We start from the raw sequence: 57,638 nt of genomic DNA, 5'->3' as shown, positions 1-57,638 counted from the left end.
GCTTCCGGTTTGTTGTTCTTGCTTGTATATATGCAGGCTTCATGCCAACTGGAAACATCCCGTTTTTAAAGGATTCTTATCTGGGATTCCTTTGCAGAACTGCAAATAGAATAAATATATTCGCAGTTCTGCAAAGATTAGAGACCTTGTTGAGGTCTAAGAGCAGTCTAATAAATGAAAAGACGGGGATTCTTATAAGGATGGCATCGGCTGCATAGTGTTTGGGCCCTGCGTTCTCCCACTACCCACGTATGCGCCTTATGACAGTCAAGGCAGTTAAGTCCTTTCTTCATATGCAGCCCATGCTGTCCAACGGTAGCCTCATTGCTATGGCATTCTGTTGTACATAAGGCCAGGGTCGGTATGATCTTCCCATGAGGTTTATGGCACTGATGGCAGAGAATACTCGACATCGGCCCCCTGACAGAAACTGATGGATGACATTTAATGCATCTGTCTTTTGGGATCATTGATGCGGTTTTTTCAGAATAGGAATGGCACTTAAGGCATGAGAACGCCTCCATCCCTATGCCGTGAACACCTTTGTCCTTATGACAACCGCTGCAAGCGCTCTCATTAGGCTTGAAATCATGCAGAGTTCCTTTGTGGCAGACTTTGCACTCAATGCTCTGCATAAAAACATGTTTTGCATGGCCGTAGGATTTTTTTAAACTCATTGATCCCTGGGCAACATTATCCATATGACACTTCTTGCACTCGCGCCAGGGTTTCTCCCTTCCGTGAGATTGTGAGAAGGACTGGTCATGCTGCTTCATAACAAAGGCTACGAGGAGCTGGTTCTGCTCAATCATGCTGACATGGTGGCATTGCTGGCAAATAATATCCCGGTGCTTTCCCTTCTGCCACTCCTTAAAAGCTTCCTTCATCATGTGGCAGGAAACGCAGAAATTAGGATCTTCCTGACGATATTCGTAATATCGATAGGCAAGAACCAGTGCGAGGACCGCTATGATCAGAAATGCAGCGAGAACAAAGCCTTTGATATGATCAACAAGGCCTGCAATCTTTTTCTCCCACTTCATTGAAAATACCGTTCTGAATGAACAAAAGCATCCATGCTTTGCATCAGAAAACCCCCAGACTTGTCCTTTTTGGCATGCACCGATTATATCCGATGATTTTTTGAGAAGCAATAATAATATGAAGTCCCCGGAACTTATAATATCGTTCCTTGAGGATATTCCCTTGACGCCTGCACTTCTAACTTACGGAAATCCCTTTAGGTCTCTCAGCCTCTGTGGTAAACTAACAATCGTATGCCTAAGTTTGAAGACATCAGTCGCCTATCCGTCGGGTCGTTCCCGCATGACGCCCGGGGCCTCCATTCATGACAGAACCCGTTTATAAAATCATTTTGAGCGGCGAGACACTTCCCGGTCATCAGCTCGAAGAGACCAAAGGAAAGCTTGCAGCAATATTCAAACTCTCAGCAGATGCTGTTGATCGCTACTTCGTAGGCCGTCCTATAGTTGTCAAGAACAATGCAGATCTGAAAACCGCAGAAAAATATAAAGCCATTTTTGAGAAGGCTGGAGCTGTCTGTTCCATAAAACAGGTCCAGTCAACAGAAACCGGCAAAGCAGGTAACCCTGCAGCAGAGCCTGGCGCGTCATCCTTATCTGTATCAGCACCCGTATCTTCGGGGACCGAACCTCCTTCATTGTCACCTGCATCTGCAGCGGATGCCGAAAGGCCCCAGGAGGGACCTTCGGGGCCGATGGTTATTACCCCTCAGCAGAAAGCCGTATCTCTTCAATACACACCGCTTCCCTGCAGGGCTCTGAGCAGAGCAGAGGGCGGATTGAATTTCAATCGCTACAGCTGTGAGAGTGTGCCTTCTTCCGCCATTCTTCTCATCTCTGTGTATAACGTGCCTGCAGGCATCAGACCGAAGACACGGGTCATGGTCTTTATCAGGACGCAGAAAAAGCCGCTTACCGTGGATGCCGATGCCATTGATTTTAGCGGCATTCTCGGAACACAGGAAAGTGACCTGTATGCATCACTGAGACAACTCATTGCGGAACTCGTCAAGACCAACCCGTCATTGATCGTTGACAGCGGCACATCCGGATTTCTCCAGGGCAGCGGTCCGGAGATGGTAAAACGCGATGATACCTTCTGGGCATCTGCCCTGGGTGCTGCTCTTGACGATAAGGGCCTCTTCGTAGTAGCTGCTGTAAATCTGAAGAAGCCGGCAAAGACAGTAGCGGCCATAGAAGCCGGCACTGCGCAGGACCAGAAGGAAACACCACTGCTGAGCGATGAGGAATATATCGATCTTTTTGTCGGGCCGCACGCCGATAAATATATGGATAATTTCAGAAAGTTCGGTATCAAAGGGCCATCTTCTTTTGTAACAACCTGGCACTGGCCTGCATTTTTTCTCCCCTTCTTCTGGCTGCTTTACAGGAAGCTTTACCTGCACGCCATAGGGGTCTTGGTACTGAGCTTCATCCCCGGCATCAACATCCTGACCTGCGTTGCTATGGGGTTGTCTGCATACTATATCTATTTCAGACATGCCCAGAGCTCTGTGGACGCGATAAAGAGGGCAAAGACTTCGTCAGAGATCGAAGATGCCATAACAAGTGAGGGCGGGGTAAAGCCCGCAGCCGTATATGTCGGCATCGGCAGCATCCTCTGCATAAGCATAATCATCTCTGTTTCACTCGTGCTTTCTGCGATCAGAAAGAAGCAGGAACAGGCTGCAGAACGGATGAATGTCCCCATGGTAATGCCCTTCATGCCGGGCCAGAACCTGCCGCCCGGATTTCCGCAGAGCCCGGAACAGGCAATGCAGATGTCCTACGACAGCATGGCCATGGCTGAACTGAAGAATGCCTGCACAGCGGCACTGGTGTATTTGAACGAAGAAAACGATGGGCAGGTTACCCTGGAAAAGCTGGAGCGCTTCGGGTACCGCCGGCGGCCTGAAGTGCAGATTTCGATCATCAACTCCCTTCCTGACACTCTTCGGATGAGTGCCCGCCATAATCAGGGCTCCAGGATGATCTACGCAGACCGGGACTGCAGGATTGACTGAGGTCTAAGAGCTAAGCAGTTTTTGTATCTCTCCTGACCAGACCCTGTACCCTTCCTCGCTCACGTGTACGCCGTCATCCATAAGCAAAGGGGGCATTGGTTCGCCTTTCTCATCAAGAAACCGGGAATGGAGATCAAGATACGGGACCCTTTCGTCGGCAGCCATCTGCCTCAGATCCGTATTTATATGGCATATATCGTCATTCGACAGGAATGGAAAAAGCACGGGAAGAAGACTCTGCACAAAGATCTCTGTTGCCGGACAGGCCTGCCTGATCTCCTGCACCACTTTTCGGTATGTATCAACAATACCTTTATCTCCCATCGCCAGACTGTTAATGCCGGACATGATGAAGACCATATCAGGGTCATGCACCTTCCTGAAGATACCGGCGAGCCGGCAATAAAGCCCCTCAACCGTCTCTCCGGCAATGCCAAGGTTGTAGACCTCGTGCTCAGGAAACCGCTCAGACCAGTCAAAATACTCGATCAGGGAATCGCCCAGGAAAAGGAGTCTTTTAAGTTTTTTTTCGATACCACGTGCTCTTTTCATGCTATATTAATTGTATCATGGACAACGAGAAAACAAAGCTTAAGCAGCTCGTGGTCAAGAGCTACTCCGATGTCGCCAAAGGCAATTTTTCTTTTCTTGCACCTTCAAGCTGCTGCGCGCCGGAGTCTGACTGTGTAAGCCTCCTTGAGGCAGGCAGGAGACTCGGTTATTCCGATGAAGAGCTGAAGATCGGCCTTGGCGAGGCAAACCTCGGGCTGGGCTGCGGCAATCCGCAGGGGATCGCCGACCTCAAAGAGGGCGAGACTGTCCTTGACCTGGGTAGCGGGGCAGGTTTTGATGCCATCCTCTGCTCCATGAAGGTCGGCAGTACCGGCAGAGTGATTGGCGTTGACATGACGCCGGACATGGTGGCAAAAGCGACTGAAAATGCAAAACACCTGGGGACTGATAATGTCGAATTCAGGTACGGCGAGATCGAACACCTGCCTCTTGACGACAACTCGGTTGACGTGATCATCTCGAACTGTGTCATCAACCTCGCTCCGGATAAGCAGGCTGTTTTTACTGAGGCCTTCAGAGTTCTCAAACCCGGGGGGAGGATCGCCATTTCCGACATCCTCAAACGAGCTGAATTCAGCAGAGAAATCCTTGATCACGAACATGCTTACAGCGGCTGAATAACCGGATCGGTTCCCGTGGAGGAACTGAAGGCGATCCTCAATAAAACAGGGTTTATTAATGTCTGCTTCGTGGATAAACAGAACAGCGATGAGATCATCAAGAGCTGGAAGTTTGGTGAAGGCGTCGAAAAGATGGTGGTATCAGCTTATGTCAAGGCAGCAAAACCGCTCAGTTAGACAGGTCTTCCCATCTCTTTTTTTGAACGCCCGCCGTCTCGAGTATCTTGCCTGCCAATTGGACCGTATCCTCAATATGCTTATCAACAGGATGGCCGAAATGCTGCTGGTCAAAGACCGGGATATGGACAGTAACATCGGGCCGCATCTTACGATCCGGGGAATAGGTTATGCTGTTGGAATCCACGATCGTCGCATCACACATATGCAGAGGATTACAGGTGTTCGATAATGCCTCGGCAATGTTTCTGACATCGCGCAGCACGCGGGGGAACTCCCGGTCATCCGGAGACGCATCCTCATCAGCTTCAGGGAACGTGCCGTATATATTGACCTGATAGCCGATCTGGGTCAGTTGTCCCTGCTTTGTAGTGTTATAGTATGGTTCGATGTCGTAACAGATCTTTCGCTTATTGATCGTCTCTGCGAGCTCTGCTTCAGACCTGAAAATACCGGATATATTGAGCTTTGCATCCATGATGCAGCTCTCTCAGACTGCGGTCTTTCTTTTTTTCCCGTAGTGGTGCACAAGAAAATCGTGGGTTTCGTTGATCTCACTCATGGATTTCATCAGCGCCGAGTAAAGGGGGTTCAGCTTGAGATAGGGCCTCAGGGTCTTTGCCATGGAAGCCAGATTGGCCTGGCAATCATCGACCATACTCACCGTGCGCTCCTCAAGACCCTGGCCGTAAATATAGAAGATCTCGATAAATATGTCGGAAATAAGCCAAAACTCGTTCAACACGGTCTGGGACACTGCTTCTCCCTGAGACACCTTCTTCTTCCTGAGCCGCCTCAGAAATTCCACAAGCTCTGCCTGTATATTCTTAAGCTGCTTGATGATCGTTACCAGCTCGGCAGGTTTCCTCTTCAGGATATTCTTGTACACAAGAGTCTTTGAGATCTTCCGCCAATGTTTTGCGTGGCCTTTTTTCCACTCAGCCATATTCGTCCAGAGTGCGTCGAGCCTCTTGCCCATTTCTATAATTTCATGTATTTCATTCATATCACAATCCACCTGCGATGACCGGTTTTAGGGGGTTTAAACACATATTAAGATTAACACATTCCCGGCTAAAACATAAGAACTATTTTCAGGGGAACTTTCTTTGCAGAAAGAGACCGGAATAATCTAAAATTATGTTACCAAAAAAACGGCTATTATTCAGCGAGTTACACACACTTCATAGCAATGAAAAACCAGAGAATCGGAATCCCCAGAGGCCTGCTGTACTACAGCTATGCCGAGTCCTGGAAGCTCTTCTTTCGTGAGCTCGGATGCGAGGTCATCATATCACCTGAGACACATGCGGATATTCTCAGGGAGGGCATCAGGCATGCAACCGGCGACTTCTGTCTGCCGGTAAAGACCTTTCTCGGTCATGTTGCCCTGCTCAAGGACAGTGTTGACCTTCTTTTCATCCCGCGGTATGTAAGCGTCGAAAGGGAAAGTTTCATGTGCCCGAAGATGATCGGCCTGCCTGATGTTGTCAGGGCCTGCTTCACGAACCTGCCCGGCATTGTTGACCCCGTGTTCCACGTCAAGCAATTTGGCGACAAGGCAATACACGAGTTCACAAAACCCATTGCAAAGGCAATTTCCCTGCCCCATCCTGACGTATATACCCTATTTAAAAAGAACATGAACTCCGGAGCCGAGATATCCGGGGAACAGCACAGACTCTCGGAGCGTCTGCTTTCCGAAGGCGGGACGATCCTGTCATCTCACCGGAAGATGAATATCGGCATTGTCGGCAGGCCCTATCTTCTTTTTGACCGGCATCTCTCGAAAAACCTGTTTAACTGCATAAGAGACCTTAATGCAAATCCCATTTTTATCAAGCCGGCTGAACCGGATATCCGTGAGGCCATGGCAGTGATCCCCAAGTGGGTGTACTGGGACATGGGCAAAGAGGTTGTAACCTCTGCGCATCAGTTTTTTAAGGATGACCGTATTGACGGCGTTATCAATGTCTGCAGTTCTACCTGCGGCCCTGACTCGTTCACCGGCGACCTGATCAGAAAAAGACTGAATCAGAGGAACAAGCCGTATATGGCACTCAGCATTGACGAGCACGCGTCAGATGTGGGCATCCAGACGCGGATCGAGGCATTCATAGACATGATCTCAAAGGTCACCGCATGAGGCTCACGGTCCCGCATATGGGTCTTCTTTCTGTTGCATACACGCGGGTACTGAGGCAGCACGGCGTTGACATGCAGCCCCCGCCAAAGGCTACGGTCAAGACCCTGAACCTCGGCGTAAAATATTCACCTGAGTTCGCCTGTCTGCCATTCAAGATCAACCTCGGCAACATGATGGAGGCCCTCGACAATGGAGCAGACGCGATCCTCATGCCAGGCGGTTACGGGCCCTGCCGGTTCGGATACTACGGCATCATACAGGAGCAGATCCTGCGGGAGCAGGGATACAAATTCACCATGTCCACAACAGACAACCCTGACCGGCTCTCAGATATGATCGATACGATCCGGGACATCAGCCAGATCAAGAATAAATATGATGGTTACATCGTCTTCTTCCTCATTTTGATGCGCATGGCAGCTCTGGACAAGGCAACAGCCCTGTACCACTATTACAAACCCCGCGAAATTAACCGGGGAGATACAGACCTGACACTGAAGCAGGCCATCGAGATGATAGACCTGGCAGACTCGTACACAAAGCTTTTCAGGACAATGCCCCAGGTCAAAAAGATGTACCATGACATTAAGATCGACAAGAGTTTCAAGCCCGTGACCATCGGCGTGTTGGGTGAGATCTTTGTGGTGATCGAGCCCTTTGCCAACCTTGAGATCGAAAAGAAATTGGGCGAACTGCGGGTTGAAGTAAAGCGCGGGGTCTGGCTGAGCGACTGGCTCAATGACCGGTTCAGATATAAACCATTCAGGAGGAACCAGACAAAGTATGCCACGAAACTGGCCAGGGGATATCTTAATTTTCCCTCAGGCGGCGAGAGCATCGAGACCGTCGGTAAGACCATCCTCTTTCAGAAAAAAGGTGTTGACGGCGTGCTCCATATCATGCCGTTCACCTGCATGCCTGAGCTTGTTGCGTCAGCAGTCATCAACCGGATAAGCAAGGACAAGGAGTATCCGGTGCTTTCGATGACATTTGACGAGCATGTATCAGAGGCGAATATAATAACAAGACTTGAAGCGTTTGTTGACCTGCTCGAAAGGAGAAGAGATGGAAGCGTATCTCGGCATTGATGTAGGCTCGGTTACCACAAAGGTCGTTCTCATCGACCGGCATGGCAATGTGCTCTGGAACTCATATAACAAGACCATGGGCCAGCCCATTAAGGCCATCCAGTCAGCCTTCTCTGTTTTGAGAAGGGACGTGGGCGACATAGAGATTAGAGGCGTAGGAACGACCGGCAGCGGAAGGAAACTGGCTGACTATATAGTCGGCGCTGACCAGATAAAGAACGAGATCACTGCCCATGCAGTATCCGCCATTCACCTTATCCCGAATGTGAGGACCATAGTCGAGATCGGCGGGCAGGACTCAAAACTGATCCTTATAAGAAACGGTGTTGTGGTCGATTTCTCGATGAACACGGTCTGCGCGGCAGGCACCGGCTCCTTCCTTGAGCATCAGGCAACGCGGCTCGGCATGGCGATTGAAGAGCTCGGCAATTATGCCCTCGCAGCCTCATCCCCTGCCAGGATCGCGGGCAGGTGTACGGTCTTTGCAGAATCTGATATGATCCACAAGCAGCAGATGGGCCACAACCTTGAGGACATCGTTGCAGGCCTCTGCGATGCCCTGGTCAGGAACTATCTGAACAACCTCTCGCGCGGCAAAGAGATCAGCGATCCGGTCATCTTTCAGGGCGGGGTTGCTGCAAACCCCGGCATCAAGGCATCATTCGAACGCGAACTCGGCAAGGAGTTCATTGTGCCTCACTATTATCCGATCATGGGCGCCATCGGCGCAGCCCTCCTGAGCAGAAATACAAAGCATACAAGGTTCAGAGGCTGGTCTTTGTCAGAAAAGCAGCTTTCGACCTCGAGTTTCTACTGCTCTGACTGCCCGAACGCCTGCGGCGTGATGCAGATCAATGACTGCGATGCAGTGATCGCCCGCTGGGGCGATACCTGCGGCAAATGGGGAAGGAGGGAAGGATGAGGAAACTATTTTTCATTTCACTTTTTCTTCTTATCTTCGCATCAGTTTCCCCTGCCGACATCCTTGACGACCTCAAGGCAAAACAGGCGAAGATAAAGACCGTAAGCGCAAACTTTACGCAGGAGAAGAAGACCAGGCTCCTCACCAAGCCGATAAAGACAGAGGGCCGTTTCCTCTACAGACAGCCTGACAGGATCAGGTGGGAATACAGGGGCAGCGTGAACATGCAGGTCCTCTTCAACGGAAAGGATATCTGGATCTATTACCCGGACATGAAAGAAGCAGATAAATTGACCGGCCTTAGTCAATACGGCTCCATGATGCAGTTTGATGTGCTGACCATGTCCCGCGACTATACGATCACGGCAAGGAAAGAGAAGTCGATCATCTTTCTTAAGTTCTCGCCGAAAGTGAAAGGCCCGATCAGCCATATAGAGATGGAGATACCCGAGGAATCATCCTTCCCACGCATGGCGAAACTCTTTGACCCGAACAACGAGCCTACAACCATCATGTTCAGTGATGTAAAGCTGAACCCTGATATAAAGGATGACAACTTTATATTCGTGCCGGACAAGGGCGTTACAGTGAGGGAAAGATCGTTGAGATGAACTTTTCATTAACTTTCCCATTCCTTAGTCCAATAAATCCCCCTCTATCCCCCTTTTCCAAAGTGGGAAAACAGAAAATATACCTGAACTCTGATGTCCTCCCAGACCTCTCTTTAACAAAGAGGGGCATTTACACTCCCTATTCCAAAAGGGGAAAATCGGAAATATACCTTAAACCTGACGTCCTCACAAACCCCACTTTAGTAAAGGGGGGGATTTGATTTGATATCATGAGAACTCCTGTCATCACCGGCATTGGGGTCGTCTCCTCTATTGCCATCGGAAGAGAGTTTTATTGGGATGCCTTAAGCATTGGTAAATGCGGCATTGGAGAGATAACGCTCTTTGACACCTCAGGATTCAGGGGTAAACTGGGCGCCCAGGTTAGAGGCTTCGATCCTGATGATTACTTTGAACGCAAGGATTCCCGCAGGCTTTCGCGGTGCAACATGCTCGGTGTTGTCGCATTAAGGGAAGCAATTCAGGATTCAGGCATTGATCTTGAGGCTTTGGACAAGACACGCCTTGCTGTTGTGATCGGGAGCGGCTCAGGGGGACTGCTTCAGGGTGAAGAGTTCAGGAGAAGGATCTTTCAGGGCAGGAAGCGCAAGCCAACCCTTCTCACATACTTTACGGCTTCTTCATTTACCGACTATATCGGCCTTCTCACCGGAGCCTGTGGCTTCCGTTCCACCATCTCAACTGCCTGTTCATCCAGCAGCACGGCGATCGGTATTGCAGGCGAGATCGTCAAAAAAGGGATCGCAGACGTTGTGATCACCGGTGGGAGTGAGTCGCTGGCTGAGACGACCTTTGCAGGGTTCAACTCTCTGCGGGCAGTTGACGAAAAGGCCTGCAGGCCCTTTGACCGGGACAGGAAAGGCATATCTCTCGGTGAGGGCGCGGCTATCTATGTTGTCGAAACAGCAGAACATGCGGCAAAAAGGGGAAAAAAGAGTTATGCAGAAATAGCAGGGTATGGCCTCTCCTGCGATGCCTATCATGTAACAGCACCCTCGCCTGACGGTACAGGCATTGCCCATGCAATTCATTTGGCAATGAGGTCATCTGGTATTGAAGCTTCAGAAGTAGGCTATATCAATGCCCACGGCACCGGAACACCGGCAAATGATCTGGCAGAAACCAACGCCATCAAGCTTGCATTCCGGGAACGTGCGGTTCAAATTCCTGTCAGTTCGACAAAATCGATGATAGGACACTGCCTCGGTGCAGCAGGCGCAAAGGAGGCGGCAGCAGCGATCCTGCCCTTTGTCCGGAGCATAATTCCTCCGACCGTGCATTACCGCAACCCTGATCCAGATTGCGATCTTGACTATGTTCCAGAACCGCGCAGGAAGAACGATATCTCGGTCGTGCTTTCTACCTCTGTGGCATTCGGCGGCAACAATACTGCCCTTATCCTGAAGAGGCCTGCATGATAGCGATCACAGGCATCGGCGTCATCTGTCCTGCCGGTATCAACAGGGAAAACCTGATCAGGTCCTTTCTTGACACACAAACAGGCATTGCCGAGTCTTCCGGCTTCGGCCTCCCGTATGCAGGTCTCACGACTGTGGGGGAAGTCAGGGACTTCGTGGCAAAGGATCACATCCCTGTGATGAAGGCACGCCGCATGTCGCGCTTTTCGCAGTTCGGTCTTGCCTCTGCGATCGAGGCCATAAAAGATGCGAACTTCGATATCAATGACGCCAACCGTTATCGCGTTGCCATTGCTGTCGGCACAGGGCTCGCAAGCACAGAAAGCACGGACAAGTTTTATGAAGGCCTTCTGAGAGAAGGGCCTGAGGCAACAAATCCGATCCTTTTTCCTGAGACGGTACAGAATATCGCGGCAGCGCATATCTCGATGCAGTTCGGTATACGCGGGCAGAACATCACCTTCAGCCATGCTGACATATCCTCTGAACTGGCACTTTCATATGCCTGCGGACTGTTGAACGACGGCCTGACAGACATGGCAATAGTCTCAGGCGCAGACGAACTGAGCGCAGCTGAATTTGTTGGATATTCAGGCTTCAACGTCCTGTCTAATAATATGATGCCTTTTGACAGGAAAAGAAACGGCTTAGTACTTGGTGAAGGCGCTGCATCGATCATCCTTGAGAGAAAAGAAGATGCCGACAAGAGGGGTGCCGGAACGTACTGCACTATTGCCGCAGCAGAGATAACGTCATATCCTGCGCTGATCACGTCGTATGACAGCGGCCGGGAGTCGATGAAAAAAGCGATGCTGACCGCCCTTGCAAAGGCAGGCATAAGCGCGCCGGGATTTGTTTCAGCATGCGCAAATTCGACAGATGCCCTTGACCGTCTCGAAGCAGATTCAATCAGGGAACTGTTCGGGCATGCGGTCCCTGTGACTGCCTTCAGGTCATATAACGGTTATTTCCCGGCAGACGGTATCCTGAGGATCGCGTCAACTGCACTCTGCCTGAACAGGGCAATAGTGCCTGCGATAGCCGGACTGAAGGAGCCCATGGAAGGATGCGGACTTGATCTGGTAATAAACGCCCCGAGGACTGTTCATACTGACTCTGCTCTCATTACTTCGTTCTCAACAGGCGGAGCCGCAGCATCTATAGTGCTGAAGAAGGAAGCATGAGATCTCGCAGAAGTATTTGTGCTGATGCTTAAAAAATATAAGGAGACGATCACACGCTTTCTGAAAAAAGGTCTCTCGCCGTCTGAGATCGCGTTTGCTGTTGCACTCGGCAATTTTGTCGGCATCCTTCCCCTCGTGGGACTCCATACGGTCGTGGCGATCGGCCTTGCCCATCTCCTCAGGCTGAACATAATGATCGTCTTTCTCGGCACCCAGATATCGAACCCGATATCGTTTCCCTTTATCCTCTTCATCAGCGCCCAGATCGGCAACCTGATGCTGAGCGGTGCGCTCCTGAAGATACAGTTCACAACCGATCTGGCAGTATTGAAGTCCTATATTCTGCCGACGATCATCGGAGGCATAGTGCTTGGCCTTGTGGTCAGTTCTGTTTCTTACGTTCTCACGCTCAAGATCGCCAGGAGATTCAGGACATGAAGGTTCTCCTCGCGTACCCATTCAGGGAAGACACATACCGCAAGGTCGGCTTCATCCTCCCGCCCATGGGCATCGCCTATATAGCGGCAGTGCTCAGGGACAATGGACATAAAGTGAAGATCGTTGATTTCAATGTCACTGACGAAAAGGTCGATTATTCCGCCTTTGATATTGTCGGCATATCTGCTGATACAAGCAGATACAAGAGCAGTCTGAGGCTTGCTAAAGAGGCAAAGGACGCCGGCTGCACGGTAGTCATGGGCGGGCCCCATGTCAGCTATAGAGATGAGGATACGCTCAGAACAGGGTTCTGTGACTTTGTGGTGCGCGAAGAAGGCGAACAGACCATGCTCGAACTTGCAAACACGATCGGCTCAGAGCTAGCATTTTCTGTTCAGGGCATAAGCTATCTGAAGGATGGGAATATTCAGAGGACTGCCAGCAGGGGATTCATCGATAACATTGATGATCTTGTTCCTGCCCGCGATCTGTTGGCCATGAGCGAATACCGCCACCTTGAAATGGGCAAGCGGAAAATGACCTCTATCCTCACCAGCAGGGGATGCCCTTTTGGCTGCTCCTTCTGCTGCTCCACCGAGTTCAGCGGCAGAAAGTGGAGATCGCGGAGCCCCCTAAAGATCGTCGACGAGATAGAGGACATTGTTGCGAACCATGACTTCAACGGCATAGCATTCCTTGACGACAACTTTACGCTCGACCCGAAAAGGGTCATTGCGATCTGCGATGAGATCCTGCGCAGGAAGATCGATATCTACTGGTGGTGCTTTTCGCGCGCAGACACGCTCCTGAAGAACGAGGAGATGGTCGCGAAGATGGCGCAAGCCGGCTGCAAGTATATCTTCATCGGCTTTGAGTCCAGACACCAGTCCACACTCGACAAATACAATAAGAGCATCACCGATACCATGGCAAGGGATGTGACCGAACTTCTGAGAAGATACAACATCTCTGTCCATGCAAGCTTCATCATCGGCGACATAGACGAGACACGGGAAATGGTGATGGACACCGTTCATTATGCAAAGAAGATCGATCCGCAGGCTGTGCAGTTCACGATCCTTACGCCCTATCCCGGCACAAAACTCTTTGACGAGGTGAAGGACAGGATCATATCCTATGACTGGGACCGTTATGACTGTCTGCATTCTGTGGTGCGCACCGACCATCTCGGACAGAAGGAGCTTGAGGCTCTGCTCAAGAAGGCCTATCTGTCGTTCTATCTCTCACCCCGCAAGATCATGGCCGGTCTGATGAGCGGCTTCCGCGGCAAAGGCATCAAGCTCAGTTCGATCCTAAGAATATTCAGAGGCCTGTAGTGAAAGTCCTCCTTGTCTCCCCTAACCGTGAACATCTGCCTGACCCGGTATTCCCTCTCGGCCTCTCGTACATTGCATCTGCACTCAGGAAGCATGATCACGATGTCAGAACGATCGACCTCTGCTTTTCTGAAGATATGGAGAGCGACATTCAGGAAACGATCAGCGGCTTCCAGCCTGATGTGATCGGCATGTCGCTCAGGAACATTGACGATGTCTGTTTTCCAAAACAGCACTCCTATTTAGAAGAATACCGGACAACGATCAGCTCTCTGCGCAGATATTCTTCGGCACCTATCGTCCTGGGTGGTTCAGGTTTTACGATCATGCCCGAGGCGTTCATGCAGGAGCTCGGTGCTGATTTCGGGATCATCGGCGAAGGCGAAAAGGCTTTTCCGGAATTAATGAAAAAGATAACCTCCCTCGCTCCCTCCCTGGTAAGGAGGGAAGCTGAAATACGTGGCGCGGCTGCCGGGCATGTCCTCCCTCCTTTACAAGGGGGGATTGAGGGGGGTATTGGCCGTATCATTTCATCCCGCTCACGGATCAAAGACCTGGATAGCGTTATACCTGATCGCAAACTGTTCGACTTCAGCTCCTATGACCGGCTTGGCGGCATGTTGAACATACAGACAAAAAGGGGCTGCCCTTTCAAATGCATCTACTGCACATACCCGCAGGTAGAAGGCAGGACTGTCAGACTGCGCAGCCCGCAGTCTGTTGCTGATGAAATGGAACAGATCATTGCAGCAACCGGGGCACGACATCTTTTCATCGTTGACAGCATATTCAACTATCCGGTCTCCCATGCAAGGGCGGTATGCGATGAGATCATCAGACGCAGCATCAATATCAACTGGTCATGTTACGCAAATCCTGCACATATGACAGAGGAGCTTGCAGAAGCCATGGTCAGGGCAGGCTGCACTGCTGTTGAGTTCGGCACTGACTCCCTTGTTGACGAGATGCTCAGGAACCTGGGGAAAAGTTTCGACTTCAGCAAGGTCAGGAAAGCATCGGCCATATGCAAAAAGTCGGGCCTGAAGTTCTGCCATTTCATCTTTGCAGGCTCGCCCGGCGATACCGACGAAACGATCGATCTGACCCTTGCTCGGCTTGAGGAGATCGGACCGGATGCTGCGGTGATCATGGCAGGGATCAGGATATTCCCCGGCACAGTTCTGGCACGGCATGCAAGGCAGGATCTCGGCATATCGAACATTGGCCTCACGCCTGTTTTCTATCACTCAAGAACGTTGACCGACTACGACAAGGTGGCTGAGGCAGTCTCAAAGAAGAAGAACTGGATCATGCCGGGCTATGAGATCAATTTTCATCCGCGTCTTCAGAAGAAGCTCAGGGAGCACGGCATCAAGGGCTCGCTTTGGGAAGGGCTGGGGAAACGGTAACGATCGTGCTCAGGCGCGCGGTGTATGACACAAGTGAAAACAAAAGACGGTTATTACCACATCGCCTGGAACAGATTGTTCTGAGAACTTTCATGTTTTAATTGTCTGTTGCCTTTAATGCCATGGATGTCACTTATATATCAAACATCGAGTTCAACTAAAATAGAAGAAGAAAAAGACTACCGCTACCAAAATCACAAGTAAAAGAATGAGCATTGACCGATCAGCTGATTTTATTGTTTTCTGCAGTTCTCCATTGTTCATTGGTTTTCTTTCAATACCTGCTGCACGCAATACAGAACCAGCACGATCGGTGCATGTGAAATCAGGATCGTGGAATCCTCTACAAATTGGACAAAATCGCTGTTCGTCGTTCATTGACTGTTAGTGCCTCTATTTTCTTTTTCTTTAATGCTGTAGCTGTTTATGTCGTTATGTAATACTCATAACATTTATATCGCATGCGTTTTTTTCTTCATTTTATGGGCAAATAGCAGTTACGTCAAGGAAAACTGAAAATTGAGAGGGGATATTTATCTGACAAAAAAAGAAATAAATAGTGGAGTTACGACTTGCGGGAAATTATGCTTTCACTTCTTGTGGCAGTCGATACAGAGGGGATCAGCGGACATCTGCGCAGCACGCTCTTCAGGGGCCTTCTTAACCCGCCCCATACCGTGAGATTTGAAGCCAACATTAATGAGCGGCTATTCCCCGTCCGCCGGACTTTTTTGTCAGGCGCTGTGTTGTTTTCGTCAAATCAAGCAATGATCTTAATGCAGCATTTACTGCGGCTGAATCAACAAATACCTTCGCCACATCCGGCTCAAGCATGGCAACATTAGCTCCCTCTTCTAAGATACGTTTGTAATACTTGCCGCGAACAGCTTTTGAATAATCAAAATTATATTCAGGGCGTAATTCATCACTGATTCTCTTTTCTTTAGCTTTCATGTCGTTTCCTTTCGCGCGCCGTTGCAAGCCTCGCGCTGATAATTCGTATGGTTTTCCCTCTCTCCGTATGCGCAACCATGAGCAGCCGTTTATGAGAGGAGTATCCTACGGTGACAAGCCTTTGCTCGTCATTCGAGTGGTCCGGGTCGTCAAAAGTCGCCGATAAGGGGTCATAAAATACCGTTACAGCTTCATCAAATGACACGTTATGCTTTTTTAGGTTCCTTTTTGCCTTTTCCCTGTCCCATTCGAACTGCATGTTTCAATTTTATCATAATGTTGCACCTTTCTGTGTCAACCGCTCTGATTGGTGTCTTGTCATGAGAATTCATTTGAGCAGTGAGCAAAGATTATCACAAACAACAGATTATGCCTTCACTTCTTGTGACAGTCGATACAGAGCGAATCTGAAGTCATCTGGGTCTTCTGCTCATCACCTTTCTTAACCTGCCCCATGCCGTGGCATTTGAAACAATCTTTATAACCAAGGGCCTCGTGCATCTTCCGCATCTTCGGGTTCTTGCTGTGACACTCGTTGCAGGCTGCATCTGGCAGGGATGTCAGGCAGAGAATTAGAGAGACGGTCATCATAACAACAAGCAATATCTTCATGCTCTTATTGTGAGGAATCCTTGAACAGGCGTCTATGATAAAGGTCATAGGTCCCGGCATGAGGAGAGACGCCTGACGATCTCGACATTCGCTGCAGGAAACTCGAATGAACAGAGGTCCTCAAACAGGACCCATCTCACCTCGTCATGCACATGGGGCGTGATATCTCCCGAGATATGCTTGACCCTGTAAGCAAGCAGTTCTACCGACAGATGCTCATAGTCGTACCTGCTCGAACAGATAAAGTCCTGCACCTCGGTCTCGATGCCGAGTTCCTCACGCAGCTCCCTTTTCAGCGCCTCTTCTGCTGTTTCGCCCGGGTCGATCTTGCCCCCGGGGAATTCCCATTTGCCGGCCAGCATGTCACCCCGCCGCCGCTTCGCAAGCAGCACCTTGCCGTTCTTTTCGATAACTGCTGCAACGACCTTCACCGGTGTTTGCTTTTTCATTTTCATGGCCTTATTGTAAATCATATGTCAGATGAAATGAGATGTATTGAACATATTCGGACGAGGGGATTAACCGCGCAGACGATCAGGAACTTTCAAAAGCTAATATATATGCATTATCACGAACACCAGCGGCCAATGCCCTGGCGCAAAACAAGAAACACCTATCACATACTCCTCTCTGAAGTGATGCTTCAGCAGACACAGGTGGAGCGGGTGCTGGTCAAATATCGCGAGTTCATCAGGGCCTTCCCAAACTTTTCGAGGCTCGCAAAGGCGCCGCTTGCTGAAGTCCTCAGGGTATGGCAAGGCATGGGATACAACCGCCGGGCAATAAACCTCAAAAAACTGGCAGAGCTTATTGTCCATGAATATCAGGGTAAGCTTCCCCTGGTCCCGGAAGAATTGGTCAAACTGCCGGGCATAGGCAGATATTCCTCAGCAGCCATTCACACGTTTGCAACGAACAGCCCAACTTTTTTCATCGAAACCAATATAAGACGTGTCTATATTCATTTCTTTTTTAGAGACAGGGAGGGCATCAGGGATGATGAGATCATGCCGCTGATCGAAAAGACAATGGACAGAACAAACCCGAGGGAGTGGTACTATGCGCTGATGGACTATGGGGTTAAGTTGAAAAAAGAGGTCGCAAATCCGAATCGCAGGAGCGCCCACTATACCAGACAGTCGAAATTCGAAGGCTCGCAGCGCCAGATCAGGGGCCAGATCCTGAAGACACTGCTCCATTCAGCAGGCATGACAAAAAGTTCGCTCGAAAAGATGATGACAAGAGTTCCGGAGAATTTCGATCAGATACTTGACGGGCTGATTGCAGAAGGGTTTCTTAAAAAATCAGAAGGCAAGTTCGTGATCCTCTGACATAAAACTTCACTGACCAGGAGCTCCTGATGCTATTCCTGTTCGTAAATAGTTTCCTGCCTAATTCCTGCAGGGAGTCTCTTCCTGTTCTTTTGCTCATACATCAGCGCGTCCCCCTGAAAGAGAAGTTCATCGATCGAGACAGGAGAATCCGGTTTGTAATCGACAATGCCAAAGCTGAGAGAGAGCCTGTAAGACCTTGCCCTTTCGGTGTTGTGCAGTTCGATATTTCTATTGATACGGTCGGCTATGACAGCAACCGTTTCGCCTGTTGTCCCGACCGGCACTGCCACAAATTCGTCGCCGCCGACCCGGGCTATAATATCTGATTCTCGGAATGTTTCCTTGAGAATGGCAGCCATCTCGGCAATTGCCAGATCGCCTTCCTGATGACCATGCGTGTCATTGATCTCTTTCAGGTTATCCATATCTGCATAAAAAATATGAATATCGTTCTTCCCTCTATCCGCCATTTTCAGCTGCTGTTCGACAAGTGTAAAAAAACCCCTGCGGTTATAAAGACCGGTAAGTTCATCCCGGGTCGATAGCGCGTATAACCTTTCCTCGACCTGCTTGCGCTCGTTGATCTCCTGAAGAAGCGCTGTTTCAGTTCTCTTCTGCTTCGAAAACATCCCGGACATGATCAGTCCAAACAGAAGAAAGGCAGCTGAGACGAGCAGACGAAAGGCCACTTCAGTCCTGTTAAATATTAGGAGAGACAGGAACGGTTCGTCATAATGAATGAGATAATCCACAACAGCATCGATAAACCAGAAGCTGACTGCAGCGAATATTGAGAGCATGATGATGTGGTAACCTTTTCGGAACATTTCCTTCATCCCCCCGGAAGAACAGATAATGTGCTCATGAACCAGCGATATGAACGGGATATTAATATAACCAGGCACAAATTGGCAATAGGAAACAGGCTTTGTCCGTTTTCCGTTGTCGCGTGATCGGACCTGCATTCTTTGGTTGCTTTGATAAAAGTCCTGTAATAAAATGAGACATGGACGAATTGCTGAATCAGATCACACTTCTGAACAAGAACCTTGAACGCATTGCAGATTCTCTTTCTCCTTCGTTCGACGGCTCGGTGCTGGATTGTTTCATGGCATTTAAATGCTCATCGCGCAATGAACAGCTCTTGCTGAAGGGCATTGCCGCACCAGACCCCATCGCCTTTGCCGAGATCATAGGCATCGACGATCTGCTCCATGAACTGAGAGAGAACACCGAGCAGTTCCTCCAGGACCTGCCCTGCAACAACGCCCTTCTGTACGGACCAAGGGGCACAGGCAAATCCTCAGCAGTAAAGGCCCTGCTCAATGCCTATGCAACTCGGGGCCTCAGGATGGTGGAGATGCCGCGGGATTCCCTTTCGCACATCCTCGACCTGGCAGACATCATCAGAAGGCGTCCAGAGAAGTTCATCGTATTCTGCGATGACCTCACCTTTGATGAGGATGAGAGGTCGTACCGGCAGATCAAGACCGTGCTTGAAGGCGGGCTTGAGACACGGCCTTCAAATATGCTGATCTATGCTACCTCGAACCGCAGGCATCTCATACCGGAATTGATCGAAGAGAACCAGCGTGATCCAAAGGGTGAACTTCATCCTGAAGATGCACTTGAGGAAAAGATATCACTTTCTGACCGCTTTGGCCTGCGCTTAGGGTTTCAGTATTTTGATTTTGATACGTATTTTGAGATTGTCGGGAACTATGCGAAGATCAGGAAACTCAGGGTTAACCGCGAGGAACTGAGACACCTGGCAATGCAATGGTCCATCTCCGGCGGCAGTTTCTCCGGCAGGACAGCACGCCAGTTCATTGACAGTCTTGAAGGAAGGCTCAGAAAAAAGAAATGGAAAAGGGAGTAGCATCTGGACAGGGCGGCATTCGCTTTCTCATCTTTTTGATCATTGTCCTGGTCTTCCTCACGATCGGCCGCACGCGATGGGACAGTCCCGGGCAGGAGCAGGCTGTCATGGCATGGCCGGAAATAACGCTCAAACTTTTCATGAGCGGTCTTAAACAGCCGACACATATAGCAAATGCAGGGGACGCCGGCAAGAGGCTTTTTGTCACAGAACAGAGGGGGAGGGTTCTACTAATAAAGAACGGTAATGTCAGCCCAAGACCTTTTCTGGATATTTCTGAACGGGTAAGCTGCTGCGGAGAACGCGGCCTGCTGAGCATCGTCTTCCCTCCCGCTTATCACAAAAAGAACTATTTCTATCTAAACTATACGGACAGGTCCGGCGATACGGTCGTTGCGCGCTATCGCCTCACGAAAGATCCGGACAGGGCTGATCCAAAAAGCGAAGAGATCATCCTGACGATCAAACAGCCTTACGCAAATCACAATGGCGGCCAGCTGGCTTTTGGCACTGACGGCTATTTATATATCGGTATGGGTGACGGCGGGTCTGCCGGCGATCCTCAAGAGTACGCACAAAATCCAGCGTCACTTCTCGGCAAGATGCTCAGAATAAATGTCGAGTCTGACAAAATGCCCTATGCTGTTCCGCCAGACAACCCGTTCTTGAACAACACCGCTTACAGGCCCGAGATATGGGCAACAGGCCTCAGAAATCCCTGGCGCTTCTCCTTTGACAGAAAAAAAGGTGACCTGTATATAGCTGATGTCGGACAGAACAGATACGAGGAGATCAATGTCGAGCGAAAAGGAAGCAGGGGCGGAAGAAATTATGGATGGAATATCATGGAGGGCCTCCACTGTTATAAGACAAAGGACTGCGAAAGGAAGGGACTTGCTCTTCCCGCCGCTGAATATGACCACGACAAGGGATGTTCGGTAACCGGAGGCATGGTTTACCAGGGCAGCAGGCACCCGCAGATGCAGGGCATCTATCTGTATGGGGATTTCTGCTCGGGCCGTATCTGGGGGTTGAAGCAGGAGGGGGAGACATGGATGAACAGGGAACTCAAGAGCTCCGGACTTTCGATCTCGACCTTTGGAGAAGATGAAGCAGGAGAGGTCTATGTTGCCGACTACGGCAAGGGGAATATCTACCGGATAGAGGCAGCAGTAAAATGAAATAAATCCCTTCTACCCTCTCCATGCCAGCCGACAGTAGGTGCTTTAAGCAAGGGAGAAATACAGCCATGACAAGTATGACAAGCGGAATCGTGAGAATCGCGCTCACCGTAAACCGTTGCGTCACATCGAGAAGTTCGGGATATTTCTTTTTTTAGCACTGACTGTTTTCGGTGCGAGTGCCATACCGCATTTAGGGCAGCTTCCTGGCGCAGCGCGCACGATTTCCGGATGCATCGGGCATTTCCACTCCGTCCTGATCACATCGCCGACCGGCGCAACAGGCTCAAACGCCATACTGTTTCTCATCGGTAATTTGATCTTGTATCCATCCTGGCTTTCCTCCAACCCTCGGGCTGAACAATTATACCAGCGTCTGCAGCACCCTTCCAGTCACCACGCATGGTATGCTAAGAAAAAACCCTCCGGGGAGATGACGATCACGAAATTGATTAAATGCTGGGAATACAGGAAGTGCGGAAGGCAGCTTGGCGGCGAGAATGTGGCGGAATTCGGCTATTGTCCTGCGGCTCTTGCGCCTGACAACAACTGCTGGCTTGTGGCAGGCACCATCTGCAGCGGTACGGTCGAGGGCACCTATGCCCAGAAGATCGATACCTGCATCATCTGCGGGTACTACAGCAAGATGCAGGAGTACAATGCCAGGCGGCCGCGCACACGCTTCTTTCTCTTTGGCCAGTATCTCTGCAGTCAGGGGCTCGTTACCAATGATCAGGTGATTCAGGCGCGCGCCCTGCAGCTCAGACATAACCAGAAGATCGGTGTTTTTGCAAAGAGCAGAAACATGCTGACTGATGACCAGATCCAGAGGATCCTGATCACACAGGAAGAGACTCTCAAGAAGTTCGGGGAGCTGGCGATAGAACTCGGCTTTCTGACCGATGCTCAGGTAAGGGAACTGATGATAGAACAGGAGGACAACTATCTTTTTTTCGGTGAGGCGCTCGTCCAGTCAGGCGTATTTAGCGAAACTGAGATGTTCAACCACCTCAAACTCTATAATACCGAAAAGCTTCAGAAACATCTCGAGCAGGAAAAGATCAAAAACCAGCTCGCCGAAGACTGATATACCTGCTTCAGGAATCGAGGATCTCCCGAACTTTTTTCAGAAGATCGATGGGAGAAACAGGCTTGAGGATAAAATGCATGTCTTTTTCAAGAACTCCTTTGGGGCTGATCACGTCTGCTGTGTATCCGCTGGTAAACAGGGTCTTGATACGCGGCGATAGGGATGAGATCTCGTCATAAACCTGCTTGCCGTTCTTTTTGGGCATGATCGCATCAAGAATAATGAGCTGGATCCGATCCCTGTTCTCCATGAATTTCAGGACTGCATCCTCGCCGTCAACAGCCTCGATGACCGTATATCCAAATTGACCCATTACCGTGGAAGCAAGCTTTCTTAATGCCTCGTCATCTTCAGCAACCAGAACAGTCTCGGTCCCGCCCCTGACCGGAGCTGCCTCTTTGCGCTCCTCAGTGATCTCCACACCGGCGTGAGGCCTGACAAACGGGAGATATATCTTGAATGTGGTGCCTTGCCCGGGCTCACTGTATGCCGTAACATATCCGTCATGCTGCTTTACAATGCCATAGACCATGGCAAGGCCGAGCCCGGTCCCCTTGCCCTGTTCCTTGGTCGTAAAAAAGGGCTCAAAGATCTTCTCCCTTGTCTTTTCATCCATGCCGATACCTGTGTCTGAAACCGTAATAAGGGCGTATTCCCCGGCTTTCCCATGGCCGTCTATCTTCATGAATTCATCTTCAATATGAACACGTCCTGTCCTTATCGTCAGTTTCCCTGCATCAGGCATTGCATCCCGCGCATTGGCCACAAGGTTCATCAGTACCTGCTCTATCTGGCCGGTGTCAGCCATGACCGTGATGTCCTCATCCGCACAAACGGTTTTAAACTCTATGTCTTCCCGGATTAGCCGCAGAAGAAACTTCTCGAACCTTTTCACAAGCTCGTTCATATTGATCAGCTTCAGGCTGATCGTCTGTTTTCTGCTGAAGGCAAGGAGACTGTGCGTAAGGGTAGCTGCCCGCTCAGATGCCTCAAGGGTCTGATCAACATAGTTCCGTAGCGGGTCATTGTCAGCCATCTTCATAAGGAGGAGATGTCCGTACCCCATAATTGCAGAAAGAATGTTGTTGAAATCATGGGCAATGCCGCCTGCAAGCTGTCCGATCGCCTCCATCTTCTGCGCCTGTCTGAGCTGGTCTTCGAGTTTCTTACTCTCGCTGATGTCCCTGACCACATGGATCAGGCCGACAAGAACGTTATTCTTGTCCAGACGGGGGATGGCCCTGATCTCGATGAACTTTTTTAGATGAGGCTCGAATATCTCCGCTGTTAACGGAACAGCGGTCTTCAGCACCTGACAGCTTGGGCAGCCCTCAGGCGCACATCCGGTGCCGTGATAATATTCATAACATTTTGTTTTGGTCATCTCCAGGAATGGCAGACCCAGAATCAGCTCAGCAGCCTTGTTTGCGCGGATAATATTGAAATCCTTGTCGTGAACGGTAACCATATCAGTGAGCGTATTGAATGTTTCTTCCCAGTCCTGCTTGGAAAGGTATAGCTGCTCTTCCATTTTCTTGCGGTCCGTTATGTCAGCAATGATCCCCACGAGCGCCCTGAGCCGTCCGTCAGGTCCCTCCAGTCTCCTGCCGGAAAGAAAGCCCCAGAAATCGCTTCCGTCCTTCCGCAGGTAATGCCGCTCAGTAGTGACCTGTTTCAGCTCACCTGCTATCAGCTGCCTCATCTTCTTGTCACCGACAGCCTTCTCGGCTTCATGCAGAAGCTCAGGATACGGCAGCCCGATAAGTTCAGAATGAGTACGGCCGAACATCTCGGCCATGCGCTGATTCGCAAAGGTGATCTTCCCCTCAGGGCTCACAAGAATGATACCTGCGGGCGAGGCCTCGAAAATGGTCCTGAGCCACTCTTCATTTTCCCGCAGGGCTGTCTCCATCCGCTTCTTCTCAGTGACATCTCGTATGATTCCCTGGTATCCGAGGATATTACCGTCATCGGTAAAAAGTACCGAGGAAGAAAGCAGGCAGTCGATCTCGTCTCCTTCCCTGTTTTTGAAGCAGACTTCGTAATCCCTAAGATAGCCCTGCTTCTCGATCTCTTGTTGAAAGCGGTGGCGGTCGTCAGGATCTGCATAGATCCGCCGCACATCCATACCGATCATCTCTTCTCTCGTATAACCGAAAAGGTCGAGCGTCGCCTGGTTCACCTCAAGAAACGGCCCTTCCCTCTCGGTTATGTATATGGCGTCCATGGAACTTTCAAAGAGCGACCGGTATCTCTTTTCGCTCAGTCTTCCCCTGCTCTCCACGCTGCTGTACTCTTCTGCTGATTTCATGGGCCTTACCACCCAGACAAATATCATCACCGAAGCGGCCAGGCTGAGCAGAAGAGCGTCGGCGAGATTGATCATGGTCCTCGAAAGCATGGTTTCGATACGGACCGCGTTGAATATGATCATGATAAGCAGTTCTGCCGCAGCTATGGAGACAATCAACTTTACGGCAACGGTCAGATGACGAGAGCCGAACTTATTCTGCACGGTTATAACCTCCGCCTTTCATAATATCAGGAACACCGGATTAATCAACCGGATATATTTCCCGGAAGATCAGTGCTGCGGCGCTCTTATCTTCTGAGAAAGTTCCTTACAGCGTCTCTGATCGTCAGATGGTCTATCGGAATATTCGACACTTCCTTATTGCCGGGGAGCGCCAGCGCATGGATGAACTTCAATCCTCTATTATCCGATGCCATGGCAGCGATCAGCTGTTCCCGCGCTGCAGCCTTCACGGTGCTGCCGATGCCGAATCCTCTCGCAACCAGTTCGAGGTCAACGCAGGAACCGGTCAGGGTCTCCTGGCTGCCTGTTGAGCCATAAGAGCTGTTGTCGATCGCAAGGATCGTCAGGTTCTCCGGCGCAGCATGCGCGGCAGTAGCAAGCACACCGGGGTTCATCAGCAGGCTGCCGTCGCCGTCGATCACAACCACTTCTTTCTCCGATGAAAGGCTTATGCCGAGACCGATCGGCGTTGCCATGCCCATACTGCCTAACATATAGAAATTGGATGGCTGGTGCTTCAGCGCATAGAGTTCCTTGGAAGGCCATCCCAGATTGGACACCACAACCCTGCCTTCAAGACAGGGCGCCATCATCTCCAGAACTTCATACCGTGTATATTGCGGGGGCAAGACCTCCTGCCGCTTTTCAGGGATCATGCAGGTTATGGGACGCTGGTCAAGAATAAGTGTGCTTTTTGCAGAAGAACCTTCCCATATCGCCGGGCTCAGAAGAAAGGCATGTATCTGGTTCTTCTTATACACACTCTTCAGCTTCCGTGGAATGACGTTGAGATCTTCTGCGGAGCCGATAACAGTATGGCGGATACCGGCTCCCTTAAGGATCTTCGGCAGCCCTCTTCCCATCGGGAACTGGGCAGCGATCTTTTCCTGATAAATTCCTCTCTGACTCACAAAGATCGCCAGCGGCAGTTCATAGAAACCGGTCAGCGACAACAGGGCATTGATCATGTTGCCGATGCCTGAGCTCTGGATGAACATGGCAGGCCGTTTTCCTGCAAGCGCTGCCCCTGCGCAGATGCCGACGCCTTCTTCTTCGCGCGTAAGCGGCAGATGAAAGAACCGGCCGGCCACCATCTCGAGCAGGACCCTGAATTTTTCGCACGGCAGTGAAGCGGTAAAATCAATGCCTTCCTGTTTCAGAATGGATATCAGTTCTTCTTCAGGATTGTGCATACCAGGTCCTCGATCTCCTTGTCCGTGATCTTCTTCGAGACAAATGTCGGTTCAACATTATAGGTCTTTTTTTCTCTGCCGAGCATCAGTTCACCGCCGCCGGTGATATTCAGCAGCACGGTCTCATCTTTTCTGACATTGCCCTTTTCTACCGCCTGCCTCAAGGCGCCGACCGCCACTGCAGAAGCAGGCACCAGGTCTATGCCCTCAAGGTTGCTGAACAGTTCCAGCGATTCAAATACCTCCCTGTTCGTAACGCCGTACATGGCGCCGCCGCAGGCCTGCATAGCGTCAAAGACGCCGCCTTTGACCGAATAGGCAGGATATCGGGTCGAAAGAACGCGCGTCGATATCTGACCGATCAGTTCCGGCCTAAGGTCTTCCTTGAACAGTTCTCGGCTCTGTTTCTCCCAGGCATGCACCATCGGGGCAAAGGGCAGATTCTGTGCCAGATGCAGTCTGGGCAGTCCCGAGCCGAACCGTCCGTCCCTGAGGAACCGCTCTGACATTTCCCATACTCCGATGCCTCCGGTGCCGCTGCCGACCGCCTGAAAGTAATGGTCAGGCAGTCTGCCGATCTTCGAGACAGCTTCAAGGATCGTTGAGCCGAGACCGTCGCGCTTGGCTATATTTTTGACGCCGCCTTCAAAGGGCAGCCCGGAGATCGCCGAGATCCGTTTGGCAACATCGATAGAGTCAGAGTAATCGCCATCGCCAACCGCAAGGGTCGGCACCATAGACGAACTTTCGAGATACCACATCTCCATGAGGCACATGCGCGGTACTACGATTATCGCCGGAAAGCCGGCAACAACAGAGAGATGAGCAAAGGCCCTGGCAGTATTTCCTGCCGATGCGACAATAAGCCCTTCCACTTTATTCTCGACTGCGTTTTGAAGAACGATGGCCGCCTCGAACTCCTTGAATGTGCAGGTTTCAAGCAAAGCCCCCCGCTCAGGCCAATACCCGTTGAAGGCGATAAAAAGATTTTCGAGCCCAAAATGGCGTGCAAGCCATTGAGACCGATAAACAATGCTGCCGGGCTGCTCAAACGTCGGCTGATGAACCGGAAGCCAGTTGAATTTCCAGATACCCGAGCCGCAATCATCTCTGAAAGGGTCTTTGTATTTCGTGACAAGCAAAGAGTCTTTGCAGTGCTCGCAAAACGCACAGTAGACGTCTGTCAGTTCCTTGCCGCAGCCTCTGCAGATGATCGTAAAATGGCTCATGGTTCAACCCTCTCTACATACTGGGCGAAAAGCTCCATGATGTCAATGATCGGGATCTTTTTGTCATGATCCTGCATTGCTTCGTTGACCTTGCCGTAGCAGGCCGGGCAGCTGAGAATAAGCTTGTCAGCCTTTTTTGCAACAGCCTCGTCGATCGCAAGCCTTCCAATGGCTATGGCATTATCGTGAAAGACCTTCCTCACCGCTCCGCCTGCGCCGCAGCAGCGGGACTCCAGCCCGTGCCGGTCGAACTCCAGAAGTTCGAGCCCAGGGATGGACTTCAGCACTGTCCGCGGCTCTTTAATGACGCCGACGCCCCGGCTCAGATAACAGGGATCGTGATAAATGATGCGTTCCTTCAATTCCTTCTTTACCGTAATCTTCCTCTGCGTTAAGGCATCTGCAACATGCTGGGTCATATGCCTGATCCTGAACGGCAGTTCCTTGCCGTAAAAGGCCGGCCAGTCCCTTGTCATGACATTCACGCAGCAGGGGCATGAGCAGACCAGGACCTTTGTGCCCTTTGCCTTGTACGCCTCAACAAGCCTTTTCGTGAGGTCTTCGAGCATGTCATGCTGGCCTGATATGAAAAGAGGGAAGCCGCAGCAGACCTCATCCTCCTCGGAAAGCATGGCAAACGGGTCGCCGATGGCATCAAGCACAAGCACATCACCTCTCACCATCGGCTTTGCGCCATATACGCCGGAACAGCCGGCATAGTAGGCTATATCTGATCTCTCCGCCACCTTCACCTGCTCCGGGAACCATGGCTTGAACCGTTCCTCAGCAGGAAAGTTATACGGATTGCCGGTCTTTTTTATCGCCTCAGGCATGTCCTTCAATATTTCGTAGTCCACAAGGCCCCGGTCGAACATCTCTTTCCTGAGATAGGGCCAGAGCCGCTGAGTAAAGATACCGACAGCGCATTTCTGGCCGCAGGCACCGCAGGTGGTGCATTCGAATACTGCCCTGGTAAAGTCCTGAAGGAGTTCTTTATCTATCTCCCTGGGGTTGAAGAAACGCGCCTTAAGCCCGCCGGTTGCCTTGATGAACTGCCGGAAGACCCTGATCTTTTCGGGCGTGGATATGGACGGCCTGTCGGTCACTTCCTGAACAGGGCAGTGCTGAAGGCACTCGCCGCACTGGGTGCAGGCATCCAGTTCCATCACCTGCATCGGCGTCAGGTTAGCGGTAAATGATCCTTTCTTATCTTTCATGGATGACATACCTCAGCTCTTCCATTCTTCTGTTCGCTTCCAGGTTCACAAAAGGCGCAGCGATAATATGGGTCGGAAGAACAGGAAGAAGAAGGAGAAACAGGCCAATGTGAAGAAGAAACAGCATACTGTCCGGCAGGGGCTGGGGACTCAGGCCGAAGATGCCGAGAGAGAACTGCTTCACACTGAGCAGATCCGGACGGAACAACATTCGCATCGCCAGTCCGGCAGAGCCGATCAATAACAACATGCCTGAAATAATATAGTTATACGAAGAGGCATACCTGTCCTTCTTCTGCACAATTCTCAACACAATGAGGTACAACAGGGAAAGGGGAAGCAGGTATCCTGCGAGTACGCCGACAGGCTGAAGGAAGATCAGGCAGTCGGGCAGGGATGAGAAGAAAAATCTCATATGGCGAAGTGCTACAAAAAAAAAGGATACATGGAATATCCATGACCCTATCCAGAGGCGCTTGCTGGCAGTAAATATCCTCCTGAAAAAAAGGATATCCAGCACCGTACTGATATAAGCACCAGCAGGAACTCTTGTGAGAAAAACGGGATATGCTGCTGCATGTCCTGATGCCCTGAGCCAGACAATGCCCTGCCAGGCAAAACGGAGCAGAAAAAAGAGATAGGAGAAGATTGCAGCAAAAAAAAAGATCAAAGACATAGCCCTGCAGTTCGCGGCATGTAACGCCTATGCACCGGCATCAGGCAGATAGCCTATCCTGAGACATCCCCAATGACGCTTATTTACCATGACCGGCACCGCCATATCCATTGCCAGTTCGCCGCCGGCAGCAGCCGGCCGCCGGAAAGGCTGTGCCAGCAGGCGGGAGTTCTTTGCGCCGCTAAGAGATACAGGGTCTGTCATCTTGATCATTGCCCTTGCAGGCATGATATGGGTCGGCATATAACCATTCCTGTCCATTGCAACCACATAAAGCAGCCGCCGGTCCTTCTTAACCCACTGTTTCAACAGGGGCAGCACCTCGGCATCGAAAAACCTGTTTGAACGGACCTTGAACTTGCCCTCCTCCGCAGTCTTGACATAGTTTTCGTCAAACAGGGAATTTATATCGATCCTGCCATGCTTCACTGCCTCTTCGAGTCTGGCTGTGAATTCGGCTGCAATAGTTTTCAGATACTCTTCCATCGTGGCAAAGATCAAAGACATAAGCTTGTCCTCCCTGGCACGTATATTCTATGCTCCTGCATCAGGCAGATAGCCTATTCTGAGACATCCCCAGTGACGCTTATTTACCATGACCGGCACCGCAACATCTTTTGCCAGCTCGCCGCCGGCAGCGGCTGGCCGCCGGAACGGCTGTCTCAGCAAAAAGGGGCTCTTTGCGCCGCTGAGAGATACAGGGTCTGTCATCTTGATCATTGCCCTTGCGGGCATGATATGGGTCGGCATATAACCATTCCTGTCCATTGCAACCACGTAAATCAGCCGCTCGTCCTTCTTAACCCACTGTTTCAACAGGGGCAGCACCTCGGCATCGAAAAACCTGTTTGAACGAACACTGAACTTGCCCTCTTCCGCAGTCTTGACGTAGTTTTCATCAAACAGGGAATCCATATCGATCCTGCCCTGCTTCACCGCCTCTTCGAGTTTGGCTGTGAACTCGGCTGCAATAGTTTTCAGATACTCTTCCATTGAACTAACCTTCATTCTTTCAACCCCTTGAAAAAGATCTTTAACGCATAATTATCATATCATAATCCGCTTATGCCTTCATTGTCCCTAATCCTCTTCTTCGATGAACGTAATGCTGACCGGTCGCGGAAGGCAGGCACCTGCTTCGACCTCGATAGCCTTCAGTATTCCGGACGGTACAGGGCAAGCCGCATGTTTCAGATTCTTTGACGCAGAACGGTACACAGGGTTATGCAGGATCGTTGAAAAAGGAGCCCGGAACTCGAGAAATGAGATCTCCTCTGCCATCTTCTTAACCATCTCGCATTCCGTATCAAGGCTGATATGGAAGTTCCTGTCCTTGTCCCTTTCAACCGTTATGCCGACCGTAAATCCGCATACACCGGGGTTAACCTGCACCTTTGTCATTGTTCCTCCCTGTCCCTCTCCTACGAGCCATGGAATGCAAGGGGGAGGGGAATTTCCTGGGGGGGAAATTGATCCTTGCAGTCCCATGGCCCGAAGAAGAGAGGCAGAAAACACTGCCTCTCTTCCTGAGTTTATCCTTTTATCGATGCAGCAATCGGCGCCTTCTGCTCTGCAAGCAGGGCCTTCAGATTCGGAAACTTGTCCTTCATATGCGGAATATGCATGGCCATCATGAACTCCTTTTCGAAGGCCGGTTCCGTTGCGATCTCGACAAACTCGACCCAGCGGGCGCGTTCATCAGCCTCAACACGCTTGCCCCTGTTCAAGAGGGTCATGCGTGAGCCGTCACCTGCTGCATTGCCGACAACAACGACCTTGTCTATCGGAACATCAGGGAAGAGACCCAAGGCAAGCGATGCCTCACGGTCAATATGGCTTCCGAATGCACCGGCAAGCTCAACACGGTCAAGATGGGTGACGCCCATCTTCTGCATCATAAGTTTCACTCCGGCATAGAGCGCGCCCTTTGCAAGCTGGAGGGCCCTTACATCTCCCTGCGTGACCGTAATGTCCTGATTGATCGAGGTCTGGTCTGCCCATGCAAGAACATATTCCGGTTTTCCTTCCTCATCCTTGCGTATCCGGTTTGTATTGGCGTCAGTTACGAACTTGCCGGTCTTATCGATAATGCCGGCCTTAAACATCTCGGCGATCACGTCAATGATCGCTGATCCGCAGATGCCCTTTGCATCGATCTTGCCCTCAATATGCGTATGCCAGTCAGCCTTGCCGATCACCTTGTACTGGGGCTCCTTGGTGGCAGGATCGATCTGCACCTTTTCGATCGCGCCCGGTGCTGCACGCATACCGAACTTTATCTGCGCGCCTTCGAATGCCGGGCCGGTTGCGCAGGAGGTCGAGCAGACCCTGTCCCTGTTGCCGAGCAGGAGTTCGCCATTGGTGCCGATATCGATGATCAGGACCATATCATCCTGGAAATACTGCTCCCTGGCGATCAGCACGCCGACATTATCAGCGCCGACAAACCCGGCCTCAATCGGCAGGACATGGATAAACGAACCCGGATTGATCTTCAGCCCAAGGTCCCGGGCCTTGATGTCGAGTGATTTCTGGACCGCCGGAATGAACGGTGAGCGGCCGATATAGACCGGATTCAGTCCCAGGAAAATATGATGCATTGCAGTATTGAAAACGATCGTCAGGTCATCGATCGCAAAGCCGGGGTTCGGCCCGTCCTTTTTGACCTCGCTCACGACCTTATCGATGATCTCGTTCAGGCCGGTTATGATGGCATCCTGCATGGTCTTCAGACCTTCAGGGTTTGACATGGCATACGTGATCCTGGACATGACATCTTCGCCGTACGGGACCTGGGGGTTCATCATCGATTCGGTATTGATCACCTTGCCGGTTGAAAGGTCGCAGAGATAACCGACACAGGTGGTTGTCCCCACATCAACCGCCAGACCATAGCATACATCCACATGACCTGCCTCGACCTTCACGATCTCTTTGTCCTGCCAGACCGTGGCCGTAATCGTCCATTCGCCCTGACGAAGCGCATCCTGCAGCCCGAGCAGCACTTCAAAATCGAACTTCAGATCTTTCAGACCATAGGTCTCCTCAAGGGCCTTGATCACCCGTTCGTAGTCCCCCGTCGTCATGTCATGCAATGTCGGCGGCGTCAGCGTCAGAGGATATTTCTTAACTGCCGGATCGAGCGCAATCGTCAGCTCACTGGCCGCTTTTCTGACCACCTGCTTCCCTGCCCGCGACCGCTCAGGAACAAAGACCTTGAGGTCGCCATGGATATGGCTTGAACAGGCCAGCCGCACACCCGGTCCGTCCTCAGGTTTGATATGCTTCAGTTCGTCAGCACCTGCCTCAGGAGGGATGATATGGGACATACCGGACTCGAGATTGTCTTTTTCGAAATATCCCTCCTCGATCCGCACCTTGCATTTGCCGCATACTTTTTTATCGCCGCAGAGGGCTTCGAGGTCAACGCCCAGAAGCTGTGCAGCCTTGAGGATAGTGGTACCCTCTTCTATTTCTCCCCGCCTGCCTGCAGGCTGGAAAATAACCTTGAATTTACGACTCATGTATATTTCCTCCTTGAGATCGATTTCATAAGGATCCGGAAGTCAGGAGCCAGCACGATAACTTACGGCTGGTCAGTCATCGCTGTTCTTCCCGTCTCCTCTATCCTGTCTTCTGCCTGCTTCTTACTTCCTACTTCCTGCTCTCTCCCTTTTTCCTGCTTCTCGAATACGGGCAGACGGTAACGCAAAACCCGCAGTTGGGCTTGCCGTCGAGAGTCTGGCGCCTGCTCTTGAGCGCCGCGCACTTCTCATACACAACGAGCTTGCGCCGGGGATTGCTTATGGACCAATGATCTCCTTTGACCGCTCCTGAAGGACAGTGCGTTACACAAAGATCGCAGTCTCCGCATTCTGACTCCCTCACCGGCTCGTCAGCATCAAGAGGGGCATTGGTCAGCACCGTAGCCCAGGAAAGCCGTGAGCCGTAATGCCTGTTGATCAAAAGCCCGTTTTTGCCGACCCATCCCAGTCCGGAACAGGTTGCAGCCGTCTTATGGCAGAAAAGCTTGTACAGCTTTGTTATCAGCTTATCGTTCTGCCGGTCAGAGTCAGGGGGGATCGAAAGGTTCCGGTATCCCCTTGAGCTGAGCCATGATACAGTCAGACCCTGAAGCCGGGCCAGAAGGCGGATCGTTTCCCTGTTAAGGTTCCTGTTCAGCGCTATCGCGATGCCGCGGTTCAGGTGAATGATCTCTCGGGACAATGCCGCGGTCACATCGCCTACGCCGACAAGCGTTGCGCCTTCGCCCTTCAGATACTGCTTGAGCGGGTCTGCATTCACTGCTTACTGCTTGGCAGCCTTTTCATCCCTCAGCTTCTTCAGGAACGCGACCATCTTGATCGCCTCCTTCAGGGCATTGCTGGCATCTTCTGCATACCCGTCAGCACCCCACTTGTCAGCAAGGTCCTTGGATGTAGGAGCGCCGCCGATCATGATCATGCAGTTGGGGTTCTTGGCCTTGATCTTTTCGATGACGGTCGGCATACCGACCATGGATGTGGTCATCATGGCCGATAAACAGACCAGTTCAGAGTCTGTCTTAAGCTGCTCATCAACAAACTTGTCCAGAGGCACGTCGCGACCAAGGTCATAGACATGAAACCCTGCGACATCGAACATCATCTTGACAAGATTCTTGCCGATATCATGGACATCCCCCTCGACCGTGCCGATGACAACCGACCCCTTTACGCCAAGGTCCATCTGCTTGCAGTGAGGCTTCAGGATGTCAAGCCCGGCATACAGAGCGTCAGCGCACATGAGTATCTCGGGAACAAAATATTCCTGCGCCTCAAAAAGCCTGCCCACCTCTTCCATGCCGGAGACCAGGCCGTCGAAGATCGCCTCGTTCGCATCAAGTCCTGCTTCAAGTGCCTCGTTTGCGCCTTCCCTGCATGCGTCCTCGTCATACTGGATGACGCCGTTTCTCATCTTCTCAAGGATCTCTTTTTTTCTCGCTTCATCTGCCATTATTTTTTACCTCCGTATGAAATTGTCTCTTCCACCATGGCCTTCATATTCTGCGGCGGCACGGTCGGCCAGATATCGCATCCCGGCCATACACCGCTCACGCCGTCGTCAATGCATTTTCTGACTGACTGGCGCACAACGTCCTCGCTTCCTGAAACCAGCACATTGTACGCGTCCATATTACCGAAGATGATGGCGTCAGGGCCGAGTTTCTTTCGTGACTCTGCAACATCGTTCTTCTGTTCAACGCTGATCGCCGTAGGCCCTGCCTCCATCATTGACGTTACGATCTCGTTCGTTTTTCCGCAGATATGCAGGACTGAATATGCAGAGATCGCCTTCATCACCTTCTGAAGCGGCGGCAGGATAAGGCTCTTGAATACCCGCGGACTGAGAACATCGCTGGTCGCACCCATCTCCCTGACCGTAATGAAGTCCACACCTGCCTTCTCATATTCCTTTGCGGTCAATATGATCGCATCTGCGCAGAGGTCTAACAGCTTCGCAACCTTATCCGCCTTTTTGAACGAGAGCTTCAGAAGGTCGTTCAGCTCCATGATCTGGCCGGCCAGGGTAAAGGGGCCGAGCACATACGAACCGACCACAACGTCCTTGCCGATATCAGCCTTCAGGAGTCCAATCGCCTCCCGCATCAACGGGATCCTTCCCTTTTCAGAAAAACCCTCAGGCAGCTTGATCGTATCCATCTCAGCCTCGTTATGGATAAGCTTTTCCTTGATCGTCGGGTACAGAATACCTTCTGCATGCGGGTATACATTGATAACGCAGCCCATTGCCTCTGCCTCAACACAGAGGTCGACCGGCACAACACCGCATTCGTAGCCAAACAGCTTGTAGGTGGTTGCAGCAGTCTCTGCCATCTGCTTCGCATCAAGATGGATGCCGGCAAACTTGTAACCGAGCTCCTTGATACCGGTCTCGGTGATGTTGCCCATGCCGCTGAAACAGGGGACCCTGTCAACCGCCTCCTTTTTAAACACTTTCAATACTCTTTCGCGTGAATTCATGAACCAAGTTTCTCCTTTCAATTTCCAGTTTTACGTATTCAGTCGTCAGCTATCAGCTTTAGGCATCCAGCAATCAGTAGTCAGTAAGCAGTCGATAACGGTGTCCTCAGAGCTGACAGCTGATGACTGATCGCTGACGACTTTATTTTCCTTTTTTCCTCTTTCCGCCTTCCTGCATCTTTGCGATGAAGTCAGCAAAGTGCTTGCGGATCGGCAGGTTCGGATTATCATAAATTGTCCCGGTTTCGTCATAGACCAGAGTCGAAAGCAGTATGTGTGCGCTTGCAACAGCCGGAAATACACGGGGTGCCGTGACTGCCGGGCCGCAGAAGTTGAAGTCTGACCAGAGCGCTGAACCCATGCCCTGTACAACCGCGTCCATAGCCTTGAACCCGTCAAGTCCCCACTTTTGCTTTATCTCGCCCCACATATGCGTTCCATTAGAGTACGCACCGCCGCAGGGAAATCCGTGCTTCTCCTTTATCAGCCTGTTGGCAACACAGGAAAAGGAGGTAGAAGGCATGTTCATGACCGACGTGTCCACGATGATCGTATCAAAGGAATCTGCGCCCTGCGCCATGATCGACTCGAAAGACTTCACTCTGCCTGCCGGCGACTGGTCCTGATCGTCAAATGCCTGAATGACAACATGCCTGATACCGAGGTCTTTAAGACGCTGCACCTGGCCCTTGATATCCTTGTCCCAGGGAGTAATGCTGTTGTACAGGAACTTGTCCTGCACACCGATCTCTGCAACGTACTCGGTTGCCTTTGCACGCTGCTCAGCCACCCACATGTCAATGCCAAAGGGCATGGACGTATTCTCCAGATAAAAATCAATATAGGTCTTTGCCTCGTCCGGCGTGTTGGCAACCATGGCGACCATGGCAGGAACGCCTGTGGCCTCGGAGATCTGCTCCATCTGCTTTAACATCTCTTTGGTCCTGTCGCGGTCAAAATTGCCTTTCCGGTCGGTCTTGGTAACACTGTCCTTATTATGAAACAGTGAAGCTATCATAAGCGGCGGGTTCTCTCCGGGCTGGCCGCCCACAGGAATGCCGTTAAGGTTAAACACCTTCTGTTCTTTTTCAAATCTGAACATTCTCTCTCCTTTATCGGTAATTTATGCTAAACTATTTTTACTTTCGCTCATGGGGCAGTCGTTCCTGTTTTCTGGACGCTGTCCCTTTTTTTTATGGGTCGAGGTTAAGGCTAAGGTCGAGGGAAAAACTCATAATCAACACCTGTTTTTCTGTTCCTCAACCTTGACCTCAGCCTTTTTTTCTTAATACACTCCGTGGTCGAACTTCGGAGCAGGCAGATACTCCCATTTCTCGCCCTTCTTGAACTTGTCAAAGATATCAAGGCACTTCAGGGCATATTCAAAGGCATAGGGGATGCCGGGACCGCCAGGTACAAAACCTGCCAGGATCATGCCCACTGCTGCTGCCTCAAAGACCTCGTTCCAGGTCGCGCCTGCCTCAGCAGCAGGGATAGCATGGATGATGCAGCGCGGTGAGCAATAAGCAACGCCGCCTGACATGAACATCAACTCCTTAACCTTTCTCGAAAGTGCGCCGTCGCCAAAGATGCTTGCATAGAAATCTGCAAAGGTCCGGCCGGGGTCCGGCGTTACGGTGTTGATAACCTGAAACATCCTCGGAACAAAACCGCACTGCTGCTTCATGTACGCATTAACCTGTTCTGTTGTCATCTTCTCTGCCATTTTACTTACCTCCGTGGTTTGTTCTCCTGGCGCAAGGCCAAGAATGCTTTTTACAAAATCGAGCAATCCCATTCTTTTTTACCTCCCGTTACATCTTTCCGATCCCCTGTATATTTCCTCACCTCCCTCAGGGGTATTCTTTGTTGGGGTTAGGGATTGGTTGATTAGAGTTTGGTAAAATATCCAGCCCCTAATCCCGAGCTCCTATCCCCCATTTTCTAATACTTCCAGTTCAGCGCAACGTCATGGAACTTCTTCAGATTTTCAAATGTGATCGTAGGCGGTATGTCACAGCCAGGCACAAGGATAAAGCCCCTGTTGTCCTTGCCTGCCACATCGATCACCTCTCTGCAGGCAGCCTCAACCTCTGCCTCGGTCTTGTTCAGGAGCACATGCACCGGTGCAACGTTCCCGCCAAAGGACATCTTGCCGAGAAGGGCCTCGCGTGCCTTGGCAATATCCACCTTCTGATCAAAGAATATGGTGGAACATCCGGTCTGCGGGAAGAGATCGAGCCGGTCTGCAGTATTCCCGCAGATATGGAGGATCGTATGGGCGCCCTTTGACCTTGCCCAGTCGCTCAGTTTCTTCAGCGGCGGCACAGCGAACCTTGCCATCTGTTTTGCATTGATCAGATCGCCTGATGCCGTAGGATCAGCAATGCTGAGCGCCTCCACACCATCTTTTACAAGCGGCTCGTAGAGTTTGATCAGCAGGTCTGCGCAGAAGTCCACCATCTTTTCGACAAAGGCAGGTTTCTTGAATGTTGCCTTCATGAAGGTCTCTTCACCAACAAAGCGGGCTGCAAGGGTGAAGGGGCCCCAACAGGTCATGGTAACAAGATACTTGTCGCCGATCTTCTGCCTGACCTTCCGTGTTGCATCCATCACTGACAGGACAACAGGGTCACGGAACAGATCTTCCATGTCGAGCTTTGCAATGTCCTCTTCAGAACTCACAACGTGGGCAGTCATGTCAGGCGCACCGATCTCACGGAACTTCACGCCGACACCCAGTTTTCTGCCTAATGCGATCGCATGAAAATTGTTAAACCCTGAGCCGACATACACAATGTCTGATCTGATCTTTTCAGCCTCGGCTACACACATCTCAACATTCTTGTCCACATTGGTCGAAAGCTCTTCAAAGGTCGTGCCGTAGTCCTTGATAGACCACATGCCGCCGCCGAACAACGTTACCGGAACTCTCTCGGTCGGCTGCATGGCAAAGGCCTTCAGGATCGTCTCTCTCGGTGTCATGGTCATACGGGTGATTCCTCCTTATATATGCGAAGTAATGGCACTTTTGTGCATGCTATGGACCAGGCACCTCAGCTTCTCAAGATCTATAGGCACCTTGGTGCTGAGAGCATCTGTCTGTTCTTCGGGATATCCGACAAGGATTACCCTGATGTCAGGCGCGATCGTCTTGATGACCTTTATTGCATCCTCGGCAGGCATGCCAAAGGCCTGAGAATCGATAATCACAGCTTCGTAGGAGTTCTTTATGATCTGCTGAACAGCATGGGCAGGGTAATCTGACAGATCAACATTGTATCCCTCATCGCGCAGGATGCCGTACAAGCCTTTGATCAATATCGGGCTTTGGGTGCAGAGAAGTATATTGTACACGATACCTGATAGTAGGCAATTCCAGTGCCACTTGCACTATGATCATAACCTGCGGTAGCTACAAGATATTTCAGCGACAACCGTGATATGCTGTTGCATATTGCCCCATTTATCTGGGGAATATTGCCTCATTGGTGAGTTTGAATATCTGCAAAAAAGATCAGGTGTTTCGACTCAAAGCGCTTTTTCGCATTTTAGCCAAGTGTGTCTTTACCTGGACTGGCGAAGATCTGAAACAAAGGATATACTTATGACTCAGGGACCGGATATAGCCGACTGCGGAATACAGAAAAACAGATGATCTGCCCCTGCCATCTATTGCATGACAAGTGTCATTATCCCTACATATAATGCTGAACAACAGATTCAGCGTCTTTGTCAGGCTCTGAGATCTCAGACAGTCCCTACCGAGATCATCGTAGTCGATTCCTCATCATCTGACAAAACCGTTAAGGTCGCTGAATCTTTTGGGGCAGAGGTCCTGGTTGTGCAGACGAAAGATTTTGACCATGGGGGGACAAGGACAGAGGCAGGTAAATCTGCTCAAGGCGATATCCTGATCTACATGACGCAAGACGCCCTTCCCTGTGACAGACACAGCATCGGGAATATTGTGAGAATTTTTGAAGATCAAAAGTTAGCCGCTGCCTTCGGCAGGCAACTGCCCTATCCGGATGCTTCGGCTTTTGGGGCACACCTGAGACTATTTAATTATCCTGAAACCCCCTATATCAGAAGCCTGAGCGACAAGACCATATATGGCATCAAGACGCCTTTTCTCTCAAACTCCTTTGCGGGCTACCGGAAAAGCGCGTTGGATGAGATCTCCTGGTTCAGGGAAAAGCTGATCCTCGGTGAAGACACTTATGCAGGTGCCAAATTATTGCTTGCCGGATATAAGATCGCGTATGTTCCCGACGCTATGGTCTATCATTCCCATAATTATACTGTTCTTCAGGAATTAAAAAGATATTTCGATATCGGCGTCTTCCACACATCAGAGCAGTGGCTTATTGAAGAGTTTGGAAAAGCGGACGGAGAAGGGAAAAGATATGTGCGATCAGCCTTTGATTTTCTGATGAAGAACAGAAAATATTATTTGATTCCGGAATTCGTCATCAGAACTGTTCTGAAATATGTTGGATACACCCTGGGACGACATTATGATAGATTGCCAAATTCAATGATACGTAAATTGAGCAGGCATGAATATTTTTGGGACAGATGACTATCTGAAACGGTAGCAGCTCGATCAAACAATGGTTCTACTCCCTTGCTGCTCATAGCCTGCTATCACGAAATTATGTTGATCGCCTTTTCGAGCCTCCTCAGGGTCTTCTCGTTCCCCAGCACTTCCAAAACCTCATAGATGCCCGGGCTTTCGGTGCCCCCGGTCATGGCAACGCGAACCGGCTGGGCAAGCGCGCCGAGTTTCACGCCATGCTTTTCGACTATACCCCTGAAGACAGGTTCAAGCCCTGCATGGGAGAAATCTGCATGCGATGCAAGCGCATCCTTCAGATCCTTGAGCAGAGGCAGGCTCTTTTCGTTCAGGAACTTTTCCTTTGCCTTCCCGTCAAAGGTCACATCCTCAACAATATAGTACCGAAGTGACCTGGCAAGCTCAACCAGGGTCTTTGCCCGCTCCTGCAGGGTCTTCACCGCCTTCGCAAGCCACTCCATGTCCAGCGCCTGTTCCTCAGCCATAATGGTTTCCTTCTTCAGAAAAGGTATCACCAGTTCTGCGAGCTTTTCAGGAGCAGCTGCCATGATATATTGCTGATTCAGCCAGAGCAGCTTTTCCGGGTTAAAGACTGCTGCTGCATTGCCCACATTCTCAAAGGAAAAATAGTTGACCAATTCTTCGCGGCTGAAGACCTCCTGATCGCCATGTGACCAGCCAAGGCGAACCAGATAGTTCACCAGGGCATCAGGCAGATACCCCATCTCGTAATAGGCCAAGACCGAAGTTGCGCCATGACGTTTTGAAAGCCGCGTCTTGTCTGCGCCGAGTATCATCGGCAGGTGGGCGAATTTGGGTATCTCATATCCCAACGCCTTGTAGATATGGATCTGTTTGGGCGTGTTGTTCAGATGGTCGTCGCCGCGTATGACATGGGTAATGCGCATATCAACGTCATCTACGACTACCGTGAAATTGTAAGTAGGCGTGTTGTCAGATCTCAGGATGATCAGGTCATCAAGCTGGCTGTTCTCAAAGACCACACTGCCCCTGATCAGATCGTCAACAACCGTCTCGCCCTGCTGCGGGGTCTTGAACCTGACAACAGACGTGCGGCCTGGCACAGGCTCTTTAAGGTCTCTGCATCTGCCGTCATACTTCTGCGGCTTGCCTTGGGCTATCGCAAGATGCCTGCGCTGCTCAAGTTCTTCGGCTGAACAGTAGCAGTGATACGCCTTGCCTTCCTGTACCAGTTTGTCGACATAACTTCTGTATACGTCAAACCGGTCTGTCTGGCGAAAAGGCCCCTCCTGCCAGCCAAGATTGAGCCAGTTCATGCCCTCAATGATCGCCTCGATATATTCGTCAGTCGAGCGGGTCCTGTCTGTGTCCTCGATCCTGAGGATAAAGGTCCCGCCGTGATGCCGCGCATAGAGCCAGTTGAACAGGGCTGTACGTGCCCCGCCAATATGAAGATGTCCTGTCGGGCTTGGTGCAAACCTTACCCTAATCTGTTCTGCCAAAATAACCTCCTAAGACACAAGAGTTAACGTCTACATCAGAAAAACCCAACAAAGCCCTGAATACCAAATTGCGTTTTGTAACGCTTTTTGAACTTGGCTGACAGCCGCCGCCATGCCATTTTCTAAAATTTCCCCTTTACTATACCAAGTCTCACAAACTTTTTTGTCGTCTCCGTCACCTTGAACCTGTCGTCAGCCCGATATCCGGCAACCCAGACAATGTCATCGCCGGAAACAATGATCGGAATACTGTCGCGTTCATCGCGTGCGATCTTGAGATCGACAAAAAAGTCTTGCAGCTTCTTCTTCCTGCCGAATCCGACAGGATAGAAATAGTCTCCTGTTCTTCGAGGCCGCACCGTAAGCGGGAAACTCACCTTTTCTGCATCAAGAAGGACTGACGATCTTCCGTCGCCGAACTGCACGTCGCCCCCTTCCCGCTCAGCAGTCACCACCTGCCTGGCATTCACGATAACAGCCTTACCCGGCAGGTCAAGCGCGTACTCTGCAATACGCACGGGTTCCTCGGACGTAATGACAAGCAGCGCGTATTCCTTGATCACCCGAATATTCCTGGGCAGAACAAGCCTGTCTCCGTTTTTCCCGTTTCTGATAAGGGCAATAATATCCTCGATATGGAGAAAACCTATGCCTCTCAGACCTTCTGTCTCGCAGATGGCACGCCTGAGCACCCTCCTGAGAATGACCACTTCCATTGCCTCCATTGGCGAAAGGAAAAGCTCGATCCTCTTCTCAGACTTTCTGCTGATAAGCTTCATCAGCGTCTTTGTTACAAGGATACCGAAATAGCGCTCTTCTTCCCTCATGATCGCCATGGTATGGGTAAGCGGCTGCAGCAGGTTGGGATTCGCCTGCTTCAGCATGGGCATGAGTCTCAGTCTGATCATGTTCCTGAAATAGTCCTCTTTGAGATTAGAGGAATCCGTAACCGGGACGATGTTCCTGCGCTCAAGGAATCTCTCGATCTCATCTCTGCCGATCTCCAGAAGCGGCCGTATTATATTATCCCGTCTCGCCGGTATGCCGGAAAGTCCCGTTGGTCCGGCCCCCCTGACGAGCCGCATCAACAGGGTTTCTGCCTGGTCATCACCATTGTGCGCAAGTGCCACCTTGTCCGCTCTTATTTCAGCGGCTGTTTTTCCGAAAGCCCGATACCTGAGTTCTCTCGCAGCCTCCTGTCTATTCATACGATGCTCTTTGCTGTATGAGATAACATCGATCGACTCAACCATGAACGGAACCCCAAGACCCTCACAGAACTTTCTGCAGAATTCGATCTCCCCCGGCACCTCAACAGGCCTAAGGTTATGATCGATATAAAGCGCATATATCTGCAGCTGATATTTCTCTTTGAGGGCGTGCAGGACATACAAAAGGCAGGTAGAATCAGGGCCGCCGGAAAAGCCCACGAGGACTGAATCGCCCTCTGCAATAAGACCGTTTTTGCGAATAGTCTGCTCAGCTTTTTCTAAGAGGTCGTCTGCCGTCATGATATCTCTATCGGTTTCTTTCATAACTGTGGTTAATTATATTATGATATAAAATATTTTTTTCAACCAGCCGGAAGCAGGTTCACACTCTGCCAGCCCTCTGGGGGTCGCCTACGGCCCCAACAGTTGGCAGCTCGTTGCTTAAAGCACCTGCTTTTGGCCAGCCTGCAGTTGGCTTTCAGCAAAGGATATGAAAACACGTTCCGTAAAACATAAGAATATTGCCGAAAAGTGCGAAACTGCGAAGTTATCTTCGGCCAAACCGGCCAGGACATCCCGCAAGGCATATGGGGAGACAATCTCCATATGCATCAATACTGACTGTATGCTCAGAAAAAAGGCAGGGGGATGCCTTGGCTTTGAAGGTTGCCCCGGCTTTAAGGCGCGCTAATCTTTTTGCAGTTCCAGGATCGCTCTCATCCCGTCAGCTGCATGTGCCTGTGAAGGATTGATCCTGAGCGCTTTATCAAAGGTATTCTTTGCCCTGGTCATAAAACCGAGTTTCAGATAGATATGACCAAGCTCCGCAAAATAATCAGCATTATAGGGAGAAAGGTGAAGGGCCCGGCGAATTGATGCCTCGGCTTCCTTGATCTTCTTGTTCCTGAGCAGGGCAATACCGTAATAATAATGGTAATCAGGCACTGATTCATCGAGGTACACTGCCTGACCAAAAAAGGTCATGGCATTCTCATAGTCCTGGGTACCCAGACTATCGCGGCCCTGCCGGTATTTGTCCTGCGCCATAGTCTTATTGTTCATGCGCTGAGATTCCGGTTGAGCAGCAGAGGCTGAGGCCTGCGGCTGTTGTAGGTTGAGACTTCCGGACCGCGAAAGCTCCCGGTATGCCTCACTGATATAGGCAAAAATAACATTGAGCTTTTCCCGTAACTCCTCGGACCGAATGAACAGATATCTGTCAGGATGGTATTCTTTTGCCATGGCATGATAAGCACTTTTGATCTCTGCCGATGTGGCACCCGGCAGCAGACCGAGTATCCCCTGATATCCGAGAGTTTTGTGCCCCCGGTAAAGCTTGTCTATCCTTTCGGAAAGTTCAGGATCAAGAGCGTTGCCATCGGCTGCAGTCTCCTGCTCCTGGGGCTTTTCCTCCTCTGCCCACTCTGCCTCCACCTCAAGCAACTGGGCATTGAAGAGTGCATGGACCGATCTGAGGGTATCTTCCTCCTTCAATGGAGACATTGAGAGGATTTCGTTCAACGACGTTTTCCCGTTGATCAGCGACAGAATCTCCCGGTCCTGCGCCTCCAGCACGAGGCGATCAAGAATACCGCGTGTTTCAGATGAGATGAATACTTTGGTGTGGTGATGAAGAAATCTGTTCTTAAAGGAGTCGATATGTTCCGCCTTTCTGGAACCGCGATACAATAGATCGTTTGCGTTCAGTTTCAACATGACGATCTCACCTCTCGGCAGCGCCTCTTCCCTGAAGAAGAACTTCGCATCTTCGACATTGCAGAGGTTCATAATGATCGACTCAACTCTCTGATGCACTGCCTGCACAAGTTCCTGGGGGGAGATGTACCGCATTTCGACCATTACTGTGCCCTGGCTTTTTCCCGTCTCCTGTGCAAGTGACAGGGTGTTCTGATACTGTCGCAACGATATCTTGTCTGATGCAAGAAGCACGGCACCGAGCTGTTCCTGCTCCTGGTCGGATGACGAAAAGACCATTTCTCCGTCCTTAAAGTATATCTTCCTGAGCGACTGCTCTGTTTCGATATGCAGGACTCCTGTTTTGCGGGCCCGCCGTATGCCTACCAGAAGGTCTGAGCGCTGGTAAGAGCCCAACGTTCCTTCCAGTGGGCCCATCCTGGTAACGCCGACTTTAAGCCCAGAGAACATCTCCCTTTTCCAGATGATCTTTCCCATGGCATTCAGGTTGATGTCCCTGATCTTCAGATCCAGGATCTGGGAATCAATATCTGACTTGCCCTTGATCAGAATGCCCATACCGGTAAGGGAAAAATCGGTTACAAAAGCAGGAAAAGCCTGGCCGGTTATAATAAGGTCAAATTCAAGATCAAGCTTGCGTCTCGGAAATGACCGCTTGTTGATGATATCTTTCACAGCTTCCTGCTACTCACCCTGCCTGTTGATCTGCCGATTTTCAGGTAAGCTCAGGGTCATGATCTGACCAAGACTCCCCGGTGAGCCGATATCCCTGCCGTCAAGATTCATCCTGATGCCGCCTGCGTTGCCAAGCTTGAGCACAGCTTTGTCAGAAAACTGCCATACCCTGGTCATACCCGGCCTGAGCAGGATCTCTTCATGGCTGCCGTTTGAAAATCTGATATGCATCCAGGTCAGGTCATTCGCAATGATCTCAAGGCTGTGTACGCCGGCCGCCTGAGGCGTTAGATTACCCGTTGCCTGACTGCCCGGAACTGGCGGTGTTCCCTGAGTATTTGGCGGCACAGATTCCTGACCAAGGGGAGACTGACGGATCTCTGGCTGGACAGGCTGCACGGACTGAACAGGCAGTTTTGCTATTTTTTTCTCAGGCCCTGATCTGTCCTGTCTCAGGATGACGACAGCCAATATAACGAGAACAAGCACCAATGCAGGGATAACATAATAATAAAACGGAATTTTTTTCTTCGAAGACGCTACGGGGAAAATAGTGGACGGTTTGGGCTGCGTAAGATGTCCGGTATAGATGGCAATGATCGGTTCAGGATCAATTTGCAGATACGTCGCATAACACCGTATATAGCCTATGGTATATACGGCAACAGGAAGCTTATCAAATAAATCCTCTTCAATGGACGCAAGGTAGTCCTCCTTGATCTTCAGGAGATCTGCCGTTTGCTTCAGGTCGAGCCCCAGCTCTACCCGCCTTTTTTTCAAGAGTTCCCCTGCCACGCCCTCTCCTTGCAATTCTTTACAAGCTTTTTATTATCCTCTAATTAAAAATCTTTATGCAAGTCCTGTCTTTCTCATGCCTGAGGATCCTCTCGCCGTGATGCAGCACAAGGACAATAAGATAATGGTAAACCTTTTGTGTTAGCATAGTTTACAATGCATCGTATTGCAATAACAGGCATAGGCGCCGTAACGCCGATGGGCAACACATTCCGATCGGCCTGGGAGGCGGCCGGCAGGCAGAAATCAGGCATCGCTCCTGTCACGCACTTCAATACAACAGGCATGCCCTGGAAGGTCTGCGGCGAACTGAAAAATTTTGATCCTGCGCCCTGTCTCGACATAAAGGAGAGACGAAGGCTCGACCCTTTTGCGCAATACGCTGTAGCTGCGGCGCATATGGCAGCGGAAGATGCAGGACTCATTTCATCGGACGCATCACGCATCACGCATCACGTGTTACTTGAAAACGGCGGTGTGATCATCGGCTCCAGCAGAGGCGGTATCGGGACAATAGAGAAAGCTCTCAGCCGTCAGCACTCGGCAGCCGGTACTCAGCGAAAACTCCGGTTATCTCCCTATCTGATGCCCTCAACGACCATTAGCATGGCAGCTTCATATACTGCTCAAAAACTCGGACTGAGGGGGTACTGCCTCGGCATCTCAAACGCCTGCACATCAGGCACAAATGCGATCGGTGAGGCTTTCCGTCTGATCCGGGCCGGCTTCGCAGGGCCCGTCCTTGCGGGCGGCACTGATGCGCCGGTCTGCAGGGTCTGCATCGAAGGATATGGCGCTGCCGGAGCTTTATCGAAGATCTCTGATCAGACTGCAAGCAGGCCCTTTGACAGGGAGCGGGACGGCTTTGTGCTTTCCGAAGGTGCGTGCGTTATCGTCCTTGAGGAATATAATACAGCACAAAAACGCGGCGCAAAGATCTATGCGGAGATCCTGGGATACGGCAACTCAGTTGATGCCTTTCATCAGACACGGCCGCTTGCCGAAGGAGAGGCGCAGGCAATGAACAGCGCTTTGACCTCTGCGGGGGTCATGCCTGAGGATGTGGACCTTATAAGCAGCCATGGGACATCAACCCCTGTTGGAGACATAGCCGAGTGCCGGGCCATCCATCACGTCTTTGGGGATCGGGCAGCACGCATTCCGGTCACTGCGATCAAATCCATGTCCGGTCACATGTTAGCGGCCTCAGGCGCGTTCGAAACCGCCTGCACTGCCATGGCGATCAGGCAAGGCATCCTGCTTCCGACGATCAATCTGACAGAGCAGGACGAGAAGATACGACTTTCTGTTGTACGGGAAGCACAATCTGCAGACATCAGGATTGCTGCGGTGAACTCCTTTGGTTTTGGCGGGGTAAATGCCGTGCTGGTGCTGAAAAAGATACATTGATCGCATCGACGATCGTCGCAAAGCTATAGCGTTTTCTCGTAGATCCGGTATTTTTTGTACAGCCTGCCGCCAGCCATCTCCACGATCCGCTGCACCGGGATATTGTCCTCAAGTATCCAGGAGAACTCCACTCTCCGATATTTTCCGCGCCCCATCCCCCTGAATCCCTCCCTGAAGAGCAATGCGTCGACTCCCTTGTTACGGTAAGGCTTCTTAATGCCCAGGAGCAGGAGCCTGAGGTCTCTGATCTTTCGCGAATAATAAAGCGCCTTTATGATCGTAAGAGGATTTATGTTACCGTTCATTTTTTTCAGCACAACATTGAAGTCAGGAACCATACCCAGAAAACCTACAGGGATCCCCTTATCCTCAGCGATCAGGGTCAGTTCAGGCACAACGATCTGTTTCAACCGCTCGCCGAGGTAAAAGATCTCTTCATCGGTAAGAGGTATAAAACCCCAGTTCTTCTCCCATGCATCGTTATACACCTCCCTGAAGACCAGCATCTCTTCATCGAACCTCTTTTTGTTAACCGGCCTGACGGTGATCCCGCGTTTCTCGGCGATTGCAGCAACGCGCAGCACTTTTTCGGGCAGGCTTTGCTGCACCTCATGGATGAAGGCATAGAGGTCCTTTGCCTTTACCATGCCGTATGCTTCCATAAGATCGTTATAGTAGGGAGGGCTATACGGCGTCATAAGCATGGGGTGCTCGTCATATCCTTCGATCAGGAAGCCGCACTCTTCATTCGTCGAAAAGTTCATCGGACCCCTCATGACCTTCATGCCTTCTGCCCTGAGCTCAGCAGATACGGCATCGAGCAGGGCTTTGGCCACTTCACGGTCGTTCTCTGCCTCAAAGAAGCCGAAAAAGCCTGCAGCCTCCTGGTGAAATTCGCAGTGACGCTGATTGATAATGGAGCAGACCCTGCCGGCGATCCTGCCCTCTTTTTCCGCCACAAAATATTTGACAACAGCATGCATAAATAAAGGGTTGTTGCGGGAAAGCTGATCCCTCAGCTCTTTTCTGAGTTGAGGAACATAGTGGGGGTAGTTCTTATAAAGGGAATATGAAAGCTCTATGAAACGATCAAGGTCTTTTGCTGCAGTGACTTCTTTGACTTCCAAGGTATCAGCCGATCAGACCGAGGGCCTTTCCGACCTTCTCAAAGGCAGCCAGGACCCTGTCAAGCTGCTCTTCAGTATGGGTCGCCATATAGCTTGTCCTGATCAGCGCGTGGCCTTCAGGAACTGCAGGGCTTATAGCAACATTAACGAACACTCCTTCTTCCTGCAGCATCATCGCAGCCTTGAACGCTATCTCATTTTCGCCGACAATGACCGGGATGATCGGTGTCTCGCTCGGACCCGTCTCAAACCCGAGGTCACGGAATCCTTTCAGCATCTTGTGGGTGTTCTTCCAGAGCTGATCGATCCTCTCAGGCTCGCTTTCGATAATATCGAGCGCAGCGCTCACTGCAGCAACCGAGGCAGGCGGCGGGCTTGCGCTGAAAATAAGTGCGCGGGAAAAATGCTTGATGTAATGGATCACCTCAGCCGATCCGGCAATAAAGCCACCGATGGATGCAAGGGACTTGCTGTATGTTCCCATGATGAGATCAACATCCTTCTCAATACCAAAATGCTCCGCAGTTCCCCTGCCGGTCTTGCCGAGCACGCCGACGCCATGGGCATCGTCCACCATAAGCCGCGCACCGTAGGCCTTGGCCAGCTCAACGACCTTCGGCAGGTTTACGATGTCTCCCTCCATGCTGAAGACGCCGTCAACAATGATGATCTTTCTCTTGTCAGCGTGTTCCTGAAGCACCCGTTCAAGGTCTGTCATGTCATTATGTCTATACTTCTTCACACTGCCGTATGTAAGCCTGCAGCCGTCTATAATGCTTGCATGATCCATCTTATCAATAATAACGAGATCGTTCTTGCTGACCAGCGCAGATATTACGCCGAGGTTCACCTGAAACCCGGTTGAAAAGACAAGGGCCGCCTCTTTCCGGATAAAACGGGCGAGTTTCTCCTCGAGCTGCACATGGATATCAAGCGTTCCGTTGAGAAAACGGGAACCCGCACAGCCCGAGCCGTATTTTCTGACCGCTTCAATGCATGCCTCTTTCACTTTCGGATGGTTCGTCAAGCCGAGATAATTATTCGACCCGACCATGATCATCTTCCTGCCCTTGATAACAACCTCAGGGTCCTGAGCACTTTCGATCATCCTGAAATAGGGATAAAGGCCGACTGCCATGAGCTCCCTGGCCCTGGTGAATTTGGAGCATTTCTCAAAGATGTCAGTATTTTTTTCTATAGCCATTTTTCTTTCCTGTACCAGTCTGCTGTTTTCTTAAACCCCTCCCCAAGGGGTGTCTCCACGTAAAAACCGAGTTCCTTCATTGCCCTTGCCGGGTCACACGTCCAGTGAGGGTATCGTATCTCTTGAATTTTATCAGGGTTAATTATACCTTTTTTGCGGATTTTTTGAAGCAGAGCCGCAATTATCGGAAGGACAGACCGGGGCAGCCTCAATCGAAATGCCTTTCTGCCGAGAGCCGAGGAGACCGCAGCGAGAACTTCATCATTCGTATAGATCCTGCTGTCAGCAAGATAATAGATCTTTTCAGCGGCAACTTCCTTTTCTGCTGCCAAAATCATTCCCTGCACAAGGTCTTCAACATATATAAGAGAATAGGAGGATCTCCCCCAGTAGGGAAACAGCCTGTTCTGTACTGCCTTGAAGACAAGAAAAAAATCAGTGTCCCGGGGGCCATACACCGCAGGGGGACGAATGATGGTGACCGGCAGCTGCCCCTTTAAGGAGAGCACCGCCTTTTCACCCTCCAGCTTGCTCTTCCCGTAAACGGAGACCGGGCAGGCAGGAAGATCTTCGAGCAAGGGTCTGCTGTCAAGACTCGGACCGGCAGCAGCAAGGCTGCTGACATGCAGGAACCTCTTCAATGCCGGGTTCTTCTCTGCTGTCGCAGTGATAAGCTTTTGCGTGCATTCTGCATTGGCATGATAAAAGTCTTTCGCCGTATCAGCCTTGGTGAGTCCGGCCAGATGGAAAATATAGGCAAACCCGCCCAGATTTTCAGCATAAGAATCAGTATCATCGAGATCAGCATACAGGTACTGCAGGGTGAGATGTCTCAGCCATTTTATATTTGATGTTTTTCTGACAAGGCAGGTGACGTCATAGCCTTTTCTGCTGAGGGCTTCGACAAGAAAGCTGCCGATAAACCCCGTTGCACCGGTGACCAGGGCTTTCACGATATAAAAACAGGCGAGAGGTTAAGGTTGAGGCAGAAATAAGACAGAACAGGCATGATCGCCACTGGCGACTTCACTGCTCCAGGCACTTCTTCAGCGTATCATTCAGCTCGTCAAGCTTAAAAGGTTTCCTCAGGGTGCAGATGCCTTTGGACCTGAACTCATCCTCAAGTTCGTTCGTGATAAAGGCCGAGCAGACGATGATCTTCGGCTTCTGCTGAGCGTTTTCAAGCTGCCGGATAAGCTCCACCCCGCCTCCCTCAGGCATACGCAGATCAACAAAAAGCAGGTCTATCTTCACGGTTCTGAGCTTTTCCGCAGCCTCAGCGATGTTCGACGCGGTCATAACCTCATGCCCGCTCTTTTTGAGCGCACGGTCAAGGAACCACCTCACAAGCTGTTCATCGTCAACAACAAGAACATTCATGGCGATATCTTAATACATCTCCTGGATTAAATAAAGACCGGATCTCAGACTTTATCCTGCAGGAAGCCGAATTTCTGCATCCGGTATCTGAGGGCATCTCTTGTGAGATTCAGAAGACGGGCAGCCTTTGTCTGATTATATTTCGTCTGCTCAAGGGCCTGCCGGATAAGCTCCTTTTCAACTTCTTCTATATCGAGACCTGCAACAGGCAGCGTGATCTGGCCTGAAGAAATCTCTGCAGGCACCTCACTTTTTGCCGAAAATTCAATTGGCAGATGTTCATGGAGGATATATTCATCATTCTCAAGGATCATTGCCCGCTCGATCACATTTTTCAGCTCTCTGACGTTGCCCGGCCAGGAATATGCGAGAAATGCCTTTTCCGTCTCAGTCGACAGTCCCTTTACATTTTTCTTGAAATCCCTGTTGAACCCGTCAATAAAGAACTGCGCAAGGAGAGTGATATCTTCAGGCCGTTCCCTGAGCGGGGGCATGACAACAGGAATAACCTTCAGGCGGTAATAGAGGTCTTCCCTGAAGTTCTCCTTCTTCACCTCTTCTGAAAGTTTCTTGTTGGTAGAAGCAATAATCCTCAGGTCGACAGTAATGTCCCTGATGCCGCCAATCCGCTTGAAGGTCTTGTTCTCGATGACCTTAAGAAGCTTTGCCTGCGTACTGAGCTTCAGATCTCCTATTTCGTCAAGAAAGATGGTGCCGCCGTCAGAAAGTTCAAAGAGCCCCTTCTTCATCTGCTTCGCATCGGTAAAAGCCCCTTTCTCGAAGCCAAAAAGCTCGCTTTCGATCAGCGTGTCAGGGAGGGCGGTGCAATTTATGTCCATAAAGGGCTTTGCTGCCCGGCTGCTTTCATAATGGATCACTTTTGCGATCATATCCTTGCCGGTCCCGCTCTCGCCCTGAAGCAGAATGGTCGTGGCGTCACTCTTTGCAACTTTTCTCGCAAGCTCCATGATCTTCATCATCTGCTCGGATTTGCCGACAATGTTCGCAAACCCGAACTGTTTTGATATCTGGGTCCTGAATTGCGTGACCTCTTTCCGCAGGGTCACAGTCTCAAGAGCCTTGCTGATCAGGATCTTGAGCTTTTCCATATTAAACGGCTTCTCGACAAAATCATAGGCCCCGAGCTTGATCGTCTTTACCGCAGTCTGGATATCCCCAAACGCCGTGATCATGATCACGATCGCACTGTCATCTTTCTTTATGCTCTCAAGCACGCTCAGGCCGGAAATATCGGGAAGGTGGATGTCGAGGAGTACGATATCAGGCTGCTCTGCATAGAAGAGATCAAGGCCTTCGAGCCCTTTTTCAGCGCTGAATACCTTATAGCCTTCCTTCGACAGGTTCTGATCAATCGACCAGCGGAGCAGCTTTTCGTCATCAATAACCAGGATCTTCGCAGTTTCCATTATTGCCTCTTACCCGGGATTATAATATGAAAGAAGTTTCCGATGCCAGGTTCGCTCTCCACCCTGATCCTTCCGGCATGGTGTTCGACAATGTTTCTGCTCACCGCAAGCCCTAATCCCGAGCCGGTATATTTTGTTGAGAATGAGGGCTTGAAGATGTTCCTGATATCCTCAGAATTCAGTGCACGGGCAGTATCTGCGGATGTGATCCTGACCTCATCCTTTTCGAGGTCGTGCAGGGTCGAGACCCTTATCGTTCCGCCGTCAGGCATACGCTGCATCTGATAGAGCAGAACACCGGTCAATACTTTTTCCATCTGCTCAGGATCAACAAAGGTCTTGGGCAGGGTTCCGGGCAATTCTGCCACCTCAATGCCCATGGCCGAGGCAGCCGTCCTTATGCCGGACACGGCTCTCGATACAATCCCATTAAGATCAGCATGTACAGGATTGATCTCCTGAGGCCGGGCAAAAATGATAAGTTCCTTTACGCACCGGTCAAGACGATCTATCTCCGAGAGGATCTCATTACAGATCTCTTTGCGAGGGCTGTCGTCAGGGATATCCTCAGCCATAACCTGCAGCGCCCCGCTGATACCGGCAAGCGGATTCTTGATCTCATGGGCAACCGTGGCAGCAACCTCGCCGATCGATGCCATTTTTTCAAGCTGGCTCGTCTCGGTGTTCTCATAGCGATGAACTGCCTCAAGCGCCTTTTCACGCTCTTTGGCTATTCTGTTGACGCCGGCAGCTATTGCCACGAGCTCATCAGCCCCTGATGCAGAAACTTGCGCAGCCGGCTCGCCCGCCGCTATTCTGTTGATCTCCTCGACAGTCTTCTCAAGAGGCTTCTTGATCTGACGGCGGGTAATGACAATAAGAAAAAAAGAAAGCAGGATGGTGATGCTAAGCCAGGCTCCTACCGTCCAGGCAATAGCACTCGTAACGGTACGTTCCTCTTTCCCGTGCAGCACCTCAAGGTCAACAATGGCCCTGATCTCGTCGCCAGAACCATGACATCTCTGGCAGGGCCAGTCATTGCCCATGATCTTGATGCTGGAGTAGACCTCACGCCCCTCAGACCTGTGGATAAACAGGGAGGGTCCCCTGCGTATCTTAAAGGCCTTCACATGACTCTCATCAACCGACCGACCGACCTCTCCGGGCACGGTCGAACTGAGTATGATCCCGCTATCCGAGAAAATACGAACAGCTTTGATGTCCTCGGCAGCAAACCCATCAAGAAAACGCTGAAATTCTTCCTTCGGCCGGCCCTCGAGCATCATCGATTTGAGGCCGTTTGTGACCACCTCGGCAAGCAGCTCAACCCGCTCCCTTTTCGCGTCGTCAATATGTCTCTGCGTCACTCCATAGCTTAGCCAGGAAAAAAGCCCGCTGATAATAAAGAAGACTGAGACAATAGACAGGATATGCCTTCTATACAGGCTCAACGGATGTAATTCCCCCTTATAAAGGCAAACTCCCTGCTTTTGCAGGGAGTCGTGCATGCCTATTGTCCGGTAATCTTATTGTCCGCCGTAACTGTGAAGGCCCGAGAGCAGAAGATTCACGCCAAGATAGGTGAAAATGACAGCAATGAATCCGAGCACCGCAACAGCAGCAACCTTTCTCCCCTTCCATCCCCTCATGAGACGGCTATGGAGAAAGAAGGCATAGAAGAACCAGGTGATCAATGACCAGGTCTCCTTGGGATCCCAGGTCCAGTATTTACCCCATGCCTGATCAGCCCATATGGCGCCAAAGATAAGACCGCCAAGGGTGAAGATCGGAAACCCGATCGCAATGCTCTTGTAGGTCAGCTCGTCGAGCATTTCGGCAGAGATATTGAAGCTCGTGATGATCTTCCTGAGCAGGCCGCCAAAGCGCCAGACTACAAAGATAAGGGCAAGCGTAGCGGCATAACTGAAGGCTACGATTGCCGGCGAATCACTTCTGAATGATGCCTTGAAGAGATAGCTCTTGATCAGCTCCTGCTTGCCCATAAAGGCCACTTTGAACGTAAGGAAATCAAGTCCCATGGCAGCAAGGGTCGCAATAAAGATGCCAAACGTGACGGTCCAGAATATGTATGAGGCCTCGGTCTTCTGCTCGGATCTTACGATGAGATACATAAGCCCGGTGCTGAACGAGACCGCAAAGAGCGAATAGGAAATGAAGCTCATCATCACATGCGCCAGAAGCCAGTTGGACTGGAGCGCCGGCACAAGGGGCTGGATATTCTTAGACATTCCCGAAAGGTCGATAAACGCCAGGGCCAGAGCTGCAATAGGTGTAATAAATGCGCCGAAGCTCTTATTTTTGTATTTGAACTCGATGATGAGATAGACAAGAATAAGACACCACACAAAGAATATGAGAGATTCATAGAGGTTCGTAAGAGGGACGGCACGGAGCCATCCCATCTGGCCAACCTCTGCAAACTCTGCCCAGCGCAGGAAGAGAGCAAGCGTCTGAGAAACAAAGCCAACAACGGTGATCGTCGTGGCCAGCACGCCGATGCCGCTCTTTCTGAATGCAAGGTAGCTGATATAGAGCATCATGGCAACAAAATAAGTGATGGTGGCAAAACCAAAAAAGAACGAACTCTTCATATTACTTTCCCCCTTTGTGCTCGGACTGGAGCAAGGCAACCAGCTTTTCAATTTTTCTTTCCAAAGTAGTCCTGTTCCTGTTGGCAGAAGCGCCAATAACGATCTTCAGTCCGCTCTTTTCCTCTATCAGGGAAACCCAAACTCGTCTGTGGCTCATAAAGAACGTCATATACAACCCGATAGCCATGATAATGCAGCCAAGATAAACAATACCCACGCCCGGGTCCTTTCTCACCTGCATACCGGTGTACTGAACACCCCAGAGGTCAAGGAACTCGACCCGGTTGCCATCAGCGAGTAACGACGTATTGGGAAACCGTTTAAATATCCAGCCCGAAAATTTATGTGCTCCCTTTTCCGAAAATTCTACAAAGACAGCCGGATTCACCATCTGTTCTGCAAAGGTAAATGCCTTGCCGGACTCATCAAACGAGAGAGCAGGGCTGAAGTCCTTTACCTGCCCCTGGACCGCGGTGCCGGGGATTGTGAACGTATCGCCGATTCTCAGGTTCAGCTGCTGAGCCTGTCCGCCCGACGCAGCCGCCTTCAGGATAAGAACGCCTCTGCTGAGACCATCAGGGTGCATCCCGAAACTCGACTGGTAGAAGGTCACCCCTTCGAACTTGAGCGGGTCATTTACCACGATCGATTTTTTCATAACCTCCTGGCCGTTTTTGAGGACTGTGAGCCAACTTTTGTATGCCTTCGGCATTTCTGTGTTCGGGTAATACTCGACCTCAAAATTGTCACAGCGCAGTTCAAAGCCGAGGGGAATCTCTGTACCACGGTCCCGGTACGCTACCGATGACGTCTCTCCCTCAGGAAGATTCAGAAACGCATTGTACCCGAAAAATACTCCTATTACAGCGCCTGCAAGAATAAGCAGAACGCTGAGATGAACAATATAAACGCCGAGCCTCGTATAATTACCATGTTCTGCATAGAGCTGGACCGTCTCGCCCTCAGCAGACTCCGCAGGTTTGAATCCAATGCTGCTCATAGCAGAGACGATCTTCTCTTTTGCCCCGGCAGGCCTGCCCTTGAGGGTCACTGAGCTTTTTACCGACATCTTCTCGATATAGTCAACAGGCACAGGCCGTATCTTTTCCTGAACGAGCTTCCAAACCCTCGGCAGACGGTCAATTGAACAGATGATCAGGTTTGCGCCAAACAGCAGAAGAAATGCGAGGAACCACCAAGAGTGATACATATCTGTGAACCCGAGCTTATCAAGGACCCTGAGCACGCTGTGGCCAGCCTCGTGATCGAGGCCGAACATCTTTGTAAGGACCTTGATGTTCTTCTCAGGATCTGCCTGCTGCTCAATGATGGTGCCGACGATCGACGTAAGGGAGATAAGCGCAAAGATAACGACTGCGGTCTTGACCGAGGCAAAGATATCCCAGATTTTATCGAATATGTTCTTATTCTTTTTTTCTGTCATCAAGGCTGTCTCCTCTAAATTTAGTTGTATATTTTAGTATTTTTCAGGGAAAAAAACACACAATTCGCGACTGGATGGCAATCCGGCATTGTCATAAAGGATACCGCTGCCATATGAAGAAAATATGAAGAAGTCGCACAACTGCTCAGCTGCATACGACTGCAGTCTGCAGATATAGCTGAAAGAATAGGCCGTTATCTGCTATCAACCTAATACACGAAACACCTGCAGGCTATCGGTCTGAGCCGCTGCTCCTACAGGTTCTGAAAAAAAACCGTGCGCAACTCAGGCTTTCTGCCGTGGTCTGTGAAGCTATCGTATTCGTCATTCTTCTGTTTTATCTTTCTGATTGTCTCATGAGCTAAAGCGCCAATCTTCGATTCAATAGCGCTCTTTACCATAGCCCCTGCATTTTCATCTGTCTGATGAGGCAGGGTCAGCTCTCTGACCCCGTAGATCCCGGAAATGACTTCCTGCCTGAAACGCGGCTCCTGAATGATCCTTACATGGTCATCCTCATGCTCGGCGAGCTTCTGCAGGAATTCTTCCCAAGCCCTGATATCAGGTGATTCAAACCTGCTACTGTCCGAGAGCACCGGCAGGGTAACAGTAATGTCTGATCTGAAATCAATATTGGAGATCTGCACGGAAGCGACTATCAGGCCGCCTTCAATCCTGTAGCTGAAATCAATGGCATAGGACAGTCCGAAATTCCAGCGCGTCTGGCCGGCATAACGCCTGCCTTCGCGCAGATCAAATGGACCGAGTCTGTCCACTGCAGCAACAGCATCGTGAAATGTTTTCCCGGAAACCTCATAAAATTCATAGGAAACATCTTCCCTGAAATTGAGATGGACTCTATTGTTCCCTGTCTGTTTTTTGCGGTATTCCGGACGTTCCCTTTTCTTTGTGCCAAAGGGGTCATCCGTGACGATCAGGGTGCCCTCTTCATCAAAATATCTGAATACCTCCGCATGGGCAGACTGTACGATCATGAGGCAGAAAACAGCAATGAGGAGAGACTTCAGTGTCTTCATGGCCGGCAAATCCAAGGCAGAAAACAGTCAGGCAGGCAGCACAACATATACGAGTATCAACCCTTCAGCCGCCGGGCATTGGATTCGTTGACCGCGATGCGTCCCGGTCCTTTCAGGATCACTGCAGACAATGGTCACAGCTGCACCTTGCCGCCCAGGATCTGGCCGGCAACAGCAATGATCAGAAAAAGAGGGATAACCGCATAGTCGAGCTGGGCATAAAGCCTTGCAAAGGCAACAAGGGGGATTGGCAGGTGGATACAAAGAAACCATTTAAAAGAAAATTTTCTCTCTCTTGCCCGAAAGTATCCGAAAAAAAGATTCAGCACAAAGGTAAGAATGCATATCGTGACTACAGCCATTATGCGCGGTGAAATATTCATACTGGAAAATACCTTAAATCAGATTGGCAGGTCAAGGCGTCGATACAGGAGAAGGGTCAGCGAGGAATGCAAAAGGCCCCGATAAATCGGGGCCTTTCTATAACATACTGCTTAAAGCACCTGCTTCTGACTAACCGTTTAACAATGTCCATCCTCTCCCTGCACAGGGAGAGGATGGACGAGAGTTATACTTCTTTTAGAAGCTGAGGGTAAGAACGT

59 protein-coding genes (1 of these 59 only partly in view) are annotated in these 57,638 nt (G+C 50.7%); 18 read left to right on the top strand and 41 right to left on the bottom strand.

All coding sequences use genetic code 11. The features are described 5' to 3' along the window. Nucleotides 1–167: 167 nt before the first annotated feature. The gene (locus tag HZB62_01965; GenBank protein ID MBI5073927.1) at nt 168–1,043 is read right to left on the bottom strand and encodes a NapC/NirT family cytochrome c; all 876 of its coding nucleotides are present in this window, start codon (nt 1,041–1,043) and stop codon (nt 168–170) included. 305 nt (nt 1,044–1,348) lie between these two features. Between HZB62_01965 and HZB62_01960 the strand changes: the two genes are divergently transcribed. Continuing rightward, a complete protein-coding gene (locus HZB62_01960; protein MBI5073926.1) occupies nt 1,349–3,067 on the top strand; it encodes a DUF2628 domain-containing protein in 1,719 nt (572 codons plus the stop codon). Nucleotides 3,068–3,070: 3 nt separating this feature from the next. Here HZB62_01960 and HZB62_01955 read toward each other — a convergent pair whose 3' ends face one another. After that, nucleotides 3,071–3,619 carry a GDSL family lipase gene (locus tag HZB62_01955; GenBank protein ID MBI5073925.1) on the bottom strand — a complete coding sequence of 183 codons (549 nt, stop codon included), beginning with the start codon at nt 3,617–3,619 and terminating at the stop codon, nt 3,071–3,073. Between the two features lie 17 nt (nt 3,620–3,636). On the opposite strand from HZB62_01955, the gene arsM reads away from it, so the two are divergent. Both arsM and HZB62_01945 read left to right on the top strand, forming a co-directional pair. Next, nucleotides 3,637–4,257 (top strand): arsenite methyltransferase, encoded by a 621-nt coding sequence (gene arsM / locus HZB62_01950; GenBank protein ID MBI5073924.1) that lies wholly within the window; start codon nt 3,637–3,639, stop codon nt 4,255–4,257. A gap of 18 nt (nt 4,258–4,275) precedes the next feature. Then, nucleotides 4,276–4,437 (top strand): hypothetical protein, encoded by a 162-nt coding sequence (locus tag HZB62_01945; GenBank protein ID MBI5073923.1) that lies wholly within the window; start codon nt 4,276–4,278, stop codon nt 4,435–4,437. On the opposite strand, the gene HZB62_01940 is transcribed toward HZB62_01945, so the two are convergent. Continuing rightward, nucleotides 4,430–4,915: a hypothetical protein gene (locus HZB62_01940; GenBank protein ID MBI5073922.1), complete on the bottom strand. Its 486-nt coding sequence runs from the start codon at nt 4,913–4,915 to the stop codon at nt 4,430–4,432. The two genes, HZB62_01945 and HZB62_01940, sit on opposite strands and share 8 nt — an antisense overlap. A 12-nt stretch (nt 4,916–4,927) precedes the next feature. Beyond that, complete coding sequence (locus HZB62_01935) at nt 4,928–5,443, bottom strand: hypothetical protein (GenBank protein ID MBI5073921.1); 516 nt, start codon at nt 5,441–5,443, stop codon at nt 4,928–4,930. A 186-nt stretch (nt 5,444–5,629) separates the two neighbouring features. On the opposite strand from HZB62_01935, the gene HZB62_01930 reads away from it, so the two are divergent. From HZB62_01930 to HZB62_01890, 9 genes are all read left to right on the top strand, one after another. Beyond that, on the top strand, nt 5,630–6,583 hold the full coding sequence (locus HZB62_01930) for a 2-hydroxyacyl-CoA dehydratase (GenBank protein ID MBI5073920.1): 954 nt from the start codon (nt 5,630–5,632) through the stop codon (nt 6,581–6,583). Beyond that, nucleotides 6,580–7,671, top strand: coding sequence for a CoA protein activase (locus HZB62_01925; GenBank protein ID MBI5073919.1), 1,092 nt, complete (start codon nt 6,580–6,582; stop codon nt 7,669–7,671). Before HZB62_01930 ends, HZB62_01925 begins: the two co-directional genes overlap by 4 nt. Next, nucleotides 7,649–8,593: a 2-hydroxyglutaryl-CoA dehydratase gene (locus HZB62_01920; GenBank protein ID MBI5073918.1), complete on the top strand. Its 945-nt coding sequence runs from the start codon at nt 7,649–7,651 to the stop codon at nt 8,591–8,593. The genes HZB62_01925 and HZB62_01920 overlap by 23 nt, the downstream gene beginning before the upstream one ends. Then, nucleotides 8,590–9,204, top strand: coding sequence for an outer membrane lipoprotein carrier protein LolA (locus HZB62_01915; protein MBI5073917.1), 615 nt, complete (start codon nt 8,590–8,592; stop codon nt 9,202–9,204). The genes HZB62_01920 and HZB62_01915 overlap by 4 nt, the downstream gene beginning before the upstream one ends. 230 nt (nt 9,205–9,434) lie before the next feature. Then, nucleotides 9,435–10,643 carry a beta-ketoacyl-[acyl-carrier-protein] synthase family protein gene (locus HZB62_01910; protein ID MBI5073916.1) on the top strand — a complete coding sequence of 403 codons (1,209 nt, stop codon included), beginning with the start codon at nt 9,435–9,437 and terminating at the stop codon, nt 10,641–10,643. Beyond that, entirely contained in the window at nt 10,640–11,827 is a 1,188-nt protein-coding gene (locus tag HZB62_01905) for a hypothetical protein (protein MBI5073915.1), read from the top strand. Before HZB62_01910 ends, HZB62_01905 begins: the two co-directional genes overlap by 4 nt. A 24-nt stretch (nt 11,828–11,851) precedes the next feature. Continuing rightward, entirely contained in the window at nt 11,852–12,265 is a 414-nt protein-coding gene (locus HZB62_01900) for a DUF2062 domain-containing protein (GenBank protein MBI5073914.1), read from the top strand. Next, nucleotides 12,262–13,602 (top strand): cobalamin B12-binding domain-containing protein, encoded by a 1,341-nt coding sequence (locus tag HZB62_01895; protein ID MBI5073913.1) that lies wholly within the window; start codon nt 12,262–12,264, stop codon nt 13,600–13,602. The genes HZB62_01900 and HZB62_01895 overlap by 4 nt, the downstream gene beginning before the upstream one ends. Next, nucleotides 13,602–15,011: a cobalamin B12-binding domain-containing protein gene (locus tag HZB62_01890; protein ID MBI5073912.1), complete on the top strand. Its 1,410-nt coding sequence runs from the start codon at nt 13,602–13,604 to the stop codon at nt 15,009–15,011. Before HZB62_01895 ends, HZB62_01890 begins: the two co-directional genes overlap by 1 nt. 696 nt (nt 15,012–15,707) lie before the next feature. Here HZB62_01890 and HZB62_01885 read toward each other — a convergent pair. The 4 genes from HZB62_01885 to mutT form a co-directional block, all read right to left on the bottom strand. Further along, complete coding sequence (locus HZB62_01885; protein ID MBI5073911.1) at nt 15,708–15,965, bottom strand: hypothetical protein; 258 nt, start codon at nt 15,963–15,965, stop codon at nt 15,708–15,710. After that, a complete protein-coding gene (locus HZB62_01880) occupies nt 15,955–16,224 on the bottom strand; it encodes a BrnT family toxin (protein ID MBI5073910.1) in 270 nt (89 codons plus the stop codon). The genes HZB62_01885 and HZB62_01880 overlap by 11 nt, the downstream gene beginning before the upstream one ends. A gap of 116 nt (nt 16,225–16,340) precedes the next feature. Next, nucleotides 16,341–16,577, bottom strand: coding sequence for a hypothetical protein (locus HZB62_01875; protein MBI5073909.1), 237 nt, complete (start codon nt 16,575–16,577; stop codon nt 16,341–16,343). 44 nt (nt 16,578–16,621) lie between these two features. Next, nucleotides 16,622–17,026, bottom strand: coding sequence for an 8-oxo-dGTP diphosphatase MutT (gene mutT / locus HZB62_01870; GenBank protein MBI5073908.1), 405 nt, complete (start codon nt 17,024–17,026; stop codon nt 16,622–16,624). Nucleotides 17,027–17,050: 24 nt separating this feature from the next. Here mutT and HZB62_01865 point away from each other — a divergent pair, with 24 nt between their 5' ends. Further along, complete coding sequence (locus HZB62_01865; protein ID MBI5073907.1) at nt 17,051–17,908, top strand: A/G-specific adenine glycosylase; 858 nt, start codon at nt 17,051–17,053, stop codon at nt 17,906–17,908. A 32-nt stretch (nt 17,909–17,940) separates the two neighbouring features. Here HZB62_01865 and HZB62_01860 read toward each other — a convergent pair whose 3' ends face one another. Continuing rightward, complete coding sequence (locus HZB62_01860) at nt 17,941–18,738, bottom strand: GGDEF domain-containing protein (GenBank protein MBI5073906.1); 798 nt, start codon at nt 18,736–18,738, stop codon at nt 17,941–17,943. A gap of 179 nt (nt 18,739–18,917) precedes the next feature. Between HZB62_01860 and HZB62_01855 the strand changes: the two genes are divergently transcribed. Together HZB62_01855 and HZB62_01850 are read left to right on the top strand one after the other, a co-directional pair. Further along, nucleotides 18,918–19,790 (top strand): ATP-binding protein, encoded by an 873-nt coding sequence (locus HZB62_01855; protein MBI5073905.1) that lies wholly within the window; start codon nt 18,918–18,920, stop codon nt 19,788–19,790. A gap of 107 nt (nt 19,791–19,897) precedes the next feature. Then, nucleotides 19,898–20,971, top strand: coding sequence for a PQQ-dependent sugar dehydrogenase (locus HZB62_01850; GenBank protein MBI5073904.1), 1,074 nt, complete (start codon nt 19,898–19,900; stop codon nt 20,969–20,971). A gap of 123 nt (nt 20,972–21,094) precedes the next feature. On the opposite strand, the gene HZB62_01845 is transcribed toward HZB62_01850, so the two are convergent. After that, complete coding sequence (locus HZB62_01845; GenBank protein ID MBI5073903.1) at nt 21,095–21,268, bottom strand: hypothetical protein; 174 nt, start codon at nt 21,266–21,268, stop codon at nt 21,095–21,097. 136 nt (nt 21,269–21,404) lie between these two features. Here HZB62_01845 and HZB62_01840 point away from each other — a divergent pair, with 136 nt between their 5' ends. Beyond that, nucleotides 21,405–22,058, top strand: a complete 654-nt coding sequence (locus HZB62_01840) for a hypothetical protein (GenBank protein MBI5073902.1) — start codon at nt 21,405–21,407, stop codon at nt 22,056–22,058. A gap of 10 nt (nt 22,059–22,068) precedes the next feature. Here HZB62_01840 and HZB62_01835 read toward each other — a convergent pair whose 3' ends face one another. The 16 genes from HZB62_01835 to HZB62_01760 all read right to left on the bottom strand — a co-directional run bounded on the left by HZB62_01835 (nt 22,069) and on the right by HZB62_01760 (nt 38,292). After that, nucleotides 22,069–24,576, bottom strand: coding sequence for a PAS domain S-box protein (locus HZB62_01835; protein ID MBI5073901.1), 2,508 nt, complete (start codon nt 24,574–24,576; stop codon nt 22,069–22,071). A gap of 86 nt (nt 24,577–24,662) precedes the next feature. Further along, nucleotides 24,663–25,790, bottom strand: a complete 1,128-nt coding sequence (gene comD / locus HZB62_01830; protein MBI5073900.1) for a sulfopyruvate decarboxylase subunit alpha — start codon at nt 25,788–25,790, stop codon at nt 24,663–24,665. Beyond that, complete coding sequence (locus HZB62_01825; GenBank protein ID MBI5073899.1) at nt 25,766–27,019, bottom strand: cysteate synthase; 1,254 nt, start codon at nt 27,017–27,019, stop codon at nt 25,766–25,768. Before HZB62_01825 ends, comD begins: the two co-directional genes overlap by 25 nt. Then, nucleotides 27,016–28,236 carry a (Fe-S)-binding protein gene (locus HZB62_01820; protein MBI5073898.1) on the bottom strand — a complete coding sequence of 407 codons (1,221 nt, stop codon included), beginning with the start codon at nt 28,234–28,236 and terminating at the stop codon, nt 27,016–27,018. Before HZB62_01820 ends, HZB62_01825 begins: the two co-directional genes overlap by 4 nt. Beyond that, the gene (locus tag HZB62_01815) at nt 28,226–28,912 is read right to left on the bottom strand and encodes a hypothetical protein (GenBank protein ID MBI5073897.1); all 687 of its coding nucleotides are present in this window, start codon (nt 28,910–28,912) and stop codon (nt 28,226–28,228) included. Before HZB62_01815 ends, HZB62_01820 begins: the two co-directional genes overlap by 11 nt. A 27-nt stretch (nt 28,913–28,939) precedes the next feature. After that, nucleotides 28,940–29,419 (bottom strand): hypothetical protein, encoded by a 480-nt coding sequence (locus HZB62_01810; GenBank protein MBI5073896.1) that lies wholly within the window; start codon nt 29,417–29,419, stop codon nt 28,940–28,942. 27 nt (nt 29,420–29,446) lie between these two features. Continuing rightward, nucleotides 29,447–29,920 carry a hypothetical protein gene (locus HZB62_01805; GenBank protein ID MBI5073895.1) on the bottom strand — a complete coding sequence of 158 codons (474 nt, stop codon included), beginning with the start codon at nt 29,918–29,920 and terminating at the stop codon, nt 29,447–29,449. A 72-nt stretch (nt 29,921–29,992) separates the two neighbouring features. After that, on the bottom strand, nt 29,993–30,313 hold the full coding sequence (locus HZB62_01800; protein MBI5073894.1) for a hypothetical protein: 321 nt from the start codon (nt 30,311–30,313) through the stop codon (nt 29,993–29,995). Nucleotides 30,314–30,444: 131 nt separating this feature from the next. After that, nucleotides 30,445–32,436, bottom strand: coding sequence for a DUF4445 domain-containing protein (locus HZB62_01795; GenBank protein MBI5073893.1), 1,992 nt, complete (start codon nt 32,434–32,436; stop codon nt 30,445–30,447). A 130-nt stretch (nt 32,437–32,566) separates the two neighbouring features. After that, on the bottom strand, nt 32,567–33,217 hold the full coding sequence (locus HZB62_01790) for an epoxyqueuosine reductase (GenBank protein MBI5073892.1): 651 nt from the start codon (nt 33,215–33,217) through the stop codon (nt 32,567–32,569). Between the two features lie 3 nt (nt 33,218–33,220). Further along, nucleotides 33,221–33,907: a corrinoid protein gene (locus tag HZB62_01785; protein ID MBI5073891.1), complete on the bottom strand. Its 687-nt coding sequence runs from the start codon at nt 33,905–33,907 to the stop codon at nt 33,221–33,223. Further along, the gene (locus HZB62_01780) at nt 33,907–34,935 is read right to left on the bottom strand and encodes a methyltransferase (GenBank protein ID MBI5073890.1); all 1,029 of its coding nucleotides are present in this window, start codon (nt 34,933–34,935) and stop codon (nt 33,907–33,909) included. Before HZB62_01780 ends, HZB62_01785 begins: the two co-directional genes overlap by 1 nt. 142 nt (nt 34,936–35,077) lie before the next feature. Beyond that, the gene (locus tag HZB62_01775) at nt 35,078–36,037 is read right to left on the bottom strand and encodes a tetrahydromethanopterin S-methyltransferase subunit H (GenBank protein ID MBI5073889.1); all 960 of its coding nucleotides are present in this window, start codon (nt 36,035–36,037) and stop codon (nt 35,078–35,080) included. A gap of 183 nt (nt 36,038–36,220) precedes the next feature. Continuing rightward, the gene (locus tag HZB62_01770; GenBank protein ID MBI5073888.1) at nt 36,221–36,733 is read right to left on the bottom strand and encodes a carboxymuconolactone decarboxylase family protein; all 513 of its coding nucleotides are present in this window, start codon (nt 36,731–36,733) and stop codon (nt 36,221–36,223) included. A gap of 146 nt (nt 36,734–36,879) precedes the next feature. Beyond that, nucleotides 36,880–37,926 carry a hypothetical protein gene (locus HZB62_01765; GenBank protein MBI5073887.1) on the bottom strand — a complete coding sequence of 349 codons (1,047 nt, stop codon included), beginning with the start codon at nt 37,924–37,926 and terminating at the stop codon, nt 36,880–36,882. A gap of 15 nt (nt 37,927–37,941) precedes the next feature. After that, nucleotides 37,942–38,292, bottom strand: a complete 351-nt coding sequence (locus HZB62_01760; protein MBI5073886.1) for a hypothetical protein — start codon at nt 38,290–38,292, stop codon at nt 37,942–37,944. Nucleotides 38,293–38,614: 322 nt separating this feature from the next. Here HZB62_01760 and HZB62_01755 point away from each other — a divergent pair, with 322 nt between their 5' ends. After that, entirely contained in the window at nt 38,615–39,520 is a 906-nt protein-coding gene (locus HZB62_01755) for a glycosyltransferase family 2 protein (GenBank protein MBI5073885.1), read from the top strand. A 65-nt stretch (nt 39,521–39,585) separates the two neighbouring features. Here the strand turns inward: HZB62_01755 and gltX are convergent, their stop codons facing one another. From gltX to HZB62_01735, 4 genes are all read right to left on the bottom strand, one after another. Then, entirely contained in the window at nt 39,586–40,998 is a 1,413-nt protein-coding gene (gltX, locus tag HZB62_01750; protein ID MBI5073884.1) for a glutamate--tRNA ligase, read from the bottom strand. Nucleotides 40,999–41,120: 122 nt separating this feature from the next. Continuing rightward, the gene (tilS, locus tag HZB62_01745; GenBank protein ID MBI5073883.1) at nt 41,121–42,533 is read right to left on the bottom strand and encodes a tRNA lysidine(34) synthetase TilS; all 1,413 of its coding nucleotides are present in this window, start codon (nt 42,531–42,533) and stop codon (nt 41,121–41,123) included. A gap of 363 nt (nt 42,534–42,896) precedes the next feature. Next, nucleotides 42,897–44,600, bottom strand: coding sequence for a DnaJ domain-containing protein (locus tag HZB62_01740; GenBank protein MBI5073882.1), 1,704 nt, complete (start codon nt 44,598–44,600; stop codon nt 42,897–42,899). 9 nt (nt 44,601–44,609) lie between these two features. Then, on the bottom strand, nt 44,610–45,395 hold the full coding sequence (locus HZB62_01735; GenBank protein ID MBI5073881.1) for a DUF4115 domain-containing protein: 786 nt from the start codon (nt 45,393–45,395) through the stop codon (nt 44,610–44,612). A gap of 156 nt (nt 45,396–45,551) precedes the next feature. On the opposite strand from HZB62_01735, the gene HZB62_01730 reads away from it, so the two are divergent. Continuing rightward, on the top strand, nt 45,552–46,805 hold the full coding sequence (locus HZB62_01730; protein ID MBI5073880.1) for a beta-ketoacyl-ACP synthase II: 1,254 nt from the start codon (nt 45,552–45,554) through the stop codon (nt 46,803–46,805). A gap of 23 nt (nt 46,806–46,828) precedes the next feature. Here HZB62_01730 and HZB62_01725 read toward each other — a convergent pair whose 3' ends face one another. The 11 genes from HZB62_01725 to HZB62_01675 form a co-directional block, all read right to left on the bottom strand. Next, nucleotides 46,829–47,932, bottom strand: a complete 1,104-nt coding sequence (locus tag HZB62_01725; protein MBI5073879.1) for an N-acetyltransferase — start codon at nt 47,930–47,932, stop codon at nt 46,829–46,831. A gap of 4 nt (nt 47,933–47,936) precedes the next feature. After that, nucleotides 47,937–49,136 carry a pyridoxal phosphate-dependent aminotransferase family protein gene (locus tag HZB62_01720; protein MBI5073878.1) on the bottom strand — a complete coding sequence of 400 codons (1,200 nt, stop codon included), beginning with the start codon at nt 49,134–49,136 and terminating at the stop codon, nt 47,937–47,939. Continuing rightward, nucleotides 49,127–50,089, bottom strand: a complete 963-nt coding sequence (locus tag HZB62_01715; GenBank protein ID MBI5073877.1) for an NAD-dependent epimerase/dehydratase family protein — start codon at nt 50,087–50,089, stop codon at nt 49,127–49,129. Before HZB62_01715 ends, HZB62_01720 begins: the two co-directional genes overlap by 10 nt. 73 nt (nt 50,090–50,162) lie before the next feature. Then, complete coding sequence (locus HZB62_01710; protein ID MBI5073876.1) at nt 50,163–50,516, bottom strand: response regulator; 354 nt, start codon at nt 50,514–50,516, stop codon at nt 50,163–50,165. A 44-nt stretch (nt 50,517–50,560) separates the two neighbouring features. Then, entirely contained in the window at nt 50,561–51,943 is a 1,383-nt protein-coding gene (locus HZB62_01705) for a sigma-54-dependent Fis family transcriptional regulator (protein ID MBI5073875.1), read from the bottom strand. Beyond that, nucleotides 51,943–53,394, bottom strand: a complete 1,452-nt coding sequence (locus HZB62_01700; GenBank protein ID MBI5073874.1) for a hypothetical protein — start codon at nt 53,392–53,394, stop codon at nt 51,943–51,945. Before HZB62_01700 ends, HZB62_01705 begins: the two co-directional genes overlap by 1 nt. A 75-nt stretch (nt 53,395–53,469) precedes the next feature. Continuing rightward, nucleotides 53,470–54,555 (bottom strand): c-type cytochrome biogenesis protein CcsB, encoded by a 1,086-nt coding sequence (gene ccsB, locus HZB62_01695; GenBank protein MBI5073873.1) that lies wholly within the window; start codon nt 54,553–54,555, stop codon nt 53,470–53,472. Nucleotide 54,556: 1 nt separating this feature from the next. Beyond that, on the bottom strand, nt 54,557–55,999 hold the full coding sequence (locus HZB62_01690) for a cytochrome c biogenesis protein ResB (GenBank protein MBI5073872.1): 1,443 nt from the start codon (nt 55,997–55,999) through the stop codon (nt 54,557–54,559). A 254-nt stretch (nt 56,000–56,253) separates the two neighbouring features. Further along, entirely contained in the window at nt 56,254–57,036 is a 783-nt protein-coding gene (locus HZB62_01685; protein ID MBI5073871.1) for a DUF922 domain-containing protein, read from the bottom strand. A gap of 134 nt (nt 57,037–57,170) precedes the next feature. Further along, nucleotides 57,171–57,398 carry a hypothetical protein gene (locus tag HZB62_01680; GenBank protein MBI5073870.1) on the bottom strand — a complete coding sequence of 76 codons (228 nt, stop codon included), beginning with the start codon at nt 57,396–57,398 and terminating at the stop codon, nt 57,171–57,173. A gap of 217 nt (nt 57,399–57,615) precedes the next feature. After that, nucleotides 57,616–57,638: the 3' end of an alginate export family protein gene (locus HZB62_01675; protein ID MBI5073869.1), read on the bottom strand. The gene runs 1,330 nt beyond the window's last position; only the last 23 of its 1,353 coding nucleotides appear in the window; the start codon falls outside the window, past its right edge — the gene reads right to left on this strand; it ends in the stop codon at nt 57,616–57,618.

Source organism: Nitrospirota bacterium, assembly GCA_016214855.1.
GTDB lineage: Bacteria > Nitrospirota > Thermodesulfovibrionia > Thermodesulfovibrionales > UBA6898 > UBA6898.
This window is presented reverse-complemented; position numbering and strand designations above follow the sequence as displayed.

Bases quoted from the DNA above. Each gene is read 5' to 3' on its own strand.
- HZB62_01965 (MBI5073927.1), bottom strand. From the start codon at position 1,043: ATGAAGTGGGAGAAAAAGATTGCAGGCCTTGTTGATCATATCAAAGGC.
- HZB62_01960 (MBI5073926.1), top strand. From the start codon at position 1,349: ATGACAGAACCCGTTTATAAAATCATTTTGAGCGGCGAGACACTTCCC.
- HZB62_01955 (MBI5073925.1), bottom strand. From the start codon at position 3,619: ATGAAAAGAGCACGTGGTATCGAAAAAAAACTTAAAAGACTCCTTTTC.
- arsM (MBI5073924.1), top strand. From the start codon at position 3,637: ATGGACAACGAGAAAACAAAGCTTAAGCAGCTCGTGGTCAAGAGCTAC.
- HZB62_01940 (MBI5073922.1), bottom strand. From the start codon at position 4,915: ATGGATGCAAAGCTCAATATATCCGGTATTTTCAGGTCTGAAGCAGAG.
- HZB62_01935 (MBI5073921.1), bottom strand. From the start codon at position 5,443: ATGAATGAAATACATGAAATTATAGAAATGGGCAAGAGGCTCGACGCA.
- HZB62_01930 (MBI5073920.1), top strand. From the start codon at position 5,630: ATGAAAAACCAGAGAATCGGAATCCCCAGAGGCCTGCTGTACTACAGC.
- HZB62_01925 (MBI5073919.1), top strand. From the start codon at position 6,580: ATGAGGCTCACGGTCCCGCATATGGGTCTTCTTTCTGTTGCATACACG.
- HZB62_01920 (MBI5073918.1), top strand. From the start codon at position 7,649: ATGGAAGCGTATCTCGGCATTGATGTAGGCTCGGTTACCACAAAGGTC.
- HZB62_01915 (MBI5073917.1), top strand. From the start codon at position 8,590: ATGAGGAAACTATTTTTCATTTCACTTTTTCTTCTTATCTTCGCATCA.
- HZB62_01910 (MBI5073916.1), top strand. From the start codon at position 9,435: ATGAGAACTCCTGTCATCACCGGCATTGGGGTCGTCTCCTCTATTGCC.
- HZB62_01905 (MBI5073915.1), top strand. From the start codon at position 10,640: ATGATAGCGATCACAGGCATCGGCGTCATCTGTCCTGCCGGTATCAAC.
- HZB62_01900 (MBI5073914.1), top strand. From the start codon at position 11,852: ATGCTTAAAAAATATAAGGAGACGATCACACGCTTTCTGAAAAAAGGT.
- HZB62_01895 (MBI5073913.1), top strand. From the start codon at position 12,262: ATGAAGGTTCTCCTCGCGTACCCATTCAGGGAAGACACATACCGCAAG.
- HZB62_01885 (MBI5073911.1), bottom strand. From the start codon at position 15,965: ATGAAAGCTAAAGAAAAGAGAATCAGTGATGAATTACGCCCTGAATAT.
- HZB62_01880 (MBI5073910.1), bottom strand. From the start codon at position 16,224: ATGCAGTTCGAATGGGACAGGGAAAAGGCAAAAAGGAACCTAAAAAAG.
- HZB62_01875 (MBI5073909.1), bottom strand. From the start codon at position 16,577: ATGAAGATATTGCTTGTTGTTATGATGACCGTCTCTCTAATTCTCTGC.
- mutT (MBI5073908.1), bottom strand. From the start codon at position 17,026: ATGAAAAAGCAAACACCGGTGAAGGTCGTTGCAGCAGTTATCGAAAAG.
- HZB62_01865 (MBI5073907.1), top strand. From the start codon at position 17,051: ATGTCAGATGAAATGAGATGTATTGAACATATTCGGACGAGGGGATTA.
- HZB62_01860 (MBI5073906.1), bottom strand. From the start codon at position 18,738: ATGTTCCGAAAAGGTTACCACATCATCATGCTCTCAATATTCGCTGCA.
- HZB62_01855 (MBI5073905.1), top strand. From the start codon at position 18,918: ATGGACGAATTGCTGAATCAGATCACACTTCTGAACAAGAACCTTGAA.
- HZB62_01850 (MBI5073904.1), top strand. From the start codon at position 19,898: ATGGCATGGCCGGAAATAACGCTCAAACTTTTCATGAGCGGTCTTAAA.
- HZB62_01845 (MBI5073903.1), bottom strand. From the start codon at position 21,268: ATGGCGTTTGAGCCTGTTGCGCCGGTCGGCGATGTGATCAGGACGGAG.
- HZB62_01840 (MBI5073902.1), top strand. From the start codon at position 21,405: ATGACGATCACGAAATTGATTAAATGCTGGGAATACAGGAAGTGCGGA.
- comD (MBI5073900.1), bottom strand. From the start codon at position 25,790: ATGCACAATCCTGAAGAAGAACTGATATCCATTCTGAAACAGGAAGGC.
- HZB62_01825 (MBI5073899.1), bottom strand. From the start codon at position 27,019: ATGAGCCATTTTACGATCATCTGCAGAGGCTGCGGCAAGGAACTGACA.
- HZB62_01820 (MBI5073898.1), bottom strand. From the start codon at position 28,236: ATGAAAGATAAGAAAGGATCATTTACCGCTAACCTGACGCCGATGCAG.
- HZB62_01815 (MBI5073897.1), bottom strand. From the start codon at position 28,912: ATGTCTTTGATCTTTTTTTTTGCTGCAATCTTCTCCTATCTCTTTTTT.
- HZB62_01810 (MBI5073896.1), bottom strand. From the start codon at position 29,419: ATGTCTTTGATCTTTGCCACGATGGAAGAGTATCTGAAAACTATTGCA.
- HZB62_01805 (MBI5073895.1), bottom strand. From the start codon at position 29,920: ATGAAGGTTAGTTCAATGGAAGAGTATCTGAAAACTATTGCAGCCGAG.
- HZB62_01800 (MBI5073894.1), bottom strand. From the start codon at position 30,313: ATGACAAAGGTGCAGGTTAACCCCGGTGTATGCGGATTTACGGTCGGC.
- HZB62_01795 (MBI5073893.1), bottom strand. From the start codon at position 32,436: ATGAGTCGTAAATTCAAGGTTATTTTCCAGCCTGCAGGCAGGCGGGGA.
- HZB62_01785 (MBI5073891.1), bottom strand. From the start codon at position 33,907: ATGGCAGATGAAGCGAGAAAAAAAGAGATCCTTGAGAAGATGAGAAAC.
- HZB62_01780 (MBI5073890.1), bottom strand. From the start codon at position 34,935: ATGAATTCACGCGAAAGAGTATTGAAAGTGTTTAAAAAGGAGGCGGTT.
- HZB62_01775 (MBI5073889.1), bottom strand. From the start codon at position 36,037: ATGTTCAGATTTGAAAAAGAACAGAAGGTGTTTAACCTTAACGGCATT.
- HZB62_01770 (MBI5073888.1), bottom strand. From the start codon at position 36,733: ATGGGATTGCTCGATTTTGTAAAAAGCATTCTTGGCCTTGCGCCAGGA.
- HZB62_01765 (MBI5073887.1), bottom strand. From the start codon at position 37,926: ATGACCATGACACCGAGAGAGACGATCCTGAAGGCCTTTGCCATGCAG.
- HZB62_01755 (MBI5073885.1), top strand. From the start codon at position 38,615: ATGACAAGTGTCATTATCCCTACATATAATGCTGAACAACAGATTCAG.
- tilS (MBI5073883.1), bottom strand. From the start codon at position 42,533: ATGAAAGAAACCGATAGAGATATCATGACGGCAGACGACCTCTTAGAA.
- HZB62_01730 (MBI5073880.1), top strand. From the start codon at position 45,552: ATGCATCGTATTGCAATAACAGGCATAGGCGCCGTAACGCCGATGGGC.
- HZB62_01720 (MBI5073878.1), bottom strand. From the start codon at position 49,136: ATGGCTATAGAAAAAAATACTGACATCTTTGAGAAATGCTCCAAATTC.
- HZB62_01710 (MBI5073876.1), bottom strand. From the start codon at position 50,516: ATGAATGTTCTTGTTGTTGACGATGAACAGCTTGTGAGGTGGTTCCTT.
- HZB62_01705 (MBI5073875.1), bottom strand. From the start codon at position 51,943: ATGGAAACTGCGAAGATCCTGGTTATTGATGACGAAAAGCTGCTCCGC.
- ccsB (MBI5073873.1), bottom strand. From the start codon at position 54,555: ATGAAGAGTTCGTTCTTTTTTGGTTTTGCCACCATCACTTATTTTGTT.
- HZB62_01690 (MBI5073872.1), bottom strand. From the start codon at position 55,999: ATGACAGAAAAAAAGAATAAGAACATATTCGATAAAATCTGGGATATC.
- HZB62_01685 (MBI5073871.1), bottom strand. From the start codon at position 57,036: ATGAAGACACTGAAGTCTCTCCTCATTGCTGTTTTCTGCCTCATGATC.
- HZB62_01680 (MBI5073870.1), bottom strand. From the start codon at position 57,398: ATGGCTGTAGTCACGATATGCATTCTTACCTTTGTGCTGAATCTTTTT.